Source organism: Streptomyces luteolus (genome assembly GCF_029968015.1).
GTDB classification, from domain to species: domain Bacteria; phylum Actinomycetota; class Actinomycetes; order Streptomycetales; family Streptomycetaceae; genus Streptomyces; species Streptomyces luteolus.
This window is the reverse complement of sequence record NZ_JASCIS010000015.1, coordinates 1-56,659: the sequence shown is the minus strand read 5'-3', so window position 1 is coordinate 56,659 and position 56,659 is coordinate 1. Positions and strand designations below refer to the sequence as shown.

At 72.2% G+C, this 56,659-nt stretch carries 48 protein-coding genes, 4 pseudogenes and 1 riboswitch; of the genes and pseudogenes, 27 read left to right on the top strand and 25 right to left on the bottom strand.

The window, feature by feature from the left end; genetic code table 11:
• The first annotated feature begins 49 nt into the window (after positions 1–49).
• Complete coding sequence (metK, locus tag QIT00_RS16720; RefSeq protein ID WP_282536071.1) at positions 50–1,258, top strand: methionine adenosyltransferase; 1,209 nt, start codon at positions 50–52, stop codon at positions 1,256–1,258.
• Between the two features lie 154 nt (positions 1,259–1,412).
• A complete protein-coding gene (locus QIT00_RS16715; RefSeq protein ID WP_282536070.1) occupies positions 1,413–3,572 on the top strand; it encodes a primosomal protein N' in 2,160 nt (719 codons plus the stop codon).
• A 426-nt stretch (positions 3,573–3,998) separates the two neighbouring features.
• Here QIT00_RS16715 and QIT00_RS16710 read toward each other — a convergent pair whose 3' ends face one another.
• Entirely contained in the window at positions 3,999–4,556 is a 558-nt protein-coding gene (locus tag QIT00_RS16710; protein WP_282536069.1) for a hypothetical protein, read from the bottom strand.
• 324 nt (positions 4,557–4,880) lie between these two features.
• Here QIT00_RS16710 and fmt point away from each other — a divergent pair, with 324 nt between their 5' ends.
• Positions 4,881–5,810 carry a methionyl-tRNA formyltransferase gene (gene fmt, locus QIT00_RS16705; RefSeq protein ID WP_282536068.1) on the top strand — a complete coding sequence of 310 codons (930 nt, stop codon included), beginning with the start codon at positions 4,881–4,883 and terminating at the stop codon, positions 5,808–5,810.
• A 524-nt stretch (positions 5,811–6,334) separates the two neighbouring features.
• A complete protein-coding gene (locus QIT00_RS16700) occupies positions 6,335–7,774 on the top strand; it encodes an RsmB/NOP family class I SAM-dependent RNA methyltransferase (protein ID WP_282536067.1) in 1,440 nt (479 codons plus the stop codon).
• A 45-nt stretch (positions 7,775–7,819) separates the two neighbouring features.
• Here the strand turns inward: QIT00_RS16700 and QIT00_RS16695 are convergent, their stop codons facing one another.
• Positions 7,820–8,215, bottom strand: a complete 396-nt coding sequence (locus QIT00_RS16695) for a hypothetical protein (protein WP_282536066.1) — start codon at positions 8,213–8,215, stop codon at positions 7,820–7,822.
• A 165-nt stretch (positions 8,216–8,380) separates the two neighbouring features.
• Here QIT00_RS16695 and rpe point away from each other — a divergent pair, with 165 nt between their 5' ends.
• Positions 8,381–9,067, top strand: coding sequence for a ribulose-phosphate 3-epimerase (gene rpe / locus QIT00_RS16690; protein ID WP_282536065.1), 687 nt, complete (start codon positions 8,381–8,383; stop codon positions 9,065–9,067).
• Between the two features lie 219 nt (positions 9,068–9,286).
• A complete protein-coding gene (locus tag QIT00_RS16685; protein ID WP_282536064.1) occupies positions 9,287–10,333 on the top strand; it encodes a sugar-binding transcriptional regulator in 1,047 nt (348 codons plus the stop codon).
• Between the two features lie 64 nt (positions 10,334–10,397).
• On the opposite strand, the gene QIT00_RS16680 is transcribed toward QIT00_RS16685, so the two are convergent.
• The 3 genes from QIT00_RS16680 to QIT00_RS16670 are packed head-to-tail and all read right to left on the bottom strand — an operon-like array spanning position 10,398 to position 14,514.
• Complete coding sequence (locus tag QIT00_RS16680; protein WP_282536063.1) at positions 10,398–11,585, bottom strand: amidohydrolase family protein; 1,188 nt, start codon at positions 11,583–11,585, stop codon at positions 10,398–10,400.
• Positions 11,585–12,925, bottom strand: a complete 1,341-nt coding sequence (locus QIT00_RS16675) for a type I glutamate--ammonia ligase (RefSeq protein WP_282536062.1) — start codon at positions 12,923–12,925, stop codon at positions 11,585–11,587. The genes QIT00_RS16680 and QIT00_RS16675 overlap by 1 nt, the downstream gene beginning before the upstream one ends.
• Positions 12,926–12,975: 50 nt before the next feature.
• Positions 12,976–14,514 carry an ATP-dependent DNA ligase gene (locus QIT00_RS16670; RefSeq protein WP_282536061.1) on the bottom strand — a complete coding sequence of 513 codons (1,539 nt, stop codon included), beginning with the start codon at positions 14,512–14,514 and terminating at the stop codon, positions 12,976–12,978.
• A 183-nt stretch (positions 14,515–14,697) separates the two neighbouring features.
• Here QIT00_RS16670 and QIT00_RS16665 point away from each other — a divergent pair.
• The 7 genes and pseudogenes from QIT00_RS16665 to QIT00_RS16635 form a co-directional block, all read left to right on the top strand.
• Positions 14,698–14,844, top strand: a pseudogene (locus QIT00_RS16665) (ribonuclease domain-containing protein); the annotation flags it as partial.
• Positions 14,841–15,182 carry a barstar family protein gene (locus tag QIT00_RS16660; protein ID WP_282536060.1) on the top strand — a complete coding sequence of 114 codons (342 nt, stop codon included), beginning with the start codon at positions 14,841–14,843 and terminating at the stop codon, positions 15,180–15,182. The pseudogene QIT00_RS16665 and the gene QIT00_RS16660, both read left to right, overlap by 4 nt.
• Before the next feature lie 158 nt (positions 15,183–15,340).
• Positions 15,341–16,789: a GuaB1 family IMP dehydrogenase-related protein gene (locus QIT00_RS16655; RefSeq protein ID WP_408909789.1), complete on the top strand. Its 1,449-nt coding sequence runs from the start codon at positions 15,341–15,343 to the stop codon at positions 16,787–16,789.
• A 381-nt stretch (positions 16,790–17,170) separates the two neighbouring features.
• On the top strand, positions 17,171–18,682 hold the full coding sequence (locus tag QIT00_RS16650; RefSeq protein ID WP_282536059.1) for an amino acid permease: 1,512 nt from the start codon (positions 17,171–17,173) through the stop codon (positions 18,680–18,682).
• A gap of 10 nt (positions 18,683–18,692) precedes the next feature.
• Entirely contained in the window at positions 18,693–19,145 is a 453-nt protein-coding gene (locus tag QIT00_RS16645) for an Lrp/AsnC family transcriptional regulator (protein ID WP_282536058.1), read from the top strand.
• Positions 19,146–19,511: 366 nt separating this feature from the next.
• Positions 19,512–20,321 (top strand): carbon-nitrogen hydrolase family protein, encoded by an 810-nt coding sequence (locus QIT00_RS16640; RefSeq protein ID WP_282536057.1) that lies wholly within the window; start codon positions 19,512–19,514, stop codon positions 20,319–20,321.
• A gap of 53 nt (positions 20,322–20,374) precedes the next feature.
• Positions 20,375–22,066 carry a flavin monoamine oxidase family protein gene (locus QIT00_RS16635; protein ID WP_282536056.1) on the top strand — a complete coding sequence of 564 codons (1,692 nt, stop codon included), beginning with the start codon at positions 20,375–20,377 and terminating at the stop codon, positions 22,064–22,066.
• Positions 22,067–22,111: 45 nt separating this feature from the next.
• Here QIT00_RS16635 and QIT00_RS16630 read toward each other — a convergent pair whose 3' ends face one another.
• The 4 genes from QIT00_RS16630 to QIT00_RS16615 form a co-directional block, all read right to left on the bottom strand.
• The gene (locus QIT00_RS16630; protein WP_282536055.1) at positions 22,112–23,044 is read right to left on the bottom strand and encodes an LLM class F420-dependent oxidoreductase; all 933 of its coding nucleotides are present in this window, start codon (positions 23,042–23,044) and stop codon (positions 22,112–22,114) included.
• Between the two features lie 93 nt (positions 23,045–23,137).
• Entirely contained in the window at positions 23,138–23,794 is a 657-nt protein-coding gene (locus QIT00_RS16625) for a DUF5995 family protein (RefSeq protein ID WP_282536054.1), read from the bottom strand.
• A gap of 79 nt (positions 23,795–23,873) precedes the next feature.
• The gene (locus QIT00_RS16620) at positions 23,874–25,250 is read right to left on the bottom strand and encodes a uracil-xanthine permease family protein (RefSeq protein ID WP_282536053.1); all 1,377 of its coding nucleotides are present in this window, start codon (positions 25,248–25,250) and stop codon (positions 23,874–23,876) included.
• A 38-nt stretch (positions 25,251–25,288) separates the two neighbouring features.
• Entirely contained in the window at positions 25,289–26,542 is a 1,254-nt protein-coding gene (locus QIT00_RS16615) for an MFS transporter (RefSeq protein ID WP_282536052.1), read from the bottom strand.
• A gap of 141 nt (positions 26,543–26,683) precedes the next feature.
• Here QIT00_RS16615 and QIT00_RS16610 point away from each other — a divergent pair, with 141 nt between their 5' ends.
• Positions 26,684–27,850 carry an ROK family transcriptional regulator gene (locus QIT00_RS16610; RefSeq protein WP_282536051.1) on the top strand — a complete coding sequence of 389 codons (1,167 nt, stop codon included), beginning with the start codon at positions 26,684–26,686 and terminating at the stop codon, positions 27,848–27,850.
• A gap of 197 nt (positions 27,851–28,047) precedes the next feature.
• On the opposite strand, the gene QIT00_RS16605 is transcribed toward QIT00_RS16610, so the two are convergent.
• The 3 genes and pseudogenes from QIT00_RS16605 to QIT00_RS16595 all read right to left on the bottom strand — a co-directional run.
• Positions 28,048–28,788 (bottom strand): SDR family oxidoreductase, encoded by a 741-nt coding sequence (locus QIT00_RS16605; protein WP_282536050.1) that lies wholly within the window; start codon positions 28,786–28,788, stop codon positions 28,048–28,050.
• Positions 28,789–28,891: 103 nt separating this feature from the next.
• Positions 28,892–29,455 carry a sigma factor-like helix-turn-helix DNA-binding protein gene (locus QIT00_RS16600; RefSeq protein ID WP_282536049.1) on the bottom strand — a complete coding sequence of 188 codons (564 nt, stop codon included), beginning with the start codon at positions 29,453–29,455 and terminating at the stop codon, positions 28,892–28,894.
• 247 nt (positions 29,456–29,702) lie between these two features.
• A pseudogene (locus tag QIT00_RS16595) lies at positions 29,703–29,945 on the bottom strand (sigma factor); the annotation flags it as partial.
• 206 nt (positions 29,946–30,151) lie between these two features.
• A riboswitch (FMN riboswitch) is annotated at positions 30,152–30,282 on the top strand.
• A 152-nt stretch (positions 30,283–30,434) separates the two neighbouring features.
• Here QIT00_RS16595 and ribD point away from each other — a divergent pair.
• The 10 genes from ribD to QIT00_RS16545 all read left to right on the top strand — a co-directional run bounded on the left by ribD (position 30,435) and on the right by QIT00_RS16545 (position 39,024).
• The gene (gene ribD / locus QIT00_RS16590) at positions 30,435–31,526 is read left to right on the top strand and encodes a bifunctional diaminohydroxyphosphoribosylaminopyrimidine deaminase/5-amino-6-(5-phosphoribosylamino)uracil reductase RibD (protein ID WP_282536048.1); all 1,092 of its coding nucleotides are present in this window, start codon (positions 30,435–30,437) and stop codon (positions 31,524–31,526) included.
• A gap of 1 nt (position 31,527) precedes the next feature.
• A complete protein-coding gene (locus QIT00_RS16585) occupies positions 31,528–32,190 on the top strand; it encodes a riboflavin synthase (RefSeq protein WP_282536047.1) in 663 nt (220 codons plus the stop codon).
• The gene (locus tag QIT00_RS16580) at positions 32,187–32,837 is read left to right on the top strand and encodes a nicotinamide mononucleotide transporter family protein (RefSeq protein ID WP_282536046.1); all 651 of its coding nucleotides are present in this window, start codon (positions 32,187–32,189) and stop codon (positions 32,835–32,837) included. Before QIT00_RS16585 ends, QIT00_RS16580 begins: the two co-directional genes overlap by 4 nt.
• Complete coding sequence (locus QIT00_RS16575) at positions 32,834–34,102, top strand: bifunctional 3,4-dihydroxy-2-butanone-4-phosphate synthase/GTP cyclohydrolase II (RefSeq protein ID WP_282536045.1); 1,269 nt, start codon at positions 32,834–32,836, stop codon at positions 34,100–34,102. The genes QIT00_RS16580 and QIT00_RS16575 overlap by 4 nt, the downstream gene beginning before the upstream one ends.
• 46 nt (positions 34,103–34,148) lie before the next feature.
• The gene (gene ribH / locus QIT00_RS16570; protein WP_282536044.1) at positions 34,149–34,634 is read left to right on the top strand and encodes a 6,7-dimethyl-8-ribityllumazine synthase; all 486 of its coding nucleotides are present in this window, start codon (positions 34,149–34,151) and stop codon (positions 34,632–34,634) included.
• Between the two features lie 35 nt (positions 34,635–34,669).
• Positions 34,670–34,942: a phosphoribosyl-ATP diphosphatase gene (locus QIT00_RS16565; RefSeq protein WP_282536043.1), complete on the top strand. Its 273-nt coding sequence runs from the start codon at positions 34,670–34,672 to the stop codon at positions 34,940–34,942.
• Positions 34,943–34,989: 47 nt separating this feature from the next.
• Complete coding sequence (gene hisG, locus QIT00_RS16560) at positions 34,990–35,838, top strand: ATP phosphoribosyltransferase (protein ID WP_282536042.1); 849 nt, start codon at positions 34,990–34,992, stop codon at positions 35,836–35,838.
• Between the two features lie 28 nt (positions 35,839–35,866).
• Positions 35,867–36,313, top strand: coding sequence for a PH domain-containing protein (locus QIT00_RS16555; RefSeq protein WP_282536041.1), 447 nt, complete (start codon positions 35,867–35,869; stop codon positions 36,311–36,313).
• A 273-nt stretch (positions 36,314–36,586) separates the two neighbouring features.
• A complete protein-coding gene (locus QIT00_RS16550) occupies positions 36,587–37,945 on the top strand; it encodes a hemolysin family protein (protein ID WP_282536040.1) in 1,359 nt (452 codons plus the stop codon).
• Positions 37,942–39,024, top strand: a complete 1,083-nt coding sequence (locus QIT00_RS16545; protein WP_282536039.1) for a hemolysin family protein — start codon at positions 37,942–37,944, stop codon at positions 39,022–39,024. Before QIT00_RS16550 ends, QIT00_RS16545 begins: the two co-directional genes overlap by 4 nt.
• A 120-nt stretch (positions 39,025–39,144) precedes the next feature.
• Here QIT00_RS16545 and QIT00_RS16540 read toward each other — a convergent pair whose 3' ends face one another.
• Positions 39,145–41,004, bottom strand: a complete 1,860-nt coding sequence (locus QIT00_RS16540) for an AAA family ATPase (protein WP_282536038.1) — start codon at positions 41,002–41,004, stop codon at positions 39,145–39,147.
• A gap of 355 nt (positions 41,005–41,359) precedes the next feature.
• Positions 41,360–42,010 (bottom strand): uridine kinase family protein, encoded by a 651-nt coding sequence (locus tag QIT00_RS16535; protein WP_282536037.1) that lies wholly within the window; start codon positions 42,008–42,010, stop codon positions 41,360–41,362.
• A gap of 222 nt (positions 42,011–42,232) precedes the next feature.
• Here QIT00_RS16535 and QIT00_RS16530 point away from each other — a divergent pair, with 222 nt between their 5' ends.
• Complete coding sequence (locus QIT00_RS16530) at positions 42,233–43,654, top strand: peptidase C39 family protein (protein ID WP_282536036.1); 1,422 nt, start codon at positions 42,233–42,235, stop codon at positions 43,652–43,654.
• An 83-nt stretch (positions 43,655–43,737) separates the two neighbouring features.
• Here the strand turns inward: QIT00_RS16530 and QIT00_RS16525 are convergent, their stop codons facing one another.
• From QIT00_RS16525 to QIT00_RS38950, 10 genes and pseudogenes are all read right to left on the bottom strand, one after another.
• Positions 43,738–44,742, bottom strand: a complete 1,005-nt coding sequence (locus QIT00_RS16525; protein WP_282536035.1) for an NAD(P)H-dependent flavin oxidoreductase — start codon at positions 44,740–44,742, stop codon at positions 43,738–43,740.
• Positions 44,739–45,017, bottom strand: a pseudogene (locus QIT00_RS16520) (acetyl-CoA C-acetyltransferase); the annotation flags it as partial. The gene QIT00_RS16525 and the pseudogene QIT00_RS16520, both read right to left, overlap by 4 nt.
• A 25-nt stretch (positions 45,018–45,042) precedes the next feature.
• Complete coding sequence (locus QIT00_RS16515; protein ID WP_282536034.1) at positions 45,043–46,185, bottom strand: thiolase family protein; 1,143 nt, start codon at positions 46,183–46,185, stop codon at positions 45,043–45,045.
• Between the two features lie 51 nt (positions 46,186–46,236).
• Positions 46,237–47,382 carry an acyl-CoA dehydrogenase family protein gene (locus QIT00_RS16510; RefSeq protein WP_282536033.1) on the bottom strand — a complete coding sequence of 382 codons (1,146 nt, stop codon included), beginning with the start codon at positions 47,380–47,382 and terminating at the stop codon, positions 46,237–46,239.
• The gene (locus QIT00_RS16505) at positions 47,379–48,530 is read right to left on the bottom strand and encodes an acyl-CoA dehydrogenase family protein (RefSeq protein ID WP_282536032.1); all 1,152 of its coding nucleotides are present in this window, start codon (positions 48,528–48,530) and stop codon (positions 47,379–47,381) included. Before QIT00_RS16505 ends, QIT00_RS16510 begins: the two co-directional genes overlap by 4 nt.
• 29 nt (positions 48,531–48,559) lie before the next feature.
• On the bottom strand, positions 48,560–49,747 hold the full coding sequence (locus QIT00_RS16500; RefSeq protein WP_282536031.1) for a CaiB/BaiF CoA transferase family protein: 1,188 nt from the start codon (positions 49,745–49,747) through the stop codon (positions 48,560–48,562).
• Positions 49,744–51,120, bottom strand: coding sequence for an MFS transporter (locus QIT00_RS16495; protein ID WP_282536030.1), 1,377 nt, complete (start codon positions 51,118–51,120; stop codon positions 49,744–49,746). The genes QIT00_RS16500 and QIT00_RS16495 overlap by 4 nt, the downstream gene beginning before the upstream one ends.
• Before the next feature lie 167 nt (positions 51,121–51,287).
• The gene (locus QIT00_RS16490; protein ID WP_282536029.1) at positions 51,288–52,082 is read right to left on the bottom strand and encodes an enoyl-CoA hydratase-related protein; all 795 of its coding nucleotides are present in this window, start codon (positions 52,080–52,082) and stop codon (positions 51,288–51,290) included.
• Positions 52,083–52,203: 121 nt separating this feature from the next.
• Positions 52,204–52,674 (bottom strand): LysR family transcriptional regulator substrate-binding protein, encoded by a 471-nt coding sequence (locus tag QIT00_RS16485; protein WP_408909788.1) that lies wholly within the window; start codon positions 52,672–52,674, stop codon positions 52,204–52,206.
• Between the two features lie 25 nt (positions 52,675–52,699).
• Positions 52,700–53,254 (bottom strand): annotated as a pseudogene (locus tag QIT00_RS38950) (LysR family transcriptional regulator); the annotation flags it as partial.
• Positions 53,255–53,395: 141 nt separating this feature from the next.
• Between QIT00_RS38950 and QIT00_RS16480 the strand changes: the two are divergent.
• The gene (locus QIT00_RS16480; protein WP_282536028.1) at positions 53,396–53,548 is read left to right on the top strand and encodes an SCO1431 family membrane protein; all 153 of its coding nucleotides are present in this window, start codon (positions 53,396–53,398) and stop codon (positions 53,546–53,548) included.
• 152 nt (positions 53,549–53,700) lie between these two features.
• On the opposite strand, the gene QIT00_RS16475 is transcribed toward QIT00_RS16480, so the two are convergent.
• Positions 53,701–54,951, bottom strand: a complete 1,251-nt coding sequence (locus QIT00_RS16475; protein WP_282536027.1) for a glycoside hydrolase family 18 protein — start codon at positions 54,949–54,951, stop codon at positions 53,701–53,703.
• 443 nt (positions 54,952–55,394) lie between these two features.
• On the opposite strand from QIT00_RS16475, the gene QIT00_RS16470 reads away from it, so the two are divergent.
• The gene (locus QIT00_RS16470) at positions 55,395–56,570 is read left to right on the top strand and encodes an acyl-CoA dehydrogenase family protein (protein WP_282536026.1); all 1,176 of its coding nucleotides are present in this window, start codon (positions 55,395–55,397) and stop codon (positions 56,568–56,570) included.
• Positions 56,571–56,659: the final 89 nt, after the last annotated feature.

The following is a 56,659-nucleotide window of genomic DNA, read 5'->3' as shown; positions in this document are numbered from 1 at the left end:
CAGGTCCGTCAATGATCAGCCAGCAGCCGCTGCAACCCCAGGGAGCGTTGTGTCCCGTCGTCTGTTCACCTCGGAGTCCGTGACCGAGGGCCACCCCGACAAGATCGCTGACCAGATCAGCGACACCATTCTCGACGCCCTTCTGCGCGAGGACCCGACGTCCCGGGTCGCCGTGGAGACGTTGATCACCACCGGCCAGGTCCACGTGGCCGGCGAGGTCACGACCAAGGCGTACGCGCCGATCGCCCAGTTGGTGCGCGAGAAGATCCTCGAGATCGGCTACGACTCGTCCAAGAAGGGCTTCGACGGCGCTTCCTGCGGCGTCTCCGTCTCCATCGGCGCCCAGTCCCCGGACATCGCGCAGGGCGTCGACACGGCGTACGAGAAGCGCGTCGAGGGCGATGAGGACGAGCTCGACAAGCAGGGCGCGGGCGACCAGGGCCTGATGTTCGGGTACGCCTCGGACGAGACCCCCGAGCTGATGCCGCTCCCGGTCCACCTGGCGCACCGCCTGTCCAAGCGCCTCTCCGAGGTCCGCAAGAACGGCACCATCCCGTACCTGCGCCCCGACGGAAAGACCCAGGTCACCATCGAGTACGACGGCGAGAAGGCCGTCCGCCTCGACACCGTGGTCGTCTCCTCGCAGCACGCCAGCGACATCGACCTGGACTCGCTGCTCGCGCCCGACATCCGCGAGTTCGTCGTCGAGCCCGAGCTGAAGGCGCTCGTCGAGGACGGCATCAAGCTGGACACCGACGGCTACCGCCTCCTGGTCAACCCCACCGGCCGCTTCGAGATCGGCGGCCCGATGGGCGACGCGGGCCTGACCGGCCGCAAGATCATCATCGACACCTACGGCGGCATGGCCCGCCACGGCGGCGGCGCCTTCTCCGGCAAGGACCCGTCCAAGGTGGACCGCTCGGCCGCGTACGCGATGCGCTGGGTCGCCAAGAACGTCGTCGCCGCGGGCCTCGCCTCCCGCTGCGAGGTCCAGGTCGCGTACGCGATCGGCAAGGCCGAGCCGGTCGGCCTCTTCGTCGAGACCTTCGGCACCGCCACAGTCGACGTGGAGAAGATCGAGCAGGCCATCCAGGCGGTCTTCGACCTCCGCCCGGCCGCGATCATCCGCGACCTCGACCTGCTCCGCCCGATCTACGCGCAGACGGCCGCCTACGGCCACTTCGGCCGCGCACTCCCCGACTTCACCTGGGAGAAGACGGACCGCGTGGACGCGCTGCGGAAGGCTGTGGGGCTGTAGGCCCACGGTTCCGGTTTCGGTTCCGGCCGGTTCCGCTTGACGCTTGAGGCCCGGCTCCCCTTGGGGAGCCGGGCCTCAGCGTTGCTTCCGGTCCGTCCTCGTGGGGCATCGGAAGCCGGCTCGGGTGTCAGTGGGTTCTGATAGGAATTTGGCTGTGAGCAGCAGGGATGAGTCGTCGGGGCAGGGTGGCGCGGAGGACGCGGTGCCCGAGCAGCTTGCGCTCATTCGGGAGAGTGTGCGCCAGGCCAAGGTGCCCCGGGCCAAGCCGCGGACCTGGCGGGGGGCCGCGCTCGCCAAGGAGCTGCCGGTGGCGCGGGTCCTCGTGGACAAGGGCGTGCTGCATCTCGATCGCTACTTCGACTACGCCGTGCCGGAGGAGCTGGACGCCGAGGCGCAGCCGGGGGTGCGCGTGCGGGTGCGGTTCGGGGCCGGCCGGGGGAGCGTGCACGGGGGGCGCCGGGAGGGCGGCGGACTGATCAGCGGCTTCGTCGTCGAGCGGCTGGCCGAGTCGGACTACGCGGGCCCGCTGGCCGCGCTGGCCCAAGTGGTCTCGCCCGAGCGGGTGTTGAGCCCGGAGCTGCTCGCCTTGGCGCGGGCGGTGGCCGATCGGTACGCGGGGAGCCTCGCCGATGTGCTGCAGCTGGCGATCCCGCCGCGCAACGGCAGAGCGGAGCAGAAGCCCTCGCCGGAGCCGCTGCCCCCGCCACCTTGTCCGGAGCCGGGCTCATGGGTGCGGTATGGGCGGGGGCCCGCCTTCCTGCAGGCCCTGGCCGAAGGAGACGCGCCCCGAGCCGTGTGGAACGCGCTGCCCGGGCCCGAGTGGGCCGAGGAGCTGGCGCGCGCCGTCGCCGCCACGCTCGCCTCGGGCCGCGGCGCCCTCGTCGTCGTACCGGACGGGCGGATCGCGGCGCGGGTCGACACGGCCCTGACCGAACTGCTCGGCGCGGGGCGGCATGCCCTGCTGACCGCGGACGCCGGGCCGGAGAAGCGGTACCGCGAGTGGCTGGCCGTACGACGCGGATCGGTGCGGGCCGTCGTCGGCACCCGGGCGGCCATGTTCGCGCCCGTGCAGAACCTCGGCCTCGTCGCCATCTGGGACGACGGGGACGGCAGCCACAGCGAGCAGCACGCCCCGCAGCCGCACGCCCGTGACGTCCTGCTGTTGCGCGCCGCCCACGAGAAGTGCGGCTTTCTCCTTGCCAGTTGGAGCTGTACGGTCGAGGCCGCCCAGCTCGTCGAGAGCGGCTGGGCGCTGCCCCTTGCCGCCGACCGCGAGCAGGTGCGGGCCACGGCTCCCCTGGTGCGTACGGTCGGGGACGGGGACCTGGCGCGGGACGAGGCCGCGCGCGCCGCCCGCCTGCCCACGCTCGCCTGGCAGGCCGTGCGGGAGGGGCTCAAGCACGGGCCGGTCCTTGTGCAGGTGCCCCGGCGGGGGTACGTACCGAGGCTCGCCTGCGAGCGTTGCCGTGAACCCGCCCGCTGCCGGCACTGCGCGGGTCCGCTGGAGGCGCAGGACGCCGGGCCGCTGCACTGCGGCTGGTGCGGACAGGGCGAGAGCGACTGGCACTGTGCGGCCTGCGGCGGCTTCCGGCTGCGCGCGCAGATCGTGGGCGCGCGGCGCACGGCCGAGGAGCTGGGGCGCGCCTTCCCCGCGGTGCCGGTGCGGACCTCCGGGCGGGACCAGGTGCTCGACACCGTGCCGGACTCACCCGCCCTCGTCGTGTCGACGCCGGGCGCCGAACCGGTCGCCGAAGGGGGGTACGCGGCGGCGCTGCTGCTCGACGGCTGGGCCATGCTCGGCCGACCCGACTTGCGGGCCGGGGAAGAGGCGCTGCGTCGCTGGGTGGGCGCGTCCGCGCTGGTGCGTCCGCAGACCGCCGGTGGCACGGTCGTCGTCGTGGCCGAACCGACGCTGCGGCCCGTGCAGGCCCTGGTGCGCTGGGACCCCACCGGGCACGCCGTGCGCGAGCTGGCCGAGCGGGCCGAGCTGGGGTTTCCTCCGGTGTCCCGGATGGCGGCGGTGTCGGGGCCGTTCGGGGCCGTCGAGGAGTTCCTGCGGGCCGCTCAACTCCCCTCGGACGCCGAGGTGTTGGGGCCGGTGCCGCTCCCGGTGACGGACCCCGGCCGACCTAGACGGCCGGGTGGACCGCCGCCCGGAGAGCAGTGGGAGCGGGCCCTCGTTCGTGTACCGCCCGGCTCCGGCTCCGCCCTCGCCGCCGCACTCAAGACCGCCCAGGCGGCCCGGCTCGCGAAGTCGGGGCGCGGCGAGGCGGAGACGGTGCGGATTCGGGTGGACCCACCGGATATCGGGTGAGGGTCGGACGACGCTGGACATCGGGGGTGAGGGTCGGACGACGCTGGACATCGGGGGTGAGGGTCGGACGACGCCGGGCATCGGGGGTGAGGGTCGTGCGACGCCCGACATCGGGTGAGGGCCGTACCAGGCCGGGAATCGAGGGTGAGGGCCGTACGACGGGTGTCGCGTCCGGCGCGTGGTTCGTCCGGCTGTAGTGGGTGCGTGCGTGGTTCGTACGGCTGTAGTGGGTGGCGTGCGTGGTTCGTACGGCTGTAGCGGGTGGCGCGTGTGGTTCGTACGGCCGGAACGGGTGCCGGTTCGTACGACATTGCCTGCGCGCAGGGAAATGCCCCCGCCGCGTTGCAGGGCGGCGGGGGCACGGAAGGGGGCGCGAGCCCCTTGCAGCAGCGTCGGCGTTACTGCTGCTCGGGGGCTCGCGCGGGATCAGCCGTTGCGCGGGCCGGGGAACGCTCCGGGGCGCGCCTCGTCGCGCAGGCTCGGGCTGCCGGCGGTCGGCTGCGTCGGCATCGAACGGGCCGCGGGCACCTGCGGCAGCGGGCCCGGTGGCGGCGCCGTCACCGTGCGGCCGGCCGCCGAGGTCGCAGCGGACGCGGAGTCCGTCGCCCGCTCCGCCTCCGCCGCGGCCTGGGCGGTGGCGCGCCGCGCGCCGTACCTGCGGTGCACCGCCTGCTTGGTGACGCCGAGCGCCGAACCCACCGCGTCCCAGGAGAAACCCAGGGAGCGGTCGAAGTCCACGGCCGCCGTGACCAGGGTCTCGACGCTGTCGCGCAGCTCCTGGGCGAGACGGACGGTGGGCGCGGGCGCCCGCCCGTACACGACGAAGCCCGTGGAGGGTCCGGACCGGCGCGGACGGTAGACGTTCCCCAACTGGGCGGTGAGGGTGCGCAGCGCGTCCACCTGCCTGCGGACCCGTTCGATGTCCCGCACCAGCAGATGCAGGCTGGCCCGTGCCTGGGCGTCGTGGGTTGCGTGGTCGGCCATGAACAAGCCTCTCGAACCGGCGTTGAAAAGGATCGGGCCGCATGTGCGGCCCGTGTGATCGACGCGAAGTGGTCAACTCTCTCTTGACCAACGCGCCACCCGTCGATGTGGTCACGGTGCGGGGGCGTATGCGCATATGCGCGGGGCGCGCGGCCGGTCGTACGCCCCTCGATCCCTTGCCGGGAGCCGTCCCGATCCCCGCAGGGAGCCGTCCAGGGCGTGGCCCGGCCCGCTCAGCTCGCCGCCGGGCGACCGGACTTGGGCAGCCACATAGACTGGTGTGCTGCTCGTCATGTACCCCGCCCGAGAGGCAGTCGCCCACCGATGAAGCTGGTCTTCGCAGGCACCCCCGAGGTCGCCGTTCCCGCCCTGGACGCCCTGATCGCCTCCGACCGGCACGAGGTCGCCGCGGTCGTCACCCGACCCGACGCCCCCGCCGGGCGTGGCCGCAGGCTCGTCGCCAGCCCCGTCGCGCAGCGCGCCGAGGAGGCCGGGATCGAGGTGCTCAAGCCGCGCAAGCCACGCGACGAGGACTTCCTCGCGCGGCTGCGGGAGATCGGGCCGGACTGCTGCCCGGTCGTCGCGTACGGGGCGCTGCTGCCGCGGGTCGCGCTCGACGTGCCCGCGCACGGCTGGGTCAACCTGCACTTCTCGCTGCTGCCCGCCTGGCGCGGCGCGGCTCCCGTGCAGCACTCGATCATGGCGGGGGACGAGATCACGGGGGCGTCCACCTTCCTGATCGAGGAGGGCCTCGACGCCGGTCCGGTGTACGGGACGGTCACCGAGCAGGTGCGGTCCACCGACACCAGCGGCGACCTGCTGACCCGGCTCGCGTTCGCGGGGGCGGGGCTGCTCGCCGCGACGATGGACGGCGTCGAGGACGGCACCCTCAAGGCCGTACCGCAGCCCGCCGACGGCATCACGCTCGCGCCGAAGATCACCGTCGAGGACGCCGAGATCGACTGGGCCGCGCCGGCGCTGCGCATCGACCGGGTGGTGCGCGGCTGCACGCCCGCGCCGGGTGCGTGGACGACGTTCCGCGGGGAGCGCCTGAAGCTGGTGTCGGTGCAGCCCGCCGTGGACCGTGACGATCTGGCGCGGGGCGCGCTGGACGCGGGCAAGAACAATGTGTACGTGGGTACGGGTTCGCACGCCGTCGAGCTGCTGTGGGTGCAGCCGCAGGGGAAGAAGCCGATGCGGGGGGCGGATTGGGCACGAGGTGTGCGGATCTCCTCCGGAGAGGTGCTGGGGTAGTAGGGGCCGCCGACTTTCCGGGCTCGGCTCGGCTCGGGCTCGGCTCGGCTCGGGTTCCGGGGCTGCCCGGGCCCGTCGATTTCCGCCCGCGGGCGCTCTGGGGTCGCCGTCCTTGTCGGCCTCCGGCCTCGTCCTCAAGCGCCGGATGGGCTGGATCATCGGCCTCCGGCCTTGTCCTCAAGCGCCGGATGGGCTGGATCATCGGCCTCCGGCCTTGTCCTCAAGCGCCGGATGGGCTGGATCACCGGCCTCCGGCCTTGTCCTCAAGCGCCGGACGGGCTGGATCACCGGCCTCCGGCCTTGTCCTCAAGCGCCGGACGGGCTGGATCACCGGCCTCCGGCCTCGTCGTCAAGCGCCGGACGGGCTGGATGATCGGCGTCGTCCTCTGGCGACGGACGGGCTGGATCGTCGGCGTCGTCCTCTGGCGCCGGGTGGGCCGGATGATCGGCCTCGTTCCGTGCCGCGCCGGCCACGTCCCTTACGCTGGAATCGCACCTCATCCAGGATCCGGAGCACCTTTTTCGTGAACGAGCAGCACCGTAGTCGTCCCCGTAAGCCCGCCAAGCCGTACCGGCGTCCCAAGAAGGACCCCGTGCGGATCCTCGCCTTTGAGGCGCTGCGGGCGGTGGATGAGCGGGATGCGTACGCGAATCTCGTGCTGCCCCCGCTGCTGCGCAAGGCGCGGGAGAAAGAGGGGCCGGAGAACTTCGACGGGCGGGACGCGGCGCTCGCGACCGAGCTGGTCTACGGGACGCTGCGCCGGCAGGGCACGTACGACGCGATCATCGCGGCCTGTGTCGACCGGCCGCTGCGCGAGGTCGACCCGCCGGTCCTGGACGTACTGAGCCTGGGCGCGCACCAGTTGCTCGGCACCCGGATCCCCACGCACGCCGCCGTGTCCGCGAGCGTCGAGCTGGCCCGGGTCGTGCTCGGCGACGGGCGGGCGAAGTTCGTGAACGCCGTCCTGCGGAAGATCGCCGCCGACGACCTGGACGGCTGGCTGGAGCGGGTCGCGCCGCCCTACGACGAGGACCCCGAGGACCACCTGTCGGTCGTGCACTCGCACCCGCGCTGGGTCGTCTCCGCGCTGTGGGACTCGCTGGGCGGCGGCCGCGCCGGGATCGAGGACCTCCTTGAGGCCGACAACGAGCGGCCGGAGGTCACGCTCGTCGCACGGCCCGGCCGGATCACCGCCGACGAACTGCTCGACGGGCTCGGCGAGGAGTCCGCGCTGCCCGGCCGCTGGTCGCCGTACGCGGTGCGGCTCACCGAAGGCGGCGAGCCGGGTGCGCTCGACGCGGTGCGCGAGGGGCGGGCCGGTGTGCAGGACGAGGGCAGTCAGCTGGTGGCGCTCGCGCTGGCGAACGCGCCGCTCGACGGCGACGATCGGCGCTGGCTGGACGGCTGCGCGGGCCCCGGTGGGAAGGCCGCGATGCTCGCGGGGCTCGCCTCGCAGCGCGGTGCGACGCTGCTCGCCTCGGAGAAGCAGCCGCACCGGGCCAAGCTGGTCGAGCGTGCGCTTGAGGGGAACCCCGGCCCGTACCAAGTGATCGCCGCCGACGGCACCCGGCCGCCGTGGCTGCCCGGCTCGTTCGACCGCGTCCTGATGGACGTGCCCTGCACCGGTCTCGGCGCCCTCCGCCGCCGTCCGGAGGCACGCTGGCGCCGTCGGCCCGAGGACCTGGACGGCTTCGCGCCGCTCCAACGCGCCCTGCTCCAGGAGGCGTTGAAGGCGGTACGCGTCGGAGGGGTCGTCGGATACGCGACCTGCTCGCCGCACCTCGCGGAGACTCGCGCCGTGGTCGACGACGTCCTGAAGCGGCAGGGCGGCGCCGAACTCATCGACGCCCGCCCGCTGCTGCCCGACGTCCCGGCCCTCGGCGACGGCCCCGACATCCAGCTCTGGCCGCACCTGCACGGCACCGACGCCATGTACCTGGCGCTGGTGCGGCGCACGGCCTAGCTGTAGGTCTACTGGCCCTGGTGGGGGCTGGGCCGGCCTCGGGGTCTACTGGCCCTGGTAGGGCGGCTGTTGACCGTACGGGTTCGGGGCCTGCGGGTTCTGTCCGTACGGTCCGGGCGCCTGCCCCTGCGGGGTCTGCGGGTTCTGCGTGTACGGCCCCGGCGCCGGAGCCTGCCCGGGCGCCGCCGGGTACGGCGGCTGTCCCATCGGCGCCTGCCCGGGCTGCGCCTGCTGCATCGGCGCCTGCCCGCCGGGCATCGCCGGGTAGTGCTGCTGGTGCGGGGGCTGGGCGGCCTGGCCCATCTGCGGGCCCGGGGTCCAGCCGGGCTGCACCGCGGGTGGCGTCGCCTGCCTGCGATTGCGGAGGGCGATCGCCCATACAACGCCCGCCCCAAGTACGGCCAGCGTGAAGGCCACGACCACGATCAGGATGCCCAGCATCCGCACACCACCTCTTCCGGAACCGAGGCCGGTGCCCATGCAGCGCTGCCGACCCGCAGCGACCCTACAAGGAATGCCTCAACTGCCCCGGCGGCGGCCTCTTCCCAGGAGCCGATGCACAGTACACCGACAGCAATCCGCGCTGGGCATGGCAGGCTTGGGGGCATGGCAGCTCAGATCAATCCCAGCATCCTGTCCGCGGACTTCGCCCGCCTCGCCGAAGAGGCCGAGGCCGTTCGCGGGGCCGACTGGCTTCACGTCGACGTGATGGACAACCACTTCGTGCCGAACCTGACGCTCGGCGTGCCGATCGTGGAGTCGCTGAGCAAGGCCACGAGCACACCGCTCGACTGCCACCTGATGATCGAGGACCCGGACCGCTGGGCCCCGCAGTACGTGGAGGCCGGGGCCGGGTCGGTGACCTTCCATGTCGAGGCCGCCGCCGCGCCCGTGCGGCTCGCTCGGGAGATCCGGGCCAAGGGCGCCCGTGCCTCCATGGCGCTGAAGCCCGCGACGCCGATCGAGCCGTACGAGGATCTGCTGCCCGAGCTGGACATGCTGCTGATCATGACCGTGGAGCCCGGCTTCGGAGGCCAGGCCTTCCTTGACATCATGCTGCCGAAGATCCGCAGGACCCGTGAGCTGATCTCCAAGCACGGCCTCGAACTCTGGCTGCAGGTCGACGGCGGTGTCTCGGAGTCGACGATCGAGCGCTGCGCGGAAGCGGGCGCCGATGTCTTCGTGGCCGGCTCCGCCGTGTACGGCAAGGAGGATCCGGCCGCCGCCGTGCGGGCCCTGCGCGCGAAGGCCGAGGACGCGTCCGCGTCCGCGGCCTGGGCCTGCGCCCACTGACCCGCCAGGAGAGACCGACGAGTGACCGACTCGGCGACCTGTGTGCCACCGGCAGATGAACGGCGACCGGCAGGACTGATCAAGTGTCGCCGCATCTGCAAGGATGAGCGGAAGCCGATGAGTGAACTTGTGAACGCAGTCGTGTGGAACAACAGCATGTGAGCAGCAGACTGGGTACGGAGGCCGGGCGACCGGCCGGGACCGTACGCGGCAGAGCTTGTGAACAGCAGTGAGGAGAGCGCCGTGACTGGCATGTCAGCGGGGAGGCCGGCCCTGCGGATGGGACCCGCTGAGCTGGTGCAGGCGGCGGCCATGGCCCGCCGCTTCTATCTCGAGGGCAAGTCCAAGATCCAGATCGCGGAGGAGTTCGGCGTCAGCCGCTTCAAGGTCGCGAGGGTCCTGGAGACCGCCCTTGAGCGGGATCTCGTACGGATCGAGATCCGCGTACCCGCCGAATTGGACGCCGAGCGCTCCGACCGGCTGCGGGCCCGTTACGGCCTGCGCCACGCGGTCGTCGTGGAGTCCCCGGCGCAGGCCGTCGAGGAGTCGCCCGACCCGGAGAACCTCGGCGAGGTCGCCGCCGACCTGCTGGGTGAGCTGGTCGCCGAGGGAGATGTGCTCGGCCTCGCCTGGGGCCGGTCCACCATCCACATGGCGGCCGCCCTCGACCGGCTGCCGCCGTGCACGGTGGTGCAGCTGACCGGGGTGTACGACGCGGGCACCGCCGAGCGCGGCTCCGTGGAGGCGGTCCGCCGCGCCGCGCAGGTCTCCGGCGGCGAGGCACACCCGATCTACGCGCCGATGCTGCTGCCGGACTCGGCGACCGCGGCCGCGCTGCGCAACCAGACCGGGATCGCCCGCGCCTTCGAGTACTTCGACAAGGTCACCGTCGCCGCGGTGTCCATCGGCTCCTGGGAGCCCGGCATCTCGACCGTGCACGACATGCTCACCGACGAGGAGCGCGCGCACTACGCCTCGCTCGGCGTCGCCGCCGAGATGTCCGCGCACCTCTTCGACGCCGAGGGGCGCCGCGTCGGGCGTGACCTGGGCGAGCGCTGCATCACCGTCGAGGCCGACCGGCTGCGGCGTATCCCCGAGGTCGTGGCGATCGCGGGCGGGCAGCGCAAGGCCGCGGCGATCGACGCGGTGCTGCGTTCCGGCCTGGTGACCAGCCTGGTCACCGACACGGCGGCCGCGGACCAGCTCCTGGAGGCGGGCCCGGCCCCGCGTCCGGCCCTGGACCGCGCCGACCCCGACGGTTCCTGACCCACCGACCCCGACGGTTCCTGACCCGGCGGCGCCCGCGCGGAGGCCCGCAGCCCACGCCAGGTCAACAGGAACCTTTGCCCGTACGAGGCCCCCGGGCGGCCCCGTACGACCGCTCAACCGGCTCGCGCGGCGCGCTCTCGCCGTGCGGGCCGTAGACGCGGTGGGCGTTCTCCGTGCCGATCAGCCGTGCCACTCGGTCCGCGTCCGCGCGCGACCAGGCGCCCGCCGCCACCCAGCCCTCCGTCAGGGTGTCGAGCGCCTCGCGGAAGAGGTGGGCGCCCACCACGTACAGCTCGGGCAGTCCGTAGGCGTCCGTCGAGAACAGGAGCTTGCCGAACGGGGTGAGCTCGAGGAGCTCGGCGAGTACGGCGGCCGCGCGCGTGCCGGTGTACGTGAGGGAGAGGCCGACGTCCGCGTACACATGCGGGTGGACGTGCGCCAGGTACCCGGCGGCGCGGTGGAACGGATAGCCGTGCAGCAGGGCGACCGCGCAGCCGGTGGGGCGCAGGGCGTGCAGCAGGTCGCTCAGGAGCAGCGGGTCGGCGTCCTGGAGGCGCAGGTCGGGGTCGCCGAAGCCGGTGTGCAGCTGGAGCGGCAGGCCGGTGCGTGCGGCCGACCAGATCAGCAGGCGGTGCAGCGTCGGGTCGGTGAGCCGGGTGCCCGGGGTGCGCCCGTCGAGCCAGGCCGCGGCCGCCCGCAGCGCCTGGTCACGGCCCGGCTCGGCGGGGTCGAGGCGCAGGCCGTAGCGGTACGCGGCGATCGACTTGAAGCCCGCGGCCGTGGCCGACGCCGTACGGATGGCGTCGTCGAGTGCGGGCAGGAAGCCCTCGGCGTCCTCGGACGCGTCCGCCACCCGCTCCGCGAGGGTCTCCAGGCGGACGATCTCGCGGGCCGTGCCGCCGCCGAGGGCCGCGAGCTCCGCCGGTCCCGTCAGGTCACCCGGCAGGCCGGTGTCGACAAGGAACTCCCCGATCCCGGCGGCCCGCACCAGCCGCTCCCCGACCTCCCGCACCCCGAGCTCCCGGCGCCGGGTGAGGTACTCCTCGGGCGGGCAGTGCGCGGGCAGGTCGAGCAGCGGCGGGCACAACCTCCGTACGGCGAAACCGAGTTGGGTGTCGAAGAACGTCGTGCCCGGCGGAGCGGGGACGTCGGACTCGGTGAGCAGCGACTCGAAGGCGGGACGGTCGGCGGGGGAGCGGAGGACGCCGTGGCAGTGGTGGTCGACCAGCGGGAGCGGCTCGTCCGGCATCAGTAGCGTTCCCTGGTCGCGGCGGCCAGCTCCTCCGGCGAGTGCGCGGCGAACAGCTCGGCCTCCGCAGCGCGTACCGCCGCGAACGCCTCGAACAGCTCGTCCCCCATCGCCTCGCGCAACGCCGCCGAGCGCAGGAAGAGGTCGAGGGACTGCGGCACGGAGGCGGGCAGACGCGGCTGGTCCTGGTGCACCGGGTCGCCCGCGACCGGCTCCGGCAGCGCGGCGCCCGAGTCCAGGGCGGCCAGGCCCGCGGCGAGCACCGAGCCGACCACGAGGTACGGATTGGCCGCCGGATCGAAGCACTTGACCTCGGCGTTCGCGGCGGCCGGGTCGTCCGGGGCGCCCGTGATGAAACGGAGCGCCGCCTCCCGGTTCTCCAGACCCCAGCACTGGAACGGACCGGCCCAGCGCGAGGGTTGCAGGCGGAGGTGGCTCGCGGGGGAGGGGGCCCCGACGGCGAGGAGTGCGGGCAGGGCGGTGAGAATCCCGGCGAGGAAGGACTCCGCCCGCCCGGTCATGCCGAATGGGCCGTCGCCGCCCGCGCACAGATTCCGCTCGCCCTCCCACAGGCTGAGGTGCAGATGCCGCCCGTTGCCCACGGTGCCGGGCGTCACGGCAGGGCCGAACGCGGGCGTCAGACCGTGCGCCAGGGACACCGCGCGCACCGTCTCCCGCACCAGGACCGCCTCGTCCGCCGCGCCCACCGGGTCGGTCGGCGCCACGGACACCTCGAACTGGCCCGGCGCGTACTCGGGATGGAGCTGAGTCACCTCCAGGCCCTGCGCGGCGAGCGCGGTCAGCAGGTCGTCGGCGTACGCGGACAGCTCCACGATGCGCGTCATCCCGTACGCGGGTCCTGTCGCGGCCGGGGTGCCGTCCCGGGTGACCACCCACTCCGTCTCGAAGCCCATCCGCAGGCGCAGTCCGCGCTCGGCGGCCCGGTCGGCCATGCGGCGGGCGAAGTGGCGCTGGCAGCCCGGGTAGCGGCCGCCCCGCTGGTCGAAGCGGTCGACGGGTGCCCAGGCCCAGCCGGGCTGTGCCGCGAGAGCGGTGAGCCGGTCGAGGTCGGGGACGAGGCGCAGGTCGCCGTCGGGGCCTCCGGTGTGCCGGCTGGAGGTCAGGGAGTCGTCGATCAGATAGATGTCGAAGACGGGTGACATGCCGACGCCCCGCTCGGCGGCGTCCGCGAGCCGGGCTAGGGGGACGGTCTTGACGCGGGTGAGGCCCGCGTTGTCGACCCAGGTCAGGGCCACGCCGTGGACCCCCTGGGCGGTGAGCCGGGTGACCAGCGGGTCGGTGGAGGTGTGGTGTTCGTGGGTCTCCGGTGAGCTGTCCATGGGTTACGCGGTACCCAGCTCCGGGGCACCCGGCACGTCGGCCGACCCGGTCAGCGCAGCAGGCCGACGACCGTCTCCACGGTGTCCGCCTCGGCCGCCTGCTTGTCCTCGCGGTAGCGGACCACCCGGGCGAAGCGCAGGGTCACACCTTCCGGGTACCGGGAGGACCGCTGCACCCCGTCGAAGGCCACCTCCACGACCAGCTCGGGGCGCACCCGTACGACCCAGTCGTCCCCGGGGGACACGGCGAGCTCCTGGAGGCGGCGGGTCTGCCAGTCGAGGAGGGCGTCGGTCAGGCCCTTGAAGGTCTTGCCGAGCATCGCGAACGTGCCGTCCGCCCGCCGTGCCCCCAGGTGCAGGTTCGACAGCTTGCCCGTGCGGCGACCGTGGCCCCACTCCGCCGCGAGCACCACCAGGTCGAGGGTGTGCACCGGCTTCACCTTGACCCACGAGGCACCTCTGCGGCCCGCGCTGTACGGGGCATCCAGGCCCTTGACGACCACGCCCTCGTGGCCGCGCGCCACCGCCTGCTCGGCGAACTCCCGTGCCCTCGAACGGAGTTCGGCATCCCCCGGGTCCTCGACCACGAAGCGGCGCACCCGGCGCGGCTCGGGCGTGATCCGGGCCAGCTCGGCGTGCCGCTCGCGGGCGGGCAGGTCGAGCAGGTCGCGGCCGTCCACGGCGAGCAGGTCGAAGAAGACCGGGTACAGCGGGAGCGAGGCCTGCGCGCCCTCGACGTCGAGGCGGGAGCCGACGCGGCCCGCGATGTCCTGGAACGAGCGCGGCCGGCCCGACCCGTCCAACGCGATCACCTCCCCGTCGAGCACGGCCCACGTGGACGCCAACTCCCGTGCGGAGGCGATGACTTCGGGCAGCCGGGTGGTGATCTCGTCCAGGGTGCGCGTGAAGATCCGTACGTCGTCGCCGTCGCGGTGCACCTGCACCCGGATGCCGTCCAGCTTCTCCTCGACCGCGCACGGGCCCAGCGCGTCCAGGGCCTCGTCCACGTCCTGTGCCGTCTTCGCGAGCATCGGCAGTACCGGACGGCCCACGTCCAGGCGGAACGTGTCGAGCGCCGCGGCCCCGTCGGCGACCAGGGCGCGGGCCACCACGTCGAGCCGGCCCGCGAGCATCACCGCCCGGCGCACCGCCTCCGCCGCCACGCCGGTCGCCGCCGCCAGGCCCTCCACGGCGAGCGCGTCCAGGGCGCCCTGCCGCAGCTCGCCGCCCAACAGGCCGAAGAGGAAGCGCTGTTCGTCCTCCGTGGCAGCCGCGAGCAGTTCGTGCACCAGGCGTTTGCGCTCGCCCTGGGCGCCCTTGCCCGCGACGGCGGCGATCCGGTCGAAGGTCTCGTGCAGCTCCCGTACGCCGATCGTCGGCGTCGCGGCCGGGGGCGGCGGCTCCTTGAACGCCGCCCAGCCGACCCCGATCCGGCGCTGCGGAAGCCGCCCCGACAGATAGCTGACGACCAGCGGCGCCTCGTCCGGCGTCATCGCGGCGAACAGTTCGGCGAGCAGGTCGCGCTTGCGGGAACGTGAGGTGGTCGCGGAGAGCTCCCGGGAGGTTCTGGCCAGGTCGGCGAGCAGCATGGGTTCATCGTCGCGTAGGCGTCGTCGTCCCGCACCGTCGGCTCGGTTGCCGCCTGTCGCCCTGCGCGAACAGCCACGACGGCGCGGCAGTCGAACGACAGCCGCTGCAAGATTTTCGGAACGAGCCGGGCCACACCGCTTGTGGCAGCATCGGCCGCACGACCGACCGCCGTCGTGCCCGGGCAGCAGCCGCGCGGGCACTACCGCGAGTACACCGTCCGCACCCCCGGCGAAGGCGGCCGCGGCGCCCGGCGGCTGGTCACCGGCAGGGACGGCGAGATCTACTACACCGACGACCACTACCAGACCTTCAAGGCGGTCCTGCGATGACGGAGCACACCCCCGGCCCCCTCGCCGCCCTGCTCGGCGCCGTCCGTACGGCCGAACTGCCCGCCGTCGTCCTCACCCTCGGCGGCGTCACCGACAAGGCCGCGTTCATGGAGCGCTGCGCCCGCGACCTGGACCTGCCGCACTGGTTCGGGCGCAACTGGGACGCGCTCGCCGACTCCCTGACCGAACTGCCGCGCGGCACCCTGCTCGTGGTCCGCGGCTGGCAGGAGTACGCGGCCACACGGCCCGAGGAGTGGGCCGTCGCGCAGGACGTGCTCGCGGAGTCCTCCGGTGAACGCCTGAGCGTCCTGCTCGCACTCGACCCGGCCGTGAACTGACGCCCCGGGGGAAGGGCCGCTTGGAGGTTCCGACCACCGTTTCCGCCGTGCCCTGGAGGATCTGTCCGGAGGGCGGCGACCCTTTGTCATGGGACAATGAAGTACGTGCGTTTCCTCGGCTGACCTGCCCGAGGGTCACCTCCGAACGACTGGATGTTCTGCACGTGCGTTTCCTCAATGACATCAAGCCGCCGTACGACCTCACGTACGACGATGTGTTCATGGTGCCGAGCCGCTCCGCCGTCGGCTCCCGCCAGGGTGTGGACCTCTCCGCCCCGGACGGTACGGGCACCACGATCCCGCTGGTCGTCGCCAACATGACCGCGATCGCCGGGCGGCGCATGGCCGAGACCGTGGCCCGCCGCGGCGGACTCGTCGTCATCCCCCAGGACATCCCGATCGAGGTCGTCACCGAGGTCATCTCCTGGGTCAAGACCCGCCACCACGTCCTCGACACCCCCATCACGCTGGCCCCGTCGCAGACCGTCGCGGACGCGCTGTCGCTGCTGCACAAGCGCGCGCACGGCGCCGGAGTCGTCGTCGACGGCGAGCGGCGGCCGATCGGGGTCGTCACCGAGCACGACCTGAGCGGCGTGGACCGCTTCACCCAGCTCTCCGAGGTCATGTCGAGGGAGCTGCTGCTCATCGACGCCGACATCGACCCGCGCGAGGCCTTCAACAAGCTGGACGCCGGTCACCGCAAGGTCGCCCCCGCCGTGGACAAGGACGGCCGCCTCGTCGGCATCCTCACCCGCAAGGGCGCCCTGCGCGCCACGCTCTACACCCCGGCCGTGGACGCCCAGGGCCGACTGCGCATCGCGGCCGCCGTCGGCATCAACGGCGACGTGGCCGGCAAGGCGCAGCAGCTGATCGACGCCGGTGTGGACACGCTCGTCATCGACACCGCGCACGGCCACCAGGAGTCGATGATCGACGCCATCCGCAAGGTGCGCGCGCTCGACCCGCAGGTCCCGATCGTCGCGGGCAACATCGTCGCCGCCGAGGGCGTCAAGGACCTGATCGACGCCGGTGCCGACATCATCAAGGTCGGCGTGGGCCCCGGCGCCATGTGCACCACGCGCATGATGACCGGCGTCGGCCGCCCGCAGTTCTCCGCCGTCCTGGAGTGCGCCGCCGAGGCGAAGAAGTACGGCAAGCACGTCTGGGCCGACGGCGGCGTCCGGCACCCGCGCGATGTCGCCATGGCGCTCGCCGCCGGCGCGTCCAACGTCATGATCGGCTCCTGGTTCGCCGGGACGTACGAGTCCCCGGGCGACCTCCAGCAGGACGCCAACGGGCGGCAGTACAAGGAGTCCTTCGGCATGGCCTCGGCCCGCGCCGTGCGCAACCGCACCAGCGACGAGTCGTCGTACGACCGGGCCCGCAAGGCGCTCTTCGAGGAGGGCATCTCGACCTCGCGGATGTTCCTCGACCCGGCCCGCCCCGGCGTCGAGGACCTGATCGACTCGATCATCGCGGGCGTCCGCTCCTCCTGCACCTACGCGGGCGCCGGCTCGCTCGCCGAGTTCGAGGAGAAGGCCGTCATCGGCATCCAGTCCGCCGCCGGATACGCGGAGGGCAAGCCGCTGCACGCCAGCTGGCAGTGACCTCGTCCTCGTAGAACGGCTTCCGCGCGGCCCCGATCGTCTCCGGACGGTCGGGGCCGTCGCGCGTTCCGGACCCGTTCCGGACCCGTTCCGGACCCGTTCCCGACCCGTCCCCGGCCGGAAGAATCGCGTCCGGGATGTGGCATTGGCCACGTTCGTGAAGCGATCGAAAGCGGATGTGCAACGAACTCCCGTATTTTCCGGGGGTACGCAAGGATCTTGCCCGAATGCGCAAGGTTGCTTCATTACGCAAGTGAAGCCGCGCGGCCTAATGTCATGCGCTGTACTTCGTCTGGCGGTGACCGCCTGCTCGGTGGTCGCCCTTCGACGGGTGCCGCCGCGGTCGCTGCCGTCAAGCCCGCAGCGATGAAGGAGCCCCCCGTGCTCGACCAAGGCGCCGCCCCGCCGACACGTGACCAGCAGCAGCCGAGCGGCCTCGGCCGGCTGATGCGCCGCAAGCCCGTGGAACTGCTGGTCGCCGAGGGTGGCAAGGGCGAGGGCGGCACGCTGCGGCGCTCGCTGTCCATGTGGCAGCTGACGATGATCAGCATCGGTGCGACCCTCGGCACCGGCATCTTCGTCGTCCTCGGCGAGGCCGTGCCCAAGGCCGGACCGGCCGTCACGCTCTCCTTCGTGATCGCCGGCCTCACGGCCCTCTTCTCCGCCCTCTCGTACGCGGAACTGGCGGGCACGATCCCCGTCTCCGGCTCCTCGTACTCGTATGCGTACGCAACGATGGGTGAGCTCGTCGCCTGGGTCTGCGGCTGGTGTCTGGTCCTGGAGTACGGCGTCTCCGTCGCGGCCGTCGCCGTCGGCTGGGGCGAGTACCTGAACGAACTCCTCGCCGGCACCATCGGCGTGACCATCCCGGACGTGCTCTCCGCGCCGCCCGGCGACGGCGGGATCTTCAACCTGCCCGCGCTGATCGTCGTGCTGCTCGCGATGGTGTTCCTGCTCGGCGGCGCCAAGGAGTCGGCGCGCGCCAACACGATCATGGTCGCCGTGAAGATCGCCGCGCTGCTGCTGTTCTGCGCGATCGGCATCCAGGGCTTCAAGTCCGGCAACTACGCCGACTTCATGCCGCTCGGCATGGCCGGTGTCAGCGCCGCGGGCGCCACCCTGTTCTTCTCGTACATCGGCTTCGACGCCGCCTCCACCGCAGGTGAGGAGGCCAAGGACCCGCAGCGGGACCTGCCGCGCGCGATCATGCTCTCGCTCGTCATCGTCACCGCGCTGTACGTCCTCGTCGCCGCCGTCGCCGTCGGCGCCCGCCCCTGGCAGGGCTTCACCGACTCCGAGGCCGCGCTCGCCGGGATCATGAAGGACGTCACCGGCCAGCCCTTCTGGGGCACCGTGCTCGCCGCGGGCGCCGTCATCGCCATCGCGAGCGTCGTGCTCGTCGTCCTGTACGGCCAGACCCGCATCCTCTTCGCGATGTCCCGCGACGGTCTGGTGCCCAAGGCGTTCTCCAAGGTCAACCCGCGCACCGGCACGCCGCGCGTGAACACCGTGATCGTCTCGCTGTTCTGCGGCGTGCTCGCCGCGGCGATCCCGCTCGGCCAGCTCGCCGACGCCACCAGCATCGGTACGCTCTTCGCGTTCGCCCTGGTCAACGTGGCCGTCATCGTCCTTCGCCGGACCCGCCCGGAGATGAAGCGGACCTTCCGGGTGCCGCTCGCGCCGCTCTTCCCGCTGGTGGGCTTCGGCTTCTGCGTGTGGATGATGTTCAGCCTCGACGCGATCACCTGGACCGTCTTCGGCGTGTGGATGGCCGTCGGCCTCGTGATCTACTTCGGGTACGGTCAGCGCCGCTCCCGGCTGCAGACGCAGGGGGCCGACGCGGCCGTCGCGCTCACCAAGGAAACCGGTCCGGAACCAGGTCAAGAGAAGTGAACCGCCCGCCGTGCTGAACGAACTCGACGAACGTATCGTGCACGCCCTCGCCGAGGACGCCCGCCGCTCCTTCGCGGACATCGGCCAGATCGTCGGCCTGTCCGCACCGGCCGTGAAGCGCCGTGTGGACCGGCTCCGCGCGACCGGGGCCATCACCGGCTTCACGGTCCGGGTGGACCCGGCGGCGCTCGGCTGGGAGACCGAGGGGTTCATCGAGATCTACTGCCGGCGGAACACTTCGCCCGAGGCCATCAAACGGGGCCTCGAGCGGTACCCGGAGGTCGCGGCCGCCTCCACCGTCACCGGTGAGGCGGACGCGATCGTCCAGGTCTTCGCATCCGATATGCGGCACTTCGAGCGGGTGCTTGAGCGGATCGCCGGGGAGCATTTCGTGGAGCGTACGAAGTCTGTGCTGGTGCTTTCGCCGCTGATGCGGAGGTTTTCCTCGGGGGCGCCTACTTAGGCCCCCCGGGGGCCCCTCGCCCCTGCCGGGTTGCTCCCGGTGGGGGCGGGGGCTTTCTCTTTCCCCACCCCGCCCCTTCCCGAAATCCTGCGGAGCGGTGTCGTTCGGCTGCGGCGCCGTCGTGGCTGATCGCGCAGTTCCCCGCGCCCCTTAAGAACCCGCCCCTCCGGCGCGAAATTCAGCCGCAGGCTTTCGGGAAGGGGCGGGTAGGGGACCATCAAGGCCTCGCGCAATGAATCGCCGCAGCTGGCCCCACTGGCGCAACAGATCCCCCGACAACCCGCAACAGTCGCGCCTTGTCCCCGCAACACCGGCGACCGTAACGTCATTGCGTCCCCGCAACCCCCGTGCCCCCGAGGTCTGCCCATGTCGTCGTCGCCGCTGCGTACCGCCCTGCTTCAGAGTTCTGGACGGCCCGGTGACGTCGCGTGGAATCTGCGCGTGCTCGATGAAGCCGCCGGGCGGGCCGCAGCAGCGGGGGCGGGCCTTCTCGTCGCGCCCGAGATGTACCTGACCGGGTACGCCATCGGGGACGATGTGCCCAGGCTCGCCGAGACCGCCGACGGTCCCTCCGGCGAGGCGATCGCGAAGATCGCCGCCCAGCACGGCCTCGCCGTCTTCTACGGCTACCCGGAGCGCGACGGGCAGCGCGTGTTCAACTCCGCGCAGGCCATCGGCCCCGACGGCACGCCCCTGCTCAACTACCGCAAGACCCACCTCTTCGGCTGCTTCGAGCAGCAGCACTTCACACCCGGAGACACCCCCGTCGTCCAGGCCGAGCTCGGCGGCCTCCGCATCGGCGCGCTGATCTGCTACGACGTGGAGTTCCCGGAGAACGTACGGGCGCACGCCCTCGCCGGGACCGACCTGCTGCTGGTGCCGACCGCGCAGATGCACCCCTTCCAGTTCGTCGCCGAGTCCCTCGTGCCGGTGCGCGCCTTCGAGAACCAGATGTACGTCGCGTACGTCAACAGGGCAGGCCAGGAAGGGGAGTTCGAGTTCGTCGGGCTCTCCGTGCTCGCCGGGCCCGACGGTGTCGCCAGGGCGCGGGCCGGGCGCGGTGAGGAACTCGTCATCGGTGACGTCGACCCCGCGTTCCTCGCCGAGTCCCGCGCCGGCAACCCGTATCTGCGGGACCGCCGCCCCGGCCTGTACGCGCCCCTGACTCAGGCCTGACCCGCACCCCGTTCCCGTACCACCCCTCGTTCCGCGCAAGGAGTCCCCACCCCATGACGTCCACGGTGCCCAACGCCGTCCAGCACACCGACGCGCAGCCGCCGATCACCATGTTCGGGCCGGACTTCCCGTACGCGTACGACGACTTCCTCGCGCACCCGGCCGGGCTCGGGCAGATACCCGCGACCGAGCACGGCCAGGAGGTCGCCGTGATCGGCGGTGGGCTCTCCGGTGTCGTCGCCGCGTACGAGCTGATGAAGATGGGCCTCAAGCCCGTCGTGTACGAGGCCGACCAGATCGGTGGTCGGCTGCGGACTGTCGGGTTCGAGGGGACAGACACGGACCTGACGGCCGAGATGGGCGCGATGCGCTTCCCGCCGTCCTCCACGGCGCTGCAGCACTACATCGACCTGGTCGGCCTGGAGACGCGGGCGTTCCCCAACCCCCTCGCCCCGGACACCCCCTCGACCGTCGTCGACCTCAAGGGCGAGTCGCACTACGCGGAGACCGTGGACGACCTGCCGCAGGTCTACCGGGACGTCATGCACGCCTGGAACGCCTGCCTGGAGGAGGGCGCCGACTTCTCCGACATGAACCAGGCGCTGCGCGAGCGGGACGTGCCGAGGATCCGGGAGATCTGGGCCCGCCTGGTGGAGAAGCTGGACAACCAGACGTTCTACGGCTTCCTCTGCGAGTCCGAGGCGTTCAAGTCCTTCCGGCACCGGGAGATCTTCGGCCAGGTCGGCTTCGGCACGGGCGGCTGGGACACCGATTTCCCCAACTCCATCCTGGAGATCCTGCGCGTCGTCTACACCGAGGCCGACGACCACCACCGCGGCATCGTCGGCGGCAGCCAGCAGCTGCCGCTCCGGCTCTGGGGGCGCGAGCCGGAGAAGATCGTGCACTGGGCCCAGGGGACCTCGCTGTCCTCCCTGCACGAGGGCACCCCCCGCCCGGCCGTGACCCGGCTGCACCGCACCGCGGGCAACCGCATCACCGTCACCGACGCCAGCGGCGACATCCGTACGTACCGTGCCGCGATCTTCACCGCCCAGTCCTGGATGCTGCTCTCCAAGATCGAGTGCGACGACTCGCTCTTCCCGATCGACCACTGGACCGCCATCGAGCGCACCCACTACATGGAGAGCTCCAAGCTCTTCGTGCCCGTCGACCGGCCGTTCTGGCTCGACAAGGACGAGGTCACCGGGCGTGACGTCATGTCGATGACGCTCACCGACCGGATGACGCGAGGCACCTACCTCCTCGACGACGGCCCGGACAAGCCCGCCGTCATCTGCCTCTCGTACACCTGGTGCGACGACAGCCTGAAGTGGCTGCCGCTGTCCGCGAACGAGCGGATGGAGGTCATGCTGAAGTCGCTCGGCGAGATCTACCCGAAGGTCGACATCCGCCGCCACATCATCGGCAACCCGGTGACCGTGTCCTGGGAGAACGAGCCGTACTTCATGGGCGCGTTCAAGGCGAACCTGCCCGGCCACTACCGTTACCAACGCCGCCTGTTCACCCACTTCATGCAGGACGGCCTGCCCGAGGACAAGCGCGGCATCTACCTCGCCGGCGACGACATCTCCTGGACGGCCGGCTGGGCCGAGGGCGCCGTGCAGACCGCGCTGAACGCCGTGTGGGGTGTCATGCACCAGTTCGGCGGTACGACGGACGCGTCCAACCCGGGTCCGGGTGACCTGTACGAGGAGATCGCGCCGGTCGAGCTGCCGGAGGACTGACCCCGAGGGGGAGGGGCGGGCGGTTCCGCCCCTCTCCGCCGGTTGTCAGACGCCCGCCTCCCGCGCCGCCTCGTACACCGCCGCCGCGACGTCCGTCAGCTCCTGCGCGTCCCGGGTCTGGCCCTGCAGTTCGAGGAAGAATTCCTCGATCCCGGTGGCCCGCACATGGTCGGCCAGGTCCTCGACGATCTGCTCGACGCTGCCCTGGAACGGCCGCCGCCCCTCGCCCTCGTACGGCCGGGGGCTGTACGTCGCGTTCACCCGCACCGTCGCCGCGATCGGACGCTCGCGTCCGGCCGTGGCGGCCAGGTCCCGCAACTCCTTCCAGGAATCCGCCAGTTGGCGGGCGCCGAGCGCGACCGGCATCCAGCCGTCGGCCCGCTCGACCAGGCGGCGCGCGGCCCGCGGCCCGTTCGCGGGCAGATGGACGGGGATCGGGCGGGCCGGCTTGGGGCCGACCGCGGCCGGGGCGATCCGCGTCCACTCGCCCTCGTACGCGACCGGGTCGGGGCCCCACACCGCGCGGAACACGTCGAGCGTCTCGTCGAGTACGGCGCCGCGCCGCTCGAAGGGGGCCAGGCCCTGCGCCGCGTACTCGTCGTGCGACCAGCCGGTGCCGAGCCCGGCGACGACTCGGCCGCCGCTCGCCGCGTCCAACGTGGCCAGCGCGCGGGCGAGTTCGAAGGGGATGTGCAGCGGCGCGACCAGGACGCTGGTGCCGAGCCGGGCCCGTTCGGTGGCCGTGGCGGCGAGCGTCAGGGAGACCAGCGGGTCGGCCACCGAGCGGTACCGCTCGGGCCACGGCAGGCCCTCGACGCCGTACAGGCCCTGCGTCGCGGGCGTCGGGAACAGCACCCGCTCGAAGACCCACAGGCTCTCGTACCCGATCTCCTCGGCGGCCTTCGCCACCGCGGGGATGTCGCGTCCGATGTCGTACTGCTTCATCTGGGGCAGGCCGAGTCCCAGCCTCGTGACCATCTGCTGCACCTCCTGTACGTCCCGGACCGGTCGGCCCGGCGGGGACCGGTGTCCCGTACAGCTAACGCGTCCCGGGCGGTCAGCGCCAGGGGGTCAGCGCCAGGGGGTCAGCAGGCAGTGGCCGACGAGGCCCGCCCCGGCGTCCGTGCGCTGCCTGAACTCCTCGGCGAGATCGGGGAGTTCGCGCAGCCCGCAGAGCACTCGCGCCGCCGACCAGGCCGCGTCCCTGGCCCGCTCCAGGTTCCAGCCGCCGACCAGATGGGTCAGCGGGTCGGCGATCCGAAGGTGCTCCGGGTCTGGCGCGAGGTCCTCGACGATCCGCTCCTCCAGGGCGGCCAGGCGGTCCCCGAGACGGTCGAACTCGCCCTCCACGGTGGCCGGTTCACAGCCCGACCCGTGACAGGCGTCGACCACGGCGAGCACCAGGTCGTACCCGATGTGCGCGTTGAGGCCCGCGAGCGCGAACTGCAGCGGCCGTACGCCGGGGTGGTGCCGGTACCGGAACAGCGGGCGCCAGGCCGCCGGGGCGCGGTAGCCGTGGCGCACCGCGTCGAGCGCCGCGAAGTACCGCTCGGCGAGGCGGACTTCGAGGGGCGCGGGCTCGGCGGACTCCTCGGTCACCGCGAGGTACGTACGGTGGAACACGGTCACCCCGTCGGAGTGCGGCCCGTCCGCATCAGGGGCGCGCCTGCGCGCGCGGACCGCCTCCGCCTCGACCGTCCCGGTCCCGATCTGTCCCGACAGCGCCATGCACGCAGCGTGACAGGCCGAGCCGGAACCACGGCCGACCGAGCCGCGAGCATCCCCGAAACGGGGGAACGACCGGCCCTCAGCCCTTGGCGTCGTACCTGGACGTGCCCTCGTCGAGCAGTGGTTCCTGCGTCTTGAGGTGGGCGGGGGCCATGGCGCGCAGGGCGTGGTAGCCGGTGATGACGACGATCGTGCCGAGGGCGATCCCGCTCAGCTCGAACGTGTCGGTGAACTTCATCGACACGTTGCCGACACCGATGATGATGCCCGCGGCCGCCGGTACGAGGTTCAGCGGATTGCGCAGGTCCACCTTGGCGTTGATCCAGATCTGCGCGCCGAGCAGGCCGATCATCCCGTACAGGATGACGGTGATGCCGCCGAGCACGCCGCCCGGGATGGCCGCCACGACCGCGCCGAACTTGGGGCACAGGCCGAAGAGCAGGGCGAAGCCGGCGGCGGCCCAGTAGGCGGCCGTGGAGTAGACGCGGGTCGCGGCCATGACGCCGATGTTCTCGGAGTACGTGGTGTTGGGCGGGCCGCCGACCGCGGTGGAGAGCATCGAGGCGGCACCGTCCGCGGAGATCGCGGTGCCGAGCTTGCTGTCCAGGTCGTCGCCGGTCATCTCGCCGACGGCCTTCACGTGCCCGGCGTTCTCGGCGATCAGGGCGATGACGACGGGCAGCGCGACGAGGATCGCGGACCACTCGAAGCTGGGCGCGTGGAAGGAGGGGAGCCCGATCCAGTCGGCCTTGCCGACGCCCGACAGGTCGAGCCGCCAGTGGTCGACGGCCTCGGCGCCGCCCGCGGGGGAGTGGATCTTGCCGAAGACGCGGTCGAAGAGCCAGGAGATCCCGTACCCGAAGATCAGGCCGAGGAAGATCGCGATCCGGGACCAGAAGCCGCGCAGACAGACCACGGCCAGACCGGTGAAGAGCATCACGAGCAGCGCGGTCCACTGGTCCTGCGGCCAGTACGTGGTGGCCGTGACCGGCGCGAGGTTGAAGCCGATCAGCATCACGACGGCGCCCGTGACGATGGGCGGCATCGCGGCGTGGATGATCCGCGCCCCGAACTTCCGCACCGCGAGACCCGCGAGGAACAGCGCCGCACCGACCACGAACACGGCGCCCGTGACCGTCGCGCTCGAACCGCCCTGCGCCCGGACGACGGCGGCCACACCGACGAACGACAGCGAGCAGCCGAGGTACGACGGGACGGTGCCGCGGGTGGCGAGCAGGAAGATGACCGTGGCGACGCCGGACATCATGATCGCCAGGTTGGGGTCGAGTCCCATGAGGACGGGGGCCACGAAGGACGCCCCGAACATCGCGACCACGTGCTGCGCCCCGAGCCCGGCCGTGCGCGGCCAGGACAGCCGCTCGTCGGGGCGGACCACGGCGCCCGGTGCGGGGGTGCGGCCGTCGCCGTGGAGTTTCCAGCGGACGCCGAGGTTCATGGCCGGGGTTCACTTTCTGTACATGGATTGAGCTCGGCCTATGGTAGGTGGCGGTCCGTCGCGCCCGCGCCCCGAGCCGGGGTGGCCGTCGATCGCCCTGCGGGCTCGTCCTCAAACGCCGGACGGGCTGAGATGTGTCCGCGTCCCCGCAACACCCCCGCGAACACCACCAACCCGAACGCCAGCGCCGTCACCAGGCCGAACGACGCCACCAGCGACGTCGCGTCCGCGATCGCGCCGATCGCCGAGGGGGCGATCAGGCCCGAGGTGTACGTGATGGTCGCGACGCCCGCGATCGCCAGGCTCGGGTTGGCGCCGCTGCGCCCCGCCGCCGCGAACGCCAGCGGTACGACGACGGCGATGCCGAGTCCGAGGCAGCCGAATCCGGCCATGGCCTGCGCCGGGTGGGCCGAGGTCACCACCAGGAGGCCGCCGAGGGTCGCGAGCACCCCGCCGACGCGGACCGTGCGCACCGCCCCGAACCGGTCGACCACCTTGTCGCCCGCGATCCGTGCCACCGCCATGGTCAGCGCGAACGCGGTCGTGCAGGCGGCCGCGAGCCCGGCCGAGGTCTCCAGCTCGTCCCGCAGGTACACCGCCGACCAGTCCAGGCTCGCGCCCTCCGCGAACACCGCGCAGAACCCGACGAGCCCGATGAGCACGGCCGGCTTCGGCGGCAGCGCGAAGCGCGGCGGCGGCTCCTCGTCCGGGGTGGAGCGCAGGTCGAGCACGCCCTGGCAGAACACCAGGCCGAGCACGGTCAGGACACCGGCGGCGAGCGCGTGGTGCAGCCGGGCGTCCGCCCCGAGGTGCGCGGCGAGCGTGCCCGCCGCCGAACCGATCAGGGCGCCCGTGGACCACATGCCGTGCAGGCCCGACATGATCGAGCGGCCCAGCCGGTTCTCCACCTCCACGCCGAGCGCGTTCATCGCGACGTCCGACATCCCGGAGGTCGCCCCGTACACGAAGAGCGCGGCGCAGAGCGTGACCAGGTTCGGGGCGAGCGCGGGCAGCACCAGGGAGAGCGTCCACAGGGCGAGCAGTCCGCGCAGCGCGGCGCGGGCGCCGAAGCGGTGGCTGACGGCGCCCGCGAGCGGCATCGCGACGGACGCGCCGATCGCCGGGAACGCGAGGGCGAGTCCGAGCTGCCCGGCGCTCACACCGGCGTGCTCCTGGATCCACGGCACCCGCGTCGCGAACGAGCCCGTCACCGAGCCGTGCACGCAGAAGACGGCCGCGACGGCGTACCGCGCGCGCCTCAACTGCCGTGTGCCGTAGTCCGGTTCACTCATCTCGCGTGCCCCTCCCGGGATACCTGCCCGCATGCCTGCCCGCACGCCTGCACGCGTCGCCGCCGTAAACTATCAGGGACCCTGCCTGATAAATAGAGCGCTCGCGGCGCCGTCGTTCAGGACGTCTGGAAGGATCCCGGCATGCCCGCATCCCCGAGCACCGCCCGCGCCATCAACGACCGCCTCGCGCTCCAACTCCTCCAGGAGCAGGGCCCGTTGACCGCCGGGCAGCTCAAACAGCAGACGGGCCTGTCCCGGCCGACGGTCGCCGACCTCGTGGAGCGGCTGCGGGGTGCCGGACTCATCACCGTCGTCGGCGAGGCGGGCGCCCAGCGCCGCGGCCCCAACGCCCGGCTGTACGGGATAGTCGCCGACCGCGCGCACCTCGCCGCCCTCGACGTGCGCACCGACAGCGTCCGCGTCGCCGTCGCCGACCTGCTCGGCACGGTCCTCGCCGAGGCCGCCCTCACCGTGGACGCCGCGCTCGGCACCGAACCGGCCGTCGACCAAGCCGTCGCCCTCCTCGACCGCACCGCGCGCGAGGCCGGGGCGGGGCCGCTGCACAGCGTGGCCGTGGGCGCGCCGGGCCTGATCGACCCGGGCACGGGCGAGCTGCGCGACACCGGGCTGCCCGCCTGGCACCGCCGGCTCGTCGCCGCCCTGCAGCAGGAACTCCCCGCCACCGTCCTGGTGGAGAACGAGACCAACCTCGCCGCCGTCGCCGAGCAGCGCGCGGGCGCGGCCCGCGACCGGGACACGTTCGTCTACCTGTGGCTCGGCCACGGGGTGGGCGCCGCGGTCGTCCTCGACGGGAAGCTGCGCCGGGGCGCGTCCGGCGGCGCGGGCGAGATCGGCTTCCTGCCCGTACCGGGCACGGCGGGGCTGCCGTCCGCCACGGACTGCGGCGGCGGCTTCCACTCCCTGGTCGGCTCGGCCGCGGTCACCGAGCTCGCCGCGCGGCACGGCCTGTCGGTGGACCCGGACCCGGACGCGGCCGGGCCGGAACAGGCGGCGGCGAGCGTCCTCGCCCGGCGCAGCACGGAACTCCTGGACGCGTACGCCGAACGCCTGGCCCTCGGCGCCGCCGCCGCGATCGCCGTGCTCGACCCGGGCTGCGTCGTGCTCGGCGGCGCCCTCGGCCACGCGGGCGGCGACGCGCTGGCCGCTCGCGTACAGCACCGGCTGGCGTCTCTGTCCCCGCTGGCGACGGAGGTCAGGGCGGGGGAGTTGGGGAGTACGGGGGTGCTGCTGGGGGCGTTGTTTGCTGCGCGGGCGGCAGTGCAGGAGGAGTTGTTCGGCGGGGCGTAGTGCTTTTCCCCCGCCCCGCCCCTTCCCGAAAGACTGCCGTCGGCACGGGGGCCAGCCCCCGGACCCCCGCTCCTCAAACGCCGGAGGGGCTGAATTTGCCCCGAAAGGGGCGCGGGGAACTGCGCGACCAGCCGCGACGCAGCCGCAGACGAACGACAGCCGCTGCAAGCTTTCGGGAAGGGGCGGGGAGGGGAAAGTCAGTTCCGGCGCACGAACTCCTCGAACGTCCCCCGCCCCACCGCCCGCTCAGGCGTCAGCAGACCCCCCGCCCGCAGCGCAGCGAACAGCCGTCCCGGCAGTCGGATGCCGAGAACAGGGCGGCGCTTGCCGGAGGCGTGCAGGTAGGCCCGTACGAGGGAGTCCACCGTGCGGACCTCCGGCCCGCCCATCTCCGGAACACGCCCCGCCGGATCACCGAGGGCCAGCTCGACCAACCGCCCCGCCACCTCGTCCACGGCGACCGGCTGCAGCCGTACCCCCGTCGGCGCGAGCGCCACCGGGAGCTTCGTCAGGCCGCGTGCGAACGTCAGGGCCAAGTCGTGGAACTGGGTCGTCCGCAGGATCGTGAACCCGAGCCCGGACTCCTCGATCAGTCGCTCCACCCGCAGTTTCGTGCGGTAGTAGCCGAGCGGTACGCGGTCGATGCCGACGATCGAGATGTAGACCAGGTGCCGCACCCCGGCCGTGCGGGCCGCGTCGATGAGGTGGCGCGCGGCTCCCACGTCCGCACCGCCGCTCTTCTGCGTACTCGCGCAGTGCACGATCACCTCGGCCCCGGCGACGGCGTCCGCGAGGCCCGCGCCGGTCCGCAGGTCCACCGGGTACTGCTCGGAGCGGCGGCTCAGCTCCCGCACCTCGTGGCCGCCGCTCGCCCGCAGCCGCTCGATGACGCACCGGCCGAGGGTGCCGGTGCCGCCGGTCACCAGGATCGTGGTCATGGTCGTAGGGTCCCTTCGGGGTGGGGCGCTCCCGGGTGGAGCGTCCGTCAGCAGCTGAGAACCGGCGAGCGTGCCCGGATGTGACAGCCACGCCGAAAAAACTTCAGCGGGGCCCGACCGCCTCCAACTGGCGCCGTACGAACGTGAGCTTGTCCGGGTTGACCACGACCCACACGTCCGCGATCACCCCGTCCCGTACGTCGAACGAGGCCACGGCCATCAACTCGCCGCCCAGGTACGCCACGAGCGCCGTCCAGCCGTTGACCTCCGCGGCCTCAAGCTCGATGCCCACGAGGAACCGCTCCGCCGCACCGGCCAGGAACCGCAGCACCTTCTCCCGGCCCTCGATCGGCCGCCGCGCCGCCGTGATCCGGCCGCCGCCGTCGCCCCACCAGGTCACATCGTCCGCGAGCAGCTTCTCCAGACCGGCCACGTCGCCCTCGCGCGCCGCCGCGATGAACGATTCCACGAGCCCCCGCTGCTGCTCCGGCCGCGGCACGAACCGCGGCGTCCGCGCCGCCACCCGCCGTACCGCCCTGCCGTACAGCTGCCGCGAGTTGGCCTCGCTGACGTCCAGCACCCCGGCGATCTCCCGATGGCTGTACGCGAACGCCTCCCGCAGCACGTACACCGCGCGCTCCGCCGGGGTCAGCCGTTCCAGGAGCACGAGCAGCGCCGTCGAGACCGAGTCCCGCTGCTCCGCCGAGTCCAGCGGACCTAGGCCCTGCCTTCAATCTCCCGTCTGCCCCGCGACGCCATGCACGCTCCCCCAGCCTTCGGCCGGGGGGACCCCCACTCGCCGCACCGGACAAAGGCCCAAGTAGCTCCGCTACGAGGCCCTTCGCCCGGCACGCCGAGAGCAGGCACCTGACGCCGCGGGGCCGCCCTTCGGGCGACGACGGGAGATTGAAGGCAGGGCCTAGCGCGCCCGACCCGCTCACCACCGGCTCGGGCAGCCAGGGCCCCACGTACTCCTCGCGGCGGGCCCTCGCCGACGTCAGACGGTTGACGCAGAGGTTGGTGACGACCTTCGCCAGCCACGCCGCCGGTTGCTCGATGTCCTCGCGGCGCGCCCCCGACCAGCGCAGATACGCGTCCTGCACCATGTCGTGGGCCTCCTCGGCGGAGCCGAGCAGACGGTAGGCGAGGGCGAACATACGGGGCCGATGGGTCTCGAACTCGGCTGCGAGCGCGGGCGTCGTCGTCACGGCGACAGCGTGCCAGAGCGCCCCCGTGGCCCATGGGGTCCGGAATCGGGGTCGACTTGACGAAGTCCGGACGTTCTCCGCCCTGTGAGCCAGCCCACAACACTTCGCCCGCATGGGTGACGATCAGCCGTGGCACACTGACCGTGTAACAGCAGCAGCGCACTCCGGGGTCGGTGTAATTCCGAACCGGCGGTAACAGTCCGCGACCCGGCCGCATCCAGTGGCCGGTTGAGCAGGTGAAATTCCTGCACCGACGGTGAAAGTCCGGATGGGAGGCAGTGCGCGGCGGGCAGGCACATCCGTGTATGCCGCGCCGTCGGTTCGTCCTAGGCAGGACGGCCGTCGTCCGGCGTCCCCGGTGCTCAGTGGTCCTCGCCCGTCAGATCTGTCGTCATCGACAGGCCCCGGAGTCCGTGCCCGAAGAGGCAGGAGGACCCGGTGGCCACCGCAGCCGAAGCAACCGCCATGCGGCAGGCGATCACGCTCGCCGCGCGCGCACTCGGCGCCACGAGCCCCAACCCCGTCGTCGGCTGTGTCGTCCTCGACGCCGCCGGGACCGTGGTCGGCGAGGGCTACCACCAGCGCGCCGGCGGACCGCACGCGGAGGTGCACGCCCTGCGCGCCGCCGGAGACCGGGCCCGCGGCGGCACCGCCGTCGTCACCCTCGAACCCTGCAACCACACCGGCCGCACCGGTCCCTGCGCCCAGGCCCTCCTCGACGCAGGCATCGCCCGCGTCGTCTACGCCGTCCCCGACCCCGACCTCGCCGCCACCGGCGGCGGACAGCGGCTGCGCGAGGGCGGCGTCGACGTCGAGCGGGGACTCCTGGAGGACGAGGCCCGCGCGGGCAACATCGCCTGGCTCACCTCCGTCAACTCCGGCCGCCCGTACGTCACCTGGAAGTACGCCGCGACCCTCGACGGCCGTATCGCCGCCGCCGACCGCAGCAGCCGCTGGATCACCTCGCCCGAGTCCCGTGCCGACGTGCACCGGCTTCGCGCCGAGTCGGACGCCGTCGTCGTCGGCGCCGGCACGCAGCGGGCCGACGACCCGCATCTCGCGGTGCGCGGCATCGAGGGCGCGGTGCAGCCGCTGCGCGTCGTCATCGACACCAACGGCACGGCGGTCACGGCGACTTCGCGCGTCCTGGACGACGCGGCCCCCACCCTCGTCGCCGTCGCCGACGACGTGACCACCGAACTCCCCGACGTCGTACGGCTCCCGCGCACCGGGACCGGACTCGCCGTCCCCGCCCTCCTCGACGCCCTCCACCGGCGCGGCGTCCGCTCCGTACTCCTCGAAGGCGGACCCACCCTCGCCGGTGCGTTCGTCGCCGCCGGAGCCGTCGACCGCGTCGTCGGCTACCTCGCGCCCGTCCTGCTCGGCGCGGGCCCCGCCGCCCTCGGCGAGGCCGGAATCAGCACCATCGCCGACGCCCTGCGGCTCGACGTCACCGAGACCGTCCGCATCGGCCCCGATCTCCGCATCACCGCCGTCCCCGCCGCCCCCTCCTCCCCTAAGGAGCGCTGAAGTGTTCACCGGAATCGTCGAAGAGCTGGGTGAGGTCACCGCCGTCGAGAACCTCGGCGACGCCTCCCGCTTCCGCCTGCGCGGCCCCGTCGTCACGCAGGGCGCCGCGCACGGCGACTCCATCGCCGTCAACGGGGTCTGCCTCACCGTCGTGGAGCACGAGGGCGACGAGTTCACGGCCGACGTGATGGCCGAAACACTGAACCGCTCCAGCCTCGGCGCGCTCCGCGAGGGCTCCCGGGTCAACCTGGAGCGGCCCACCGCGGTCGGCGCCCGGCTCGGCGGACACATCGTGCAGGGGCACGTCGACGGTGTAGGGACGATCGAGGAGCGCAAGCCGTCCGAGAACTGGGAGATCGTGAAGGTCTCCCTGCCCGCCCAGCTCTCCCGGTACGTCGTGGAGAAGGGCTCCATCACCGTCGACGGCGTCAGCCTCACCGTCGTCGACGCCGGACCGGACTACTTCACCATCAGCCTCATCCCCACCACCCTCGCCCTGACCACGCTCGGCTTGAAGCAGCCCGGCGACCCGGTCAACCTCGAAGTGGACGTCATCGCCAAGTACGTCGAGCGCCTCCTCGGCGACCGGGCCGCGGAGGCGGACAAGGCCCCGGAGGCGGACAAGGCCCCGGAGGCGGACAAGGCCCCGGAGGCAGGGAAGTGAGCGCCCTGAACTGGCTGAACGCCGAGGCCTTCAGCGCCTTCGGCCAGCACGTCATCTGGTCCGACATGATCGGCAACACCATCGGGCTCGCCGCCCTCGCCCTCGGCTGGCGCCGCTCGGTGTGGACCTGGCCCGCCCAGTTCCTCTCCGGCCTGATCCTCGTCGGGGCGTACGCCTCCGCGCAGCTCTCCGGCGGCGTCGGCAAGCAGCTCCTCGTCATCGGCGTCGCCCTGTGGGGCTGGCGGCAGTGGAGCCGCGGCACGCGGCAGGCCCAGGACGGCTCCATCGCCGTACGGTTCGCCACCTGGAAGGAGCGCGGCGCGCTCCTCGCCGCCGCGGCCGTCGGCACCCTCGCCGTCGGCGGGCTCTTCACCGCCTACCCGTCCCTGTCCTGGAGCCCCTGGGCGGACGCGTACATCTTCGTCGGGACCCTCGTCGCGATGGTCGCCCAGGCCCGCGGTTTGGTGGAGTTCTGGTTCGCCTGGCTCCTCGTCGACCTCGTCGGCGTCCCCCTCGCCTTCAACAGCGGCCTCGCCTTCTCCGGCCTGGTCTACGTGATCTACCTCGCCCTCGTCCTGTGGGGGATGCGCGACTGGTGGCTGCGCTCCCGCGTGACGGCACCCGCCCTGGAAGGAGCAACGGCATGAGCACCGCACCTCTCTGGTACGCCGACGACGTCCGCGAAGAGCACCTGGTCCTGGACCCCGTCGAGCAGGCGATCGCCGACATCGCGGCCGGCCGCCCGGTCGTCGTGGTCGACGACGAGAACCGGGAGAACGAGGGCGACCTCGTCGTCGCCGCCGAGAAGGCGACGCCCGAGATCATCGCGTTCATGATGAGCGAGTGCCGCGGCCTGATCTGCGCGCCCATGGAGGCCGACGAGCTCGACCGCCTCGAACTCCCGCAGATGGTCGAGCACAACACCGAGCTGATGCGGACCGCCTTCACCGTCTCCGTCGACGCGGGCCCCGCGCACGGCGTCACCACCGGCATCTCCGCCGCCGACCGCGCCACCACCCTCCAGCTCCTCGCCGACGGCCGCGCCCAGGCGGGCGACTTCGTGCGCCCCGGCCACATCTTCCCGCTGCGCGCCCGCACCGGCGGCGTCCTCGTCCGCGACGGCCACACCGAGGCCGCCGTCGACCTCGCCCGGCTCGCGGGCCTGCGCCCCGCCGGCGCCATCGTGGAGATCGCGGGCGAGGACGGCACGATGCTCCGCCTGCCCGAGCTGATCCCGTTCGCCCGCAAGCACGGCCTGACGATCATCTCCATCGAGGACCTGATCGCCTACCGCCGCTCCAGCGAGCCCACCGTCCACCGCGAGGCCGAGGTCCGACTCCCCACCGCCCACGGCGAGTTCACCGCGTACGGCTACCGCTCCTCGGTCGACGGAGTCGAGCACGTCGCCCTCGTGCAGGGCGAGATCGGCGACGGCGAGGACGTGCTCGTACGCGTCCACTCCGAGTGCCTGACCGGAGACGTCTTCCACTCCCTGCGCTGCGACTGCGGGCCCCAGCTGGAAGCCTCCATGCGGCGCATCACCGACGAGGGCCGCGGCGTCGTCGTCTATCTGCGCGGCCACGAGGGGCGCGGCATCGGCCTGCTCTCCAAGCTGCGCGCGTACGCCCTCCAGGAGCGCGGCCGCGACACCCTCGACGCCAACCTGGAACTCGGCCTGCCCGCCGACGCCCGGGACTACGCCGCCGGCGCGCAGATCCTCGCCGACCTCGGCGTGCGCAGCCTGCGCCTGATGACCAACAACCCGGAAAAGAGCCAGGCCCTCACCGCCCACGGCCTCAAGGTCGCGAGCCGTGAGCCGATGCCCGTCCAGGCGGGCGAGCACAACCTGACGTACCTGCGTACCAAGCGCGACCGCATGGGCCACGAACTGCCCTGGCTCGACGCGCAGTAGCACCAGCAACCCGTAAGACACCGGACAGCACACCCCGAGGAGAGACGTGAGCGGCAAGGGCGCACCCGTACTGAGCGTGGAGAACTGCAGCGACCTGCGAGTCGCGGTGATCGCGGCCCAGTGGCACGAGCAGGTCATGGACGGACTCGTCGACGGCGCCCTGCGCGCCCTGCGCGAGCTCGGCATCGACGAGCCGACCCTGCTGCGCGTGCCCGGCAGCTTCGAGCTCCCGGTCGTCGCCAAGGTCCTCGCGGAGCGCGGCTACGACGCGGTGGTCGCCCTCGGCGTCGTCATCCGCGGCGGCACCCCGCACTTCGACTACGTCTGCCAGGGAGTCACCAACGGCCTCACGCAGGTCTCCATCGACACCGGCGTGCCCGTCGGCTTCGGCGTGCTGACCTGCGACACCGAGGAGCAGGCCCTGGACCGCGCAGGCATCGAGGGATCGAGCGAGGACAAGGGCCACGAGGCCGTCACCGCGGCCGTCGCCACCGCCACCACGCTCCGTTCCGTCTCCGAGCCCTGGCGCTGAGTGGGGCGGAAGGGCCGCGTAGAGTAAGCATCACCATGTCCAATAAGACGTTCGAGGAGCTCTTCTCCGAGCTCCAGCACAAGGCCGCCCACGCCGACCCCGCCACGTCCCGCACCGCCGAGCTGGTGGAGAAGGGCGTACACGCGATCGGCAAGAAGGTCGTCGAGGAGGCCGCCGAAGTCTGGATGGCCGCCGAGTACGAGGGCAAGGAAGCCGCCGCCGAGGAGATCTCCCAGCTCCTGTACCACGTACAGGTGATGATGGTCGCCCGCGGCATCACCCTCGACGACGTCTACGCCAACCTCTGATCCACCCGTTCACACCCCGTTTTTCCAGAGCGAAGGAAGCCGACCTCATGCTGCGCATCGCCGTCCCCAACAAGGGTTCACTGTCAGGACCTGCGTCGGCGATCCTCCATGAGGCCGGCTACCGGCAGCGCAAGGAGTCCAAGGAACTCGTCACGGTCGACCCGGACAACGAGGTGGAGTTCTTCTACCTGCGCCCCAAGGACATCGCGATCTACGTGTCCTCCGGCAAGCTCGACATCGGCGTCACCGGCGAGGACCTCCTGATCGACTCCGGCGCACAGGCCGAGGTCATCCTGCCGCTCGGCTTCGCCCGCTCCACGTTCCGCTTCGCCTCCCGGCCCGGTGCCGTCAAGGACATCGCGGACCTCGCGGGCCGCACCATCGCCACCTCGTACGAGGGCATCGTCGCCAAGTACCTGGACGAGCGCGGCGTGGAGGCCTCCGTCGTGCACCTCGACGGCGCGGTGGAGACGGCCATCGAGCTCGGTGTCGCCGACGCCATCGCGGACGTCGTCGAGACCGGCACCTCGCTGCGCAACGCGGGCCTGGAGGTCTTCGGCGAGCCGATCATGCGGTCCGAGGCCTGCGTGATCCGCGCCAAGGGCAACGACGGCGACGACCCGAAGGTCCAGCAGTTCCTGCGCCGCCTCCAGGGCGTCCTGGTCGCCCGGACGTACGTGATGATGGACTACGACTGCCGCGCCGAGCACCTGGAGAAGGCCGTCGCCCTCACCCCGGGCCTGGAGTCGCCGACGGTCTCGCCGCTGCACAACGAGGGCTGGGTCGCCGTCCGCGCCATGGTTCCCGCGAAGGGCGCCCAGCGCATCATGGACGACCTCTACGACCTCGGCGCGCGGGCCATCCTCACCACCGCCATCCACGCCTGCCGCCTCTGACCGCGCCTCAGCCGACGGATTCCCGCACATGTCCGAACTGCCCCCGCTGCCCGTCACGTTCCGGCCCGGCCGCACCCGCGCGGTGCTGCTCACCGTCGGCGTCACGGCGTTCGTGGTGATCACGACCATCGCCCTGCTCCTGGAGACCCTGTCGCCCGGCGAGCGCGCCAGCTTCGTCTTCACGGCCGTGCTGTTCCTCGGCGTGCTCATGCTGCTAGCCCGCCCCAAGGTCGTGGCCGACGAGTCCGGCGTCACCGTCGTCAACCTGGCCAGCCGCCGCACCCTGGAATGGGCGGAGATCCTCCAGGTCAACCTGCGTCCGGGCGACCCCTGGGTGTTCCTCAACCTGAGTGACGGCACCAGCCTGCCCGCCATGGGCATCCAGCCCGGCATCGCCAAGGAACGCGCGATCCGCGACGCCCGTACGCTGCGGGCCCTCGCCGAGGCCCACGGCACCGGAGCGGGCCTCACCTGAACGGGTCCCGCGCGCGTATCGCGTCGGCACCCGCATGACCTCGGCGGGTGCGGGGCAGGAGCCCCGCACCGCCGGGCTCCAGTCCCTGCACCAGCGGTGGCCTTCTTGATTACTCTGGTGCCGGTGGCGACCCCAGCGCGCCCCGCCCCGCACCACAGCACCCCGGGCCGGTCCCGGCCGCGGGGCTTTCCTGCGAACCGAGGAGTGACTTACTCCGGCAATGGACGGATCGTCCTGTAGTACCTGCGCCGCCCCCTCCCGGCCGGCGGCGACATGACCATCCCTTTGCTGCTTCTCGCGGCGGCCTTCCTGCTGATCCTCGCCAACGGCTTCTTCGTGGCGGCCGAGTTCGGCCTCGTCACCGTGGAGCGCGCCGACGCCGAGCGCGCGGCGGCCGCAGGCGACCGACGGGCCCGCCGCGTCGTGAAGTCCCTGCGCGAGCTGTCCTTCCAGCTCTCCGGCACCCAACTCGGCATCACCCTGACCTCGTTGGTCGTCGGGATGCTCGCCGAGCCCGCCCTCGCCCAGCTGCTCGCCGGGCCGCTCACCGCGGTCGGCCTGCCGGACGGCGCCGTACCGGGCGTCTCGGTCCTCATAGGCATGCTGTTCGCGTCCGCTGTCCAGATGGTGATCGGCGAGCTCGTCCCGAAGAACTGGGCGGTGTCCCGGCCGATGCAGGTCGCCCGGTTCGTGGCCGGACCGCAGCACGCCTTCGCCCGGCTCTTCCGCCCGGTGATCGCGGGCCTCAACGCCGTCGCCAACCGTCTCGTACGGGCCTTCGGCGTCGAGCCCGCCGAGGAGCTGGCCTCCGCCCGGACCCCCGACGAGCTGGTCTCCCTGGCCCGGCACTCCGCCGAGGCCGGCGCCCTGGAGGAGGACACCGCCGACCTGTTCGTGCGCACCCTCTCCCTCGGCGAGCTCACCGCGCAGCACGTGATGACCCCGCGCGTGAAGGTCAGCGCACTGCAGGCCTCGGCCACCGCCGCCGACGTCGTCAACCTCACCCGCGCCACCGGCCTCTCCCGCTTCCCCGTCTACCGCGAGCGGATCGACGAGATCATCGGCGTCGTCCACCTCAAGGACGCCCTCGCCGTACGCGGCCAGGAGCGGCACCGCGCCCCGGTCGGCCGGATAGCGGTGCCCCCGCTGCTCGTCCCGCAGACCCTGCCCGTACAGCCCCTCCTGGAGCGGCTGCGCAGCGAGCAGCCGATGGCCGTGGTCGTCGACGAGTACGGCGGCACGGCCGGGGTCGTCACCCTGGAGGACATCGTCGAGGAGCTGGTCGGCGAGGTGCGCGACGAGCACGACATACACGACCTGCCCCAACTCGCCGCCGCCCAGGCCGAGGACGGCCGACCCGCCTGGGAGGCCGACGGCGGCTGCCGCCTCGACACCCTGCTCCGGATCGGCCTCGAAGCGCCCGAGGGCCCGTACGAGACGGTCGCCGGACTCGTCGCCGACCTCCTCGGCCGCATCCCGGCCCCCGGCGACCGGGCCGAACTGCCCGGCTGGCAGCTCGCGGTGCGCCGGGTCGACCACTATCGCGCCGAGCGCGTCCGGCTCGTCCGCACCGCCCCCGTCTCCACTCCGGCCCCGACTGTTCGTGCAACGACTGCGGAGGCGGTCCGATGAGCTTGCTCCAACTCCTCTTCGCCGTCCTCCTCGTGCTCGCCAACGGCTTCTTCGTCGGCGCCGAGTTCGCGCTCGTCTCGGTCCGCCGCAGCCAGATCGAACCGCTCGACGGCAAGCGCGCCCAGCAGGTCCTGTACGGCCTGGAGAACCTGCCGCAGATGATGGCCGCCGCCCAGTTCGGCATCACCGTCTGCTCGTTGACGCTCGGCGCGGTCGCCGAGCCGACCGTCGCGCACCTCCTGGAGCCCGTCTTCCACGCGGCACACGTCCCGGAGGGCCTGATCCATCCGCTGGGGTACGTGATCGCCCTGGCCGTCGTCGTCTTCCTGCACCTCGTCATCGGCGAGATGGTGCCGAAGAACCTGGCGATGGCCGCGCCGGAGAGGACCGCGCTGTGGCTCAGCCCGGGCCTGGTCGCCTTCGCGCGCCTGTGCCGCCCGGTCACGGCCGGGCTCGGCGCGTGCTCCCGGCTGGTGCTCAAGCTGTTCGGGGTGGAGCCGAAGGACGAGGTGGAGGCGGTCTTCACCAGCGTGCAGCTGGGGCAGCTCGTCGAGGACTCCCGGCAGGCGGGGCTCCTCGAACCGGCCGAGCAGGAACGCCTGGAGGACGCCCTGGAGCTCGGCTCCCGCCCGGTCACGGACGTACTCCTCACGCGGGCCGCGCTGGTCACCGTGGACCCGTCCGTCACACCGCACCGGATCGAGGAGCTGACCGTCCGCACGGGCTACTCGCGCTTCCCGGTCTGCGCGGAGGGCGGCGCGTTCATGGGCTACCTGCACGTGAAGGACGTCCTCGACCTGGAGGACCCGGAGCGGGCCGTGCCCCAGCAGATCTGGCGCCCGCTGCCCCGGCTCAGCGCCGAACTCCCGCTGGACGACGCCCTGACGGTGATGCGCCGCGCGGCCACGCACCTCGCGCAGGTCGCGGACGCGTCCGGCCGGGTCCTGGGCCTGGTCACGCTGGAGGACGTCCTGGAACTCCTCGTCGGAGAGGTACGCGACCCGGCACATCGGGCGGTGCCGCTGGTACGGGTGGGGGAGCCCCGGGCGGAGACGGTGGTGGAGGTGGTGGCGGGCTAGGGGCGCTGCTCCTTCCCCACCCCGCCCCTTCCCGAATCTCCTCAATCGCCGGAGGGGCTCAAAATTGAGCCCCTCCGGCGATTGAGGAGCGGGGGGCCGGGGGCGGAGCCCCCAGGGGGGTCAGCGGGGCGACGGTCCCGGTGGGCGGCCTGCCAGGACCTCCCCGTACGCCTGCATCAGGTCCGGCAACCGCAGCGTCGCGAGATCGTCGCGCGAGGGGGCCGCGGGGTACCCCGAGAGCCGGAGATCCCGGTACGCGCAGGACTTCTCGTACAGCGTCCGCAGGAACCGGCCGTTGCCCAGCTCGTCGATCCAGCCCTGATCCACCACGTGCCCGCTGATCGACTTCAGCTCCTCGACCGACTCCTCGTCCCACACGTCCCCGTTCTCCGCGGCCAGCACCTCGCCGATCGCGGTGAGTTCGAGCGGGCGGTACGAGGGGAAGTCGACGCGGGTCGTGAAGCGGGAGGAGAGGCCGGGGTTGGTGGCGAGGAGGCGGTCCATGCCCTCGGGGTAGCCCGCGAGGATCACCACGAGGTGGTCGCGGTTGTCCTCGGCCCGCTTGAGCAGCACTTGCAGCGCCTCGTCGCCGTACGCATCGCCCTTGCTGTAGCCGGAGTTGGACAGGGCGTACGCCTCGTCGAGGAAGAGGACGCCGCCGAGGGCCGAGTCGATCAGCTCGTTGGCCTTGACGGCGGTCTGGCCCAGATATTCGCCGACGAGATCCGCGCGCTGGGCCTCCACCAGGTGGTCGCCGCCGAGCAGCCCGAGCGCGTAGAAGACCCGGCCGAGGATGCGGGCCACGGTCGTCTTGCCGGTTCCGGAGGGGCCGGAGAAGACGAAGTGCCGTTTCGGCGGCTGCACGGGCAGTCCCTGACCGGCGCGCAGGCGGGCCATCCGCAGCTGCGCGGAGAGCGCCTTGACCTGCCGCTTCACCGGGTCGAGCCCGACCATCCGCTCCAGCTCGGCCAGCGCCTCCCGGAGCAGTACGGGATCGGCGGGGCCAGTGGGCAACTGCGGTGCGGGGACGGGGAGTACGGCCTTCTCGCGGACCGAGGCGGGCGGGGGCGCCGCCGGGCCGTCGGGCTCCGGGCCGATCTTCACGTCGAGCCCCTCGGCCCCGTAGTCGAGCGCCTCCGGCACGTCCGCCAGGTCCTGGCCCGGCCCGGCGAACGGCACGGCGGCCAGGTCGCTGCCGTCGTCCCCGCCGTCGAAACCGTCGTACTCGGCGATCGCCGCGAGCCTCGCCGAGGTGTCCATGAACGAGGCGTCGACGCGGTGCACGGCCCGGTACAGGGGGAGCGCCGCGGCGCTGCGGCCGGTGCCCTCGTGCGCGCGGGCGAGCCAGTAGCGCAGCTCCTTGCGCTGGGGCTGTTCGCTGCGGCAGCGCATCAGGGCGGCCGAGAGCAGCGGCTCGGCCTGCCCGTACATCTCCAGGCGCACCCGCGCCATCCCGCCGAAGAGGCCCGCCTCGATGCCGAGCACCGGGTCGTCGGTCAGCGGGTCGGTGTGGCGTACGAGCTGCTCCCAGTCCTTGACGAGATAGGCGCGGCAGGCGTGCAGGAAGCGGACCTGGGGGTCGGTGTCGATCGGCGGGAGGCCGGCGAGGGCGCGGTCGAGCTCGGGGACATGGCGGCCGTCCAGCCAGTGCGAGGCGTACGCGAGCAGCAGGTCGCGACCGGATTCGAGCACCGGCTGGACCCACCAGCCCAGCCAGTACCAGGAGTTGAGGGTGCGGCGGTGGCGGGTGCGCTGCTCGCCGAAGCGGTCGCGGTGCCGGTGCATGTGCAGGAGCGCCGTCGTCGTGTCGATGCGCAGGGCGTGCAGGCCGAGCCAGCCGTCGGCCATGCCGGGGTCGAGGCGGACGGCCGCCCGGAACTCCTCCTCGGCCTGCGGGTAGGCCCCCATGGTGTAGGCGTCCACGCCGCGCAGCCAGGCCAGGTCGGCCGGGGCCGACGCGCCCTGCGTGCCGAAGTCCATTCCGTACCCCACAAACCCCCGCACCGAGCGCCGTCCGCAAGGTCGCACCGCTGAGCATCGTACCTGCGCAGGAGCCCTCGACCGAAGGGTGCGGCAGCACTCCGCGGCCCGAAGGGGGCCCGGAACAGGGGCACTTGAGGGCGACTCACACACGGTGACCGAGGGTGATCGATTTGCGTCAAGGTGGGGACGCGAAAGGGACAAAGGGCAGAACGAAGCCCCCGATCACGGGGGAACAACCGGGGGCTTCGCGTCTGCGGGGCGGTCCGAAGAACCGCACATTGAGAACGTAAGTCCTGTACGGCCTTTGGGTCAAGCAGAGTTGGCGTACTCGCGGAAGCGGTTTTCCGGGGGCTCAGCGGACCGCCGAAGGGTCGTCACGGTCTGTAATGGCTTGGGGTGACGGACGTGGTGCCCGGTGTCCCGGCAGCACCACGTACCCCTCCGGTCCCTGCCGTACCAAGGTGTCCGCGCAGGGCCGCGTGGGGTCTTCGGCGAAATGCCGACGCTCGGCCCGCTCCCAGCCGTCCCAGAACTCCCGCTGCGCCGAACCGTCCCGGCCGCGCCCGCGCGCCCACGCCTCGCCGTGTGCCAGGTCCATCCAGCACAGCCACGCCAGCCACGGCCTGAGCTCCCGCCGACCGGCACCGACACCCTCGATGAGGACGACGGGCGCGGCCGGCAGGCGCATCTCCGCGTCGAACCGGCGCGTGTTCCAGTCGTACGCCGGGACGCGCGCCGTGCGCCCTTCGGAGAGCGGGTCGAGCACCTGGCGCCGGAACCGGTCGGTCCAGTCGAAGAGTTCGGCGTGGCTCCGGACGTCGTCGAGGGCGAGCACGGGCGCCCCGCCGAGCGCCGCGGCGAGCCGGGCTGCGAAGGTCGACTTGCCGGAGCCGGCGTGCCCGTCGACGCCGACGAGACGGACCGGCCCGCAGGACGGCGGGAGGGCGCGCAGGGTGCGGGCGAGGCGGGTGAGACCGTCGATGGCCTCGGGGCTGTGGTTCATCGCCTCAAGGCTACGGCGCGCCCCGAAACGGGCATCCGCAGGCCGTTCCAGTGGTCCACGCCAATATTGGCCCGGGCGCGCGCCCCGAAGTGCTGGCACGGGCCGTCGTCTGCGGAGATAGTGGGCGTCGTTGTCATGTTTCCGCCGTCTCCTCGTACGCCGCCGGACGCGGGCCGTCCGGAGGCAAGGCACGACGCGCGACTCGACTGGGGGCCCCACACCATGGCTGACTCTTCCGGATCCTCCGGATCCTCCCGATCCACCACCCGCAGGTCCGTGCTCGCCGCCGCGGTGGCGGTCGCGGCGGGCGGAGCGGTAGCCGCCACGGCGGCCGCCGCCTCCGACCCCGGCGCCGCCGGCCGCCCCGCCGCCCGCCCGCGCCCGAAGGCCCCGTCCCGCAGGGTCGACAACCGCTTCTGGTCCTCGTACGCCGACTGGAGCGCGGGCGCCCACAACGGCACGCGGGCCGTCGCCGGTGCCCGCCCCGGCATCGAGATCGGCACCCCCGCGGGCACCGTCAACTACGCCGACCCGCACACCGGCAGGACGGCGACCTGGGAGTACGCGGTCTGGACGAGCCCCGCGCACACGCTGTCCGTGCCCGCCACCGAGGCCATCGCCTCGTGGAACGCCCGTACGCCGTCCGGGACTTGGCTGCAGATCCAGCTGCGCGCGCGGTACAGCGACGGCAAGCGCAGCCCGTGGTACGTGATGGGCCGCTGGACCTCCGGCGACGACCGCGAGGGCGACACCGGCACGATCCGCCGCACCTCCGTCGACGGCCAGAAGGACGGCAAGACCTCCGTCTGGACGGACACGCTCTCCGTCGACGACCCGTCCAAGGGCCTGCGCGTCGCCTCGTACGAACTGCGCCTGACCCTCTACCGCAAGCCGGGCGGCACGGCCACGCCGCGCGTGTGGCGGCTCGGCGCGATGGGCTCGGACGTCCCTGACCGCTTCACGGTGCCCGCGTCCGAGCCGGGCCTCGCCAAGGAGCTGAAGGTTCCGCGCTACTCGCAGAACACCCACATCGGCCAGTACCCGGAGTACGACAACGGCGGCGAGGCCTGGTGCAGCCCGACCTCCTCGCAGATGATCCTGGAGTTCTGGGGCCGCAGGCCCACCGCCGACCAACTGGCCTGGGTGAACCCTGACTTCGCCGACCCGCAGGTCTGCCACGCGGCCCGCTTCACGTACGACTACCAGTACGAGGGCTGCGGCAACTGGCCGTTCAACGCCGCCTACGCCGCGACGTACGACGACATGCAGGCCGTCGTCACCCGCCTCGGCTCGCTCACGGATCTGGAGAAGCTGATCGAGGCGGGCATCCCGGCCATCACGTCGCAGTCGTTCCTGGAGAAGGAACTGACCGGCGCGGGCTACGGCACGGCGGGCCACCTGATGACGGTGATCGGCTTCACGAAGGACGGCGACGTGATCGCCAACGACCCGGCCTCGGACGACAACGAGGCGGTCCGCCGCGTCTACCAGCGCCGCGAGTGGGAGAACATCTGGCTCCGCACCAAGCGCCACAACGCCGACGGCAAGGTGGTGTCCGGGACGGGCGGGGTCTGCTACCTGTACTTCCCGGCTCGCCTGAGCGACTCCCAGCGGAGCGTGCTGCGGGAGCTGGGGATCCGGTAACCCTCTCGCGCGGAACGGCCCGGCCCGGGCGGAGCTCGCCCCGGCCGGGCCGTCGTGCGTTCACGTCTACGCCGTCGAACGCGTCACAAGGCCCCCGCGGCGAGGGCGAGCCGCGAACGGAGCACGTCGATCGCCTCGTCGACGACGCGGCCGACGAGTTCACCGGCCGGAGGGATGTCGTGGATGAGGCCCTGCACCATGCCGGCCGACCAGATGCCCGCCTCCAGGTCCCCGTCCTCGAAGACCTTCCGGCCACGGGCGCCCGCGACGAGATCGCGGACGTCCTCGAAGGAGCCGCCGGCGTCGAGGATCTCGACGACCTTGTCGCTGACGGAGTTGCGCGCCACCCGGGCGGTGTTCCGCAGCGTGCGGAAGATCAGGTTGGTGTCGCGCTCGGACCCGGCGACGATCGCCTCCTTGACCGCATGGTGCACCGGGGCCTCACGCGTGCAGAGGAACCGGGTGCCCATGGTGACGCCGTCGGCCCCGAGGGCGAGTGCGGCGGCCAGACCCCGGCCGTCGGCGAGACCCCCGGAGGCGAGGACCGGGATCGTGAGCCGGTCCACGGCGGCCGGGACCAGAACGAGGCCCGGGGTGTCGTCCTCGCCGGGATGGCCCGCGCACTCGAATCCGTCGATGCTGACCGCGTCCACCCCCACGGCCTGCGCCTTGAGCGCATGACGCACGCTCGTGCACTTGTGGATGACCTTCACCCCGTGCTCCTTGAACAGGGGCAGGTGCGGCGCGGGGTTGGACCCGGCCGTCTCGACGATCCCGACCCCGGACTCGACGACGACGCGGCGGTATTCGTCGTACGGGGGCGGGGTGATCGTCGGCAGGATGGTCAGGTTGACGCCGAAGGGCGCGTCGGTGAGGTCCCGGGTCCGCTGGATCTCGCGGGCCAGGTCCTCGGGGGTCGGCTGGGTCAGGGCGGTGAGGATGCCCAGGCCGCCGCCGGCCGAGACGGCTGCGGCGAGCTCGGCCCGGCCGACCCACTGCATGCCTCCCTGCACCACGGGGTGGGTGATGCCGAAGGCCTCGGTGAACCGCGTGCGCAGGGCACAGCCGGTGATCTCCTGGTCCGTCATCCGCGCAGCTCCCAGTTCTCGTAGATCGTCGCGTTGGCCAGACCGCCGGCCTCGCACATGGTCTGCAGTCCGTAGCGCAGGCCCTCGGCCCGCATGTGGTGCAGCAGGGTGGTGGCCAGGCGGGCGCCGGACCCGCCCAGGGGGTGGCCGAGGGCGATGGCGCCGCCGTTGGGGTTGACCCGCCCGGCATCCGCCCCGGTCTCCGTGAGCCAGGCGCCGACGACACTCGCGAAGGCCTCGTTGACCTCGAAGGCCCCGATGTCGCCGAGGGCTAGGGCCCGTCTCTCCGATCTTTGCGGATCAGGCCGCGGCGTCATGGGGGTCCCCCTTGCTCTGGGGGCACCTCCCGGCCGAAGGCTGGGGGAGGAGCCGAGAGCTTGGGGGAGCGTGCTCTGGGGGTCCCCCCGGCCGAAGGCTGGGGGAGTGCGCCCGGATCGCCCTCGTACTGGACGTACTTGGGTGATTCTGGCGTGCGGCGAGTGGGGGCACCCCCGGCCGGAGGCTGGGGGAGCGTGCCAGGCGTCGCGGCCCCGCAAAGATCGGGGAGACGGGCCCTAGGCCCGCCTTGGCGAGGACGTCGGCGGTCGCGGGGATCGGGCCGCCCAGCATCGCGATCGGATCCGAACCCACGGCCGTCGCGGAGTGGACGCGGGCGAGCGGCGTCAGGCCCAGACGCCCGGCGCGTTCGCTCGTGGTGACGAGGACCGCGGCCGAACCGTCCGAGATCTGTGAGGAGTTGCCCGCCGTCATCCGGCCGTCCTCGGCGAAGGCGGGCCTCAGTGCGGCGAGCCTGTCGACATGCGTGCGGCGGCGCACACCCTCGTCGAGGTCGAAGCGGGAGCCGTCGGGCAGCGTCACCGGTACGACCTCCTTGGCGAACCGGCCGCCGTCGATGGCCGCGGCGGCACGCTCGTGCGAGCTCACGGCGTACGCGTCGAGCCAGGTCCTGCTCAGGTCGTAGCGGGCGGCGAGGATCTCGGCGCCCTTGCCCTGGTGGAACTCGTAGCCGTCGTACCGTTCGGCGACGAGGTCACCGAACGGCAGTCCCGGACCGTTGGCTCTGGCCGAGCCCATCGGGACCCGGCTCATGGACTCGACGCCACCGGCGACCACGACCTCGGCGTGCCCGGCGATGACCGTGGCCGCCGCGAAGTGGATCGCCTGCTGGCTGGAGCCGCACTGCCGGTCCACCGTGGTTCCGGGGACGGACTCGGGCCACCCGGCGGCGAGCACGGCGTTCCGCCCGATGTTGGCCGACTGCTCCCCGACCTGACCGACGCAGCCCCAGATCACGTCCTCGACCACGGAGGGGTCGATACCGGTCCGCTCGGCCAGGGACCGCAGGACCGAGGCGGACAGGTCGACCGGGTGGAGCGCGCTCAGGGCTCCTTCGCGACGGCCGATCGGGGTGCGTACGGCTTCGACGATGACGGCGTCTCTCATGAGGTGCTCCCTTCCGACGGCACGTTCCGCCGGGCGACGGAGAGTTCGCGCTCAAGCAGGTTCGGCAGGGCGCGCGACATTCCGTTCGTGGATCTGGGTGGTGCCCTCGTAGATGCGCAGAGCCCGTACGTCACGCCACATGCGGGGGACCGGGCTGTCGCCGACGATGCCGTCACCGCCGAGGATCTGCACCGCGCGGTCCGCGACCGCCGAGGCCATCTCGGTGCAGTACAGCTTGGCGGCCGACATCCGTTCCCGTGGCGGGCTCCCGGCGTCGAACTCGCGGGCGCAGTCGAGGACCAGGGCGCGTCCCGCCTCCAACTCGGCGTAGCTGCGCCCCAGCAGGGCCTGCAGAGCGCCGAACTCGGCCAGCGGGCGGCCGAACTGCTCCCGGCGGCCGGCGTACGCCGTCGCCTCCGTCAGGATGCGCGTCGTCTGTCCGACCGCGGTGGCGGCGACGTGCGTACGGGCGTGGTTGATCCCGCGCAGGGCCTGGCGCATCCCCCTGCCGGGTACCCCGCCGAGCAGGGCTTCGGGGCCGACTCGGACCCCGGAGAGTTCGATCTCGGCGACCGGGCCCTCGGCGTGTCCGTTCATCCGCTCGGGCAGCCGGACCGTCACGCCGTCGGTCGTCCGGTCGACGAAGAAGGCCGAGAGCGCCTTGTCGTCCTGGCCGGTCCGGGCGAAGACCAGCAGGACGTCCGCCCAGGCACCGTTGGTGATGAAGCGCTTGTGCCCGTCGAGGACGTAGCCGTCCGTGGTGCGGCGGGCGGTGGTCCGCAGGGACGACGCGTCGCTGCCCGCCTCGGGCTCGGTCAGCGCGAACGCCGCGACGCACGCACCGTCGGCCATCGCCCGCAGGTACCGCTCCCGCTGCTCCTCGGTGCCGTGGTCGAGCAGCGCCTGGGAGACCAGCCCGATGGTGGTGGAGAAGCGTGACCGGTACACGGCCGAGGCACGGGTGAACTCCATGGTCAGCCGGGCCTGCTGCTCGACCGTCCACCCCAGTCCGCCGTACCGCGTCGGCAGCGTGAGCCCGAACAGGCCGACTTCCGCCATTCTGCGCACCAGGTCCTCGGGCACGGCACCCGCGCGGACCATCTCCGGCTCACGGGCGATCAGTTCGTCATCCGTGAAGTCCCGGATCAGCGCGAAGTAGTCGTCGAACTCCATGTCACGTACGGATGCGTGGATCACCGGAGCTCCAGGGACTTCGAGATGACGCTCTTCATGACCTCGCTGGTGCCGCCGAAGATGCGGGTCACGCGGGCGTCGGTGTAGAGCCTGGCGATGGGGTACTCGCGCATGAAGCCGTAACCGCCGTGCATCTGCAGGCACTTGTCGATGACCCGGGCCTGCATCTCGGTGCAGAACAGCTTGACCTTCGCGGCATCGGCGGGGGTCAGCGTGCCGGCGTCGAGTTCGGTGAGGGCGCGGTCGACCAGGGCCTGGCCGGCTTCGAGCTCCGTAGCGCACTCGGCGAGCACGAACTTCGTGTTCTGGAAATCCGCGACGCGCTTCCCGAACGCCTTGCGCTCCTTGACGTAGCCGATGGCCATCCGCAGCGCGGCCGTCGCGGTCGCCTGCGCGGTGATCGCGATCGTCAGCCGCTCCTGCGGCAGGTTCGCGGTCAGCATGCTGAAGGCGTCGCCCTCGACACCGAGCAGGTTCCCGGCCGGCACCCGGACGTCGTCGAAGAACAGCTCGGCGGTGTCCTGCGCCTTGAGCCCCATCTTGTCGAGGTTCCGGCCGCGGCTGAACCCGGGCATGCCGGACTCGACGACGAGCAGCGACAGTCCTTTGCGCCGGTCGAAGCCGCCGTCGGAGGTGCGGGCGACCACGATGACGAGGTCGGCTCCGATGCCGCCCGTGATGAACGTCTTGGCACCGTTCAGGACGTACGTGTCGCCGTCGCGTACCGCCGTGGTGGCCATGCCGGCCAGGTCGGACCCGGTACCCGGTTCGGTCATCGCGACGGCGCTGACCAGGGAACCGTCCGCGAACCCCGGGAACCAGCGCGCCTTCTGCTCCTCGTTCGCGAACTCCAGGAAGTACGGCAGGACCGTGCTCAGGTGCACCTGGAGTCCTCCGAGGGTCGCCGCGGCGTACCCGTTCTCCTCAAGGACGACGGCGTTGAAGCGGAAGGTCTCCATTCCGGCGCCGCCGTACTCCTCGGGAATCTGGAGGCCGTTGATGCCGATCCCGGCGGTCTTCCGGTACAGCTCGGGCGGCACGATCCCGGCGGCCTCCCACTCCTCGACGTGCGGCACGATCTCCTTGCCGATGAACTCCCGCACGGTCTCGCGGAACGCCTCGTGGTCGTCGGTGAACATGTCCCTGCGCATGGTTCTCTCCTGGAGAGCGGTCTGATGGGTCAGGCGTTGAGGTGAATGACGGAGTCGGCGGCGAGTGCGTCGATCTCCGGTGCGGAGTAACCCAGTTCTCCGAGGAGCTCCGCCGTGTGCTCGCCGAGTGCGGGGGCGCCGCTGCCGGGGCTCCGGGGCGCGCTGCCCAGCTGCCAGGGCGAGCCGAGTGTGGTGTGCCGCCTGCCGTCGGTGCCGACCGCCTCGACGAACAGGCCGCTCGCCACCACGTCCGGGTTCCTGACCACCTCGTCGTAGCGGCTGATCCGGCCGGCCACCACACCGTTCGGTGCGAGCAGCTCCATCGCCTCGTCGGTGGTCAGGTCCGCGAAGGCGGCGCGCAACTCGGTGAGCAGCTCCGAACGGTGGGCGACCCGCGCCTGGTTGGAGGCGAAGCGCTCGTCCGAGGGAAGGTCGGGCCGTTCGATCAGGCGGCAGAGCTTCTCGAAGTGCGGTGCCGAGTAGGCCGAGACCACGAGAGCGCCGTCCGCGGTCGGCATGACGTCGGCGGCCGGGGCGACCGTCGGCTGGCCGTTGCCGCTGCGCAGCGGCGGTTCTCCGGTCAGCAGGTACTCGCCCCAGTTGGAGCCCTGCAGATGAACGGCGACCTCCAGGAGCGAGACCTCCACCTCGTCGCCCGCGCCGAAGCGCAGCCTGCGGACGTAGGCGCCGAGTACGGCCTGGGCCAGTACGTGTGCCGCCGCCGCGTCGACGACGGGGAAGCCCACGCGCTGCGGCTCGCCCTCGTGCTCCCCGGTGACCGACATGATGCCGCTCTCGGCCTGCGCCGCGATGTCCAGGCCGGGCCGGTTCCTCGACGGGCCGTGCAGGCCGAATCCGCTGACCGTCGCGTAGACGACCTCCGGGCGCTTCGCCCGCACGGCGGAGGCACCGAGTCCGAACCGCTCCATCACACCGGGCCGCAGATTCTGTACGACGATGTCCGCGTCCTCGATCAGCCGGTGGGCGATCTCCTGCCCGCGCGGATCCCTGAGGTCGAGGGCGATGGCGCGCTTGTCACGGTTGTACGTGCGCAGGATCGCCTCGCCGTACAGCCCGATCACGCGGGCGGCCTCGCCGGTGACCGGCTCGACCTTGACGACGTCGGCGCCCAGGTCGCCGAGGATCTGCGTCGCGGCCGGAGCCGCGATGAACTGTCCGAAGTCGACGACCCGGACTCCTTCCAAAGGCGCGTTCACGCCACAACCTCCACTCGTGCACGGATCTTTGCCAGGTCACGCTCGGGCCGGACAAGCAGCACCGCGAGCGCTCCGCCGACCGTCATGAGGAGCCCCGTCAGGGCGAAGCCCTGGCCGTAGCCGGTGGCGGTGTCCGCGGCCGCGCCCACGAAGTGACCGAGCAGGAGCGGCGCGAGGACGCCGGCCATGCTGTAGAAGGCGACGAGCCAGCCGAGGATCGCGCCCCGCTGCTTCGGGGCGACCACGTCTCCGATCGCCGTGAACGCGACCGCGTACGCCGCCGAGTTGAGCGAGAAGGCGAGCGTCACGAAGACCATCTGGAGGGGGCCCTGGTCGATCGTCGTGAACAGGTACATGGACACTCCGGAGGCGACGACGAGCCCGGCGGCCAGGTAGCCACGCGTGATGCGCCGGGACACCCCCCGGGCGGTCAGGCGGTTCGACAGCAGTCCCGCGCCGATGGCCGCGGCCGCGGCGACCGCGTACGGGACGGTGATGAGGCGGCCGACGGCGATCGCGTCGTAGCCGAGTCCCTGGCTGAGGTAGAGGGGCAGCCAGGACACCTTGAGCGTGGTCGACCAGTAGGCGAAGAAGGTCAGCAGGCCGATGCCGACGACGGTGCCGGTGGTGAGCAGGACTCGGAGCGGCGCCGGCGCCGGCACCGGCGCCTGTGCCACGGCCTGAGGCCCCTCGGCGACGGCCTGAGGACCCTCGGCGACGGCCTGAGGACCCTCGGCGACGGCCGCCGCCGGGAGGTGTTCCGGGGCGTCCCTGCTCAGGGTGAGCCAGGCCGCCAGCCACAGCGCCCCGGCGAGGATGAGCACCCCGAAGGCGGCGTGCCAGGACCAGGTGACGATCACCCAGCTCAGCACCGGTGCCGCGATCAGCGGGCCCATGGACGCACCGGAGGTGACGATGCTCGCGGGCAGCCCGCGCCTCTCCGGCGGGAACCAGGCGTGCACGATGTGCGTCGCCAGTGCGTAGGCCGGACCTTCGGCGAAGCCGAGCACGACCCGGCACAGGAGCAGCGCCACGAAGCCGACCTGCCAGAGCAGCGGGATCATGGTCAGGATCCAGATCACCATGAGGGCCGCGACCAGCCAGCGGATGTTGATCCGGCTCGTGAGCGCGCCGACGAGGATCGCGCCGACGGCGAAGAGCCAGAAGAAAGCGCTCTGGACCAGACCGAACTGCTGTGGCGTGATGCCCAGGTCCTCGATGATCTGCACACCTGCGAAGCCGAGCACGGCCTTGTCGGCGAAGTTGAGCACCATGAAGGCAAGCAGCAGGAGCGTCACGATCCAGGCTCGGCGGCTCGCGGCGGGTCTGGACGTCTTTGTCCCTGGGGACGAGGTGGATGCCGTCGGAGTCATGGAGATTCCAAACGGTGTCGGCGCGCGGGGGTGCGGCGCGCGGCGAATGAGGAGGTCCACGGTCCGGCGAAGGCGGGAGGAGCGGGAGCCGTGAACGAGAGGCGGCGACCGACGGTCACCGACCGGTGAGGGTGATGCCTGAAGAAGAGGGCGCGGGGCCCGCCGGGTCAGCGGCCGGCGTACACGGGCCGGCGGCGCTCCAGGAACGCGGCGGCCGCCTCGCGGGCGTCCTCGGTGTGGAAGCAGCGCACCATACGGTCGACCTCGCCACCGAGATAGTCGGCGAGCGGCATGGTCTGCGAGGCGACCAGGTTCTGCTTCATGGCCCGGGCCGCGAGCGGGGCGGCATGCGCCAGGCGGGCGGTGACACGATCCGTGAGCGCGTCGAACGCGTCGGCGGCGGAGACCGCGGTCACAAGACCGAGCTCGGCTGCCCGGTGCGCGTCGAACTTCTCCGGCAGCAGGAACAGTTCACGGGCGCGCGCGGCGCCGAGCAGCTGCGTGAGGAACCAGATTCCGCCCAGGTCACCGGGGAGACCCGCGCCCAGGAACGCGGTGTTGAAGACGGCGGCTTCGGAGGCGAGCCGGAGGTCGGTCGCGAGCGCGAGAGACAGCCCCGCCCCGGCGCAGGCACCGTTGATCGCGGCCACCGTGACCTGGGGCATCAGGTGGAGACGCTGAGCCACGTGACTGGCCGCGCGCAGCCGCGCCGAGTCCTCCTCGAAGGAGTCGCCCCGCAGGGACCGAAGCTCCGGGGGAGCGGCGAGGTCGGCGCCGACGCAGAAACTCGAACCGGACCCCGTCAGCACGATGACCCGCACCGAGCGGTCTGCCTCCAGGTGGCCGAGGACGTCTTCGAGATCAGCGAGCAGACGGACCGATACGGCGTTCCGACGCTCGGGGTTGTCGAGGGTCACGGTCGCGACCTGGTGGGCTATCGAGCATGAGACCTGTGCTGGCATCGGCGCCTCCGGTGAGCGGGAGTTGATCGCTTGCTGTCCGCGTCATGAACTGCGCCACATCCAACGTTCCCCCGACCGACAGCGTCAAAGACCAAATGTCGAGCGGATTGACTGCAATCACCTATGAGTCCAGGTGTCTGTGCGTCCGAGGCGCCCCGGTCCCCTCCACCGCGATCGGCGACCGCTCCCTGAACCGGTCGAGTTGTCGCTTCTCCATCGCCGCCATCACCTCGCCCGCGGCCTCGATCCGGCTCATCCCCGAGGACATCCGACGGTCGAAGGCGCGATTCCAGGACGCCAGGTCGGCCTTGGTCTCGCTCAGGAACGCCGCGGCCGCCTTGGTGAGCCGCCCGGACCGGTGCACCAACCCGATCCGCCGCTGGAGCGGAGGATCGACCTCGCGGACCACCGCCCCCCGCTGGTGGGCCTCCATGGCGACCCGCAGGGAGACGATCGCCGCGCCGGCGCCGGAGAGCACCGTCGGCACCACGGCTCCCCGCTGCGGCACCTCCACGGCGACGCGCGGGTCCACCCCGTTCTCGCGAAGCATGGCCTCGATGTAGTCCCTGGTGGGGGTGTTCCGTTCCCCCATCGCCAGCGGGATGCCCCGCCATCGACCGGAGCGGTACGACCGGGGGCAGTTCGGCCTCGGTCCCGGGTGGCAGGAGCAGGACGAACTGCTGGGTGACCAGGTACTCGTCGGTCAGACCGTCGTGCGGCACCGGCAGCATCGTCACGCCCAGCTCGCAGGTTCCCGACTTGACCAGCTCCAGGACGTCGGAGACATGGTCGCGCTCGTCGACGCGCATGGTCACGTTGGGGTTCTTGACCCGGAAGTGAGCCACCCAGACCGACAGCGGATCCGTCGAGATGTCGGAGAGCGACGCGATGTCGATCCGCCCGCGCTCCACATCACGCACCTCGTGCACCGCCTGGCGCGCCGAGCTGATGTCCCGCAGGATCTGCCGCGCCGGACCGACCAGGGCCTCACCGGCGGGAGCCAGCACAAGCCCCCGTCCCACCCGGTGGAACAGCTCGGTCCGCAGGTCCTTCTCCAGCTTCCTGACGGCCTGCGACAGCGACGGCTGGGCGACACGCGGCGCGGCTGCCGCCCGGTTCACCCCACCGTGGTCGACAACGGCGAGGAAGTACTCCAGCTGACGGACGTCCATTCCCGAAATCTACGGGGTACCCCACCGGCCCCGCGTGGCCCGGGCGTGACCTACGTCCTAACCCGTGGGCCGCATCCCCTGGCACTCTGGTCGGGCCAGTGGGGGGATGCCACTGCCGGACCCTTCGTGAGCGAGACAGCCATGACCGCGACTGCCACCACCGTCGAAGACGCCCGCGCCCGGATCCGCACCGGGGGCCCCAAGGACGACGGCCCCAAGATCCTGGAGCACGTACTGGGCTGGACCCTGGTCGTCGTGCTCGCCATGTTCGTCACTCAGGCCGGGCTGCTCTAGGGCCGCCCGCAACGACCGGGGAGACGGGCCCGGGACACACCCCGGCGGGGCGAAGAGCGCCAGGCCCTCCGCCCCGCCGACTCCCGCCGCGGGCCGGTTGCCGTCCAGGGCCACCCGCGGCGCAGAACTCGGTCGCCGTTCGCCGGTGACGGCTAGTTGAGCGCCTTGATCAGCTCACCGTCGGCCGTGTCGCCGCTCAGCTCCCAGAAAAACGTGCCGCCGAGGCCTTCCTTGTTCTTGTAGGCCATCTTTCCGGCGAGCGTCTCCGGGGTGTCGTAGCTCCACCAGTTGTTGCCGCAGTGCGCGTACGCGGTGCCGCCGACCGTTCCGTTGGCCGGGCACTTCGTCTTCAGCTCCTTGTAGTCGTCGATGCCCTGCTCGTACTTTCCGGCCGCCGGGCCCGTGGCCGTGCCGCCCGGCTCCTTCTGCGTGACGCCGGTCCAGCCGCGCCCGTAGAACCCGACGCCGAGCAGCAGCTTCTCCGACGGGATGCCGAGCCCCTTGAGCTTCGCGATCGTCGCCTCGGAGTTCCAGGTGTCCTTGGGGATGCCGTCGTACTTGCTCAGCGGCGAGTGCGGGGCGGTCGGGCCCTTGGCGTCCCAGGCACCGAAGTAGTCGTACGTCATCGGGTTGTACCAGTCGACGTACTGCGCGGCGCCCGCGTAGTCGGCCGCGTCGATCTTGCCGCCGTCGGAGGCGTCGGCCGGGATCGCGGCCGTGACCAGCTGGTCCTTGAACTTGCCGCGCATCGCGGCCATCAAGTTCTTGTACGCCGCACGCCCGCTGGTGTCGCAGGTCAGGCCGCAGGCGTTGGGGTACTCCCAGTCGATGTCGATGCCGTCGAAGACGCCGGCCCACTTGGAGTTGTTGACCAGGTCGTAGCAGGACTGGGCGAAGGCCTCGGGGTTCTTCGCCGCCTCGGTGAAGCCGCCGGACCAGGTCCAGCCGCCGAAGGACCAGAGCACCTTGAGGTCCGGGTACTTGGCCTTGAGCTTGAGGAGCTGGTTGAAGTTGCCGCGCAGCGGCTGGTCCCAGGTGTCGGCCTTGCCGTCCACGGACTGGTCGGCGGTGTACGCCTTGTCCGTCGCGGCGTAGGCGTCGCCCATCGTGCACTTGCCGCCCTCGACGTTGCCGAACGAGTAGTTGATGTGCGTGAGCTTGGCCGCCGAGCCGGACGTGTCGATGTTCTTGACGTGGTAGTTGCGGTCGTACACGCCCCATTCGGTGAAGTAGCCGACGACCTTCGAGCCGGCCGCGGCCTTCTCGCCGGCGGCGTCCTCGGCGGGGGTCGGGGCGGCGCCCGCGGCGCCCGCTCCGACGAGCAGGCCGCCGCCGAGTACGGCACAACAGGCCGAGGCGAGCAGCACCCGGGTGCGGGTGCGGAGGCGGTGCGGTCTGAGCATGGTGTCTCCTCGTGGGGGAGGGAGGAACTGCTGTTGACCTTGCCCTCGGCGCGGGCCCCCGGGGACGGGACGCGGTGGCCGAGATTGACATGAACGCGGTGAGGCATTCGCCGGAACAGTAGAAGGACTAGACCAGTGGGGTCAATGGTTCGGACCAATTCGCACGTCCGGAGTGAAGGGCGATGTCCGGCCCTCGATGCGGCCTGTCATGGCCTGGTTGTTGGCCTGGATGTGGGGGTCGGCCACATATTCACGAGAGAAGTGAAGTGAACGGTCGTGAACCTGGTGACGTGCGGCACTTCGTCGGGCATACTCGCTGCAACGGCCCTTGGTGAGCCGCGTTTCGCGACCCGAATCGCCGCCCGTGGCCGGGTAGTCAGAACTCCGGCGGCTCCCCACCCGATGCGACCGCCGCAGCGCCCGACAGGGAGGAGAGCGACGACATGTCGGACCGTGCGCCGCACCAGCAGGTGGAGCGTCAGTTGCCCACGGAGGAGGCCCGCGACCTCCTCGCGCTCGTCCGCGAGATCGCCCAGCGTGAGATCGCCCCGGCGGCCGCCGAGGGCGAGGACGCCGGGCGGTTCCCGCGCGAGGTCTTCACCCTGCTCTCCGAATCCGGCCTCCTCGGCCTGCCGTACGACTCGGAGTTCGGCGGCGGCGACCAGCCGTACGAGGTCTATCTCCAGGTCCTCGAAGAGCTCGCCGCGGCCCGGCTCACCGTCGGCCTCGGGGTCAGCGTGCACACGCTCGCCGCCCACGCCCTCGCGGGGTACGGCACGAAGGAGCAGCAGGCCGAGCACCTCCCCGCGATGCTCGGCGGCGGACTCCTCGGGGCGTACTGCCTCTCCGAACCGGCCTCCGGCTCCGACGCCGCCTCGCTGCGCACCAAGGCCGTGCGGGACGGGGACGGCTGGGTGATCGACGGCGGCAAGGCCTGGATCACCCACGGCGGCATCGCCGACTTCTACACGGTCATGGCCCGCTCCGGCGGCGAGGGCGCCAAGGGCATCACCGCCTATCTGGTCCCGGGTGACGCCGAGGGGCTGACCGCCGCCGTGCCCGAGCGGAAGATGGGCCTCAAGGGCTCACCCACGGCCCAGCTCCACTTCGACGGCGTGCGGGTCTCCGACGCCCGCCGGATCGGCGAGGAGGGCCAGGGCTTCGCGATCGCCCTCTCCGCCCTCGACTCCGGCCGCCTCGGCATCGCCGCCTGCGCGATCGGCGTCGCCCAGGCCGCCCTGGACGAGGCCGCGGCGTATGCCAGGGACCGCCGCCAGTTCGGCCGCCCCATCGCCGACTTCCAGGGCCTGCGCTTCATGCTGGCCGACATGGGGACGCAGATCGAGGCCGGCCGCGCCCTCTACCTCTCGGCCGCCCGGCTGCGCGACGCCGGGCTGCCGTTCTCCCGGCAAGCGGCCATGGCCAAGCTGTTCTGCACGGACGCCGCGATGCGCGTCACCACGGACGCGGTCCAGGTCCTCGGGGGGTACGGCTACACGCTGGACTTCCCCGTAGAGCGCCTCATGCGCGAGGCCAAGGTCCTGCAGATCGTCGAGGGCACGAACCAGATCCAACGCGTCGTGATCGCCCGGCACTTGATAGGCCCGGAGTCGCAGTAGCCCCCGGCCACGAGGTCACCACTGCCCGCCCCACCTAGCCCCCGGCCCCGACGTCACCACTGCCCGCCCCACCTAGACGAGTCATTCCG

What these genes read in the sequence shown, in the direction of transcription:
- QIT00_RS16620 (WP_282536053.1), bottom strand. Translation starts at nt 25,250, where the DNA reads ATGAACCTCGGCGTCCGCTGGAAACTCCACGGCGACGGCCGCACCCCC.
- QIT00_RS16680 (WP_282536063.1), bottom strand. Translation starts at nt 11,585, where the DNA reads ATGCCGGACGAGCCGCTCCCGCTGGTCGACCACCACTGCCACGGCGTC.
- QIT00_RS16480 (WP_282536028.1), top strand. Translation starts at nt 53,396, where the DNA reads ATGACCGCGACTGCCACCACCGTCGAAGACGCCCGCGCCCGGATCCGC.
- QIT00_RS16470 (WP_282536026.1), top strand. Translation starts at nt 55,395, where the DNA reads ATGTCGGACCGTGCGCCGCACCAGCAGGTGGAGCGTCAGTTGCCCACG.
- QIT00_RS16555 (WP_282536041.1), top strand. Translation starts at nt 35,867, where the DNA reads ATGTCCGAACTGCCCCCGCTGCCCGTCACGTTCCGGCCCGGCCGCACC.
- fmt (WP_282536068.1), top strand. Translation starts at nt 4,881, where the DNA reads ATGAAGCTGGTCTTCGCAGGCACCCCCGAGGTCGCCGTTCCCGCCCTG.
- QIT00_RS16485 (WP_408909788.1), bottom strand. Translation starts at nt 52,674, where the DNA reads ATGGGGGAACGGAACACCCCCACCAGGGACTACATCGAGGCCATGCTT.
- QIT00_RS16565 (WP_282536043.1), top strand. Translation starts at nt 34,670, where the DNA reads ATGTCCAATAAGACGTTCGAGGAGCTCTTCTCCGAGCTCCAGCACAAG.
- QIT00_RS16475 (WP_282536027.1), bottom strand. Translation starts at nt 54,951, where the DNA reads ATGCTCAGACCGCACCGCCTCCGCACCCGCACCCGGGTGCTGCTCGCC.
- QIT00_RS16710 (WP_282536069.1), bottom strand. Translation starts at nt 4,556, where the DNA reads ATGGCCGACCACGCAACCCACGACGCCCAGGCACGGGCCAGCCTGCAT.
- hisG (WP_282536042.1), top strand. Translation starts at nt 34,990, where the DNA reads ATGCTGCGCATCGCCGTCCCCAACAAGGGTTCACTGTCAGGACCTGCG.
- QIT00_RS16630 (WP_282536055.1), bottom strand. Translation starts at nt 23,044, where the DNA reads ATGGTCACGAGGCTGGGACTCGGCCTGCCCCAGATGAAGCAGTACGAC.
- QIT00_RS16660 (WP_282536060.1), top strand. Translation starts at nt 14,841, where the DNA reads ATGACGGAGCACACCCCCGGCCCCCTCGCCGCCCTGCTCGGCGCCGTC.
- QIT00_RS16625 (WP_282536054.1), bottom strand. Translation starts at nt 23,794, where the DNA reads ATGGCGCTGTCGGGACAGATCGGGACCGGGACGGTCGAGGCGGAGGCG.
- QIT00_RS16550 (WP_282536040.1), top strand. Translation starts at nt 36,587, where the DNA reads ATGACCATCCCTTTGCTGCTTCTCGCGGCGGCCTTCCTGCTGATCCTC.
- QIT00_RS16675 (WP_282536062.1), bottom strand. Translation starts at nt 12,925, where the DNA reads ATGGACAGCTCACCGGAGACCCACGAACACCACACCTCCACCGACCCG.
- QIT00_RS16490 (WP_282536029.1), bottom strand. Translation starts at nt 52,082, where the DNA reads ATGCCAGCACAGGTCTCATGCTCGATAGCCCACCAGGTCGCGACCGTG.
- QIT00_RS16640 (WP_282536057.1), top strand. Translation starts at nt 19,512, where the DNA reads ATGTCGTCGTCGCCGCTGCGTACCGCCCTGCTTCAGAGTTCTGGACGG.
- rpe (WP_282536065.1), top strand. Translation starts at nt 8,381, where the DNA reads ATGGCAGCTCAGATCAATCCCAGCATCCTGTCCGCGGACTTCGCCCGC.
- QIT00_RS16535 (WP_282536037.1), bottom strand. Translation starts at nt 42,010, where the DNA reads ATGAACCACAGCCCCGAGGCCATCGACGGTCTCACCCGCCTCGCCCGC.
- QIT00_RS16605 (WP_282536050.1), bottom strand. Translation starts at nt 28,788, where the DNA reads ATGACCACGATCCTGGTGACCGGCGGCACCGGCACCCTCGGCCGGTGC.
- QIT00_RS16670 (WP_282536061.1), bottom strand. Translation starts at nt 14,514, where the DNA reads ATGCTGCTCGCCGACCTGGCCAGAACCTCCCGGGAGCTCTCCGCGACC.
- QIT00_RS16575 (WP_282536045.1), top strand. Translation starts at nt 32,834, where the DNA reads ATGAGCACCGCACCTCTCTGGTACGCCGACGACGTCCGCGAAGAGCAC.
- QIT00_RS16515 (WP_282536034.1), bottom strand. Translation starts at nt 46,185, where the DNA reads ATGAGAGACGCCGTCATCGTCGAAGCCGTACGCACCCCGATCGGCCGT.
- QIT00_RS16530 (WP_282536036.1), top strand. Translation starts at nt 42,233, where the DNA reads ATGGCTGACTCTTCCGGATCCTCCGGATCCTCCCGATCCACCACCCGC.
- QIT00_RS16695 (WP_282536066.1), bottom strand. Translation starts at nt 8,215, where the DNA reads ATGCTGGGCATCCTGATCGTGGTCGTGGCCTTCACGCTGGCCGTACTT.
- QIT00_RS16615 (WP_282536052.1), bottom strand. Translation starts at nt 26,542, where the DNA reads ATGAGTGAACCGGACTACGGCACACGGCAGTTGAGGCGCGCGCGGTAC.
- QIT00_RS16505 (WP_282536032.1), bottom strand. Translation starts at nt 48,530, where the DNA reads ATGCGCAGGGACATGTTCACCGACGACCACGAGGCGTTCCGCGAGACC.
- QIT00_RS16545 (WP_282536039.1), top strand. Translation starts at nt 37,942, where the DNA reads ATGAGCTTGCTCCAACTCCTCTTCGCCGTCCTCCTCGTGCTCGCCAAC.
- QIT00_RS16525 (WP_282536035.1), bottom strand. Translation starts at nt 44,742, where the DNA reads ATGACGGACCAGGAGATCACCGGCTGTGCCCTGCGCACGCGGTTCACC.
- QIT00_RS16635 (WP_282536056.1), top strand. Translation starts at nt 20,375, where the DNA reads ATGACGTCCACGGTGCCCAACGCCGTCCAGCACACCGACGCGCAGCCG.
- QIT00_RS16495 (WP_282536030.1), bottom strand. Translation starts at nt 51,120, where the DNA reads ATGACTCCGACGGCATCCACCTCGTCCCCAGGGACAAAGACGTCCAGA.
- QIT00_RS16610 (WP_282536051.1), top strand. Translation starts at nt 26,684, where the DNA reads ATGCCCGCATCCCCGAGCACCGCCCGCGCCATCAACGACCGCCTCGCG.
- QIT00_RS16540 (WP_282536038.1), bottom strand. Translation starts at nt 41,004, where the DNA reads ATGGACTTCGGCACGCAGGGCGCGTCGGCCCCGGCCGACCTGGCCTGG.